At 40.2% G+C, this 57671-nt stretch carries 51 protein-coding genes and 4 pseudogenes (2 of these 55 cut by a window edge); 10 read left to right on the forward strand and 45 right to left on the reverse strand.

Features of this window, described 5'->3' with window-relative positions; genetic code table 11:
* The 4 genes in view from MHB64_RS32860 to MHB64_RS32875 are tightly spaced (at most 59 nt apart) and all read right to left on the reverse strand, a layout consistent with a single transcriptional unit that may run on beyond the window.
* Positions 1 to 977: the 5' portion of an HD-GYP domain-containing protein gene (locus MHB64_RS32860; RefSeq protein ID WP_341136413.1), read on the reverse strand. 118 nt of this gene lie to the left of the window's left edge; only the first 977 of its 1095 coding nucleotides appear in the window; the start codon lies at positions 975 to 977; its stop codon lies off the left edge, out of view.
* 59 nt (positions 978 to 1036) lie between these two features.
* On the reverse strand, positions 1037 to 2674 hold the full coding sequence (locus tag MHB64_RS32865) for a putative bifunctional diguanylate cyclase/phosphodiesterase (RefSeq protein ID WP_341136414.1): 1638 nt from the start codon (positions 2672 to 2674) through the stop codon (positions 1037 to 1039).
* 13 nt (positions 2675 to 2687) lie between these two features.
* A complete protein-coding gene (locus MHB64_RS32870) occupies positions 2688 to 2999 on the reverse strand; it encodes a hypothetical protein (RefSeq protein ID WP_341136415.1) in 312 nt (103 codons plus the stop codon).
* Between the two features lie 53 nt (positions 3000 to 3052).
* Positions 3053 to 4042: a stalk domain-containing protein gene (locus MHB64_RS32875; RefSeq protein ID WP_341136416.1), complete on the reverse strand. Its 990-nt coding sequence runs from the start codon at positions 4040 to 4042 to the stop codon at positions 3053 to 3055.
* A gap of 739 nt (positions 4043 to 4781) precedes the next feature.
* Here MHB64_RS32875 and MHB64_RS32880 point away from each other — a divergent pair.
* A complete protein-coding gene (locus MHB64_RS32880; protein WP_341109561.1) occupies positions 4782 to 5165 on the forward strand; it encodes an AbrB/MazE/SpoVT family DNA-binding domain-containing protein in 384 nt (127 codons plus the stop codon).
* Positions 5166 to 5671: 506 nt separating this feature from the next.
* On the opposite strand, the gene MHB64_RS32885 is transcribed toward MHB64_RS32880, so the two are convergent.
* The 4 genes from MHB64_RS32885 to MHB64_RS32900 all read right to left on the reverse strand — a co-directional run bounded on the left by MHB64_RS32885 (position 5672) and on the right by MHB64_RS32900 (position 8536).
* Entirely contained in the window at positions 5672 to 6289 is a 618-nt protein-coding gene (locus MHB64_RS32885) for a hypothetical protein (protein WP_094875913.1), read from the reverse strand.
* A gap of 447 nt (positions 6290 to 6736) precedes the next feature.
* Positions 6737 to 6943, reverse strand: a complete 207-nt coding sequence (locus MHB64_RS32890) for a hypothetical protein (RefSeq protein ID WP_341136417.1) — start codon at positions 6941 to 6943, stop codon at positions 6737 to 6739.
* 216 nt (positions 6944 to 7159) lie between these two features.
* Positions 7160 to 7651 carry a hypothetical protein gene (locus tag MHB64_RS32895; protein ID WP_341136418.1) on the reverse strand — a complete coding sequence of 164 codons (492 nt, stop codon included), beginning with the start codon at positions 7649 to 7651 and terminating at the stop codon, positions 7160 to 7162.
* 591 nt (positions 7652 to 8242) lie between these two features.
* Entirely contained in the window at positions 8243 to 8536 is a 294-nt protein-coding gene (locus MHB64_RS32900; protein ID WP_341136419.1) for a hypothetical protein, read from the reverse strand.
* Between the two features lie 369 nt (positions 8537 to 8905).
* Here MHB64_RS32900 and MHB64_RS32905 point away from each other — a divergent pair, with 369 nt between their 5' ends.
* Positions 8906 to 9100, forward strand: a complete 195-nt coding sequence (locus MHB64_RS32905) for a hypothetical protein (RefSeq protein WP_341136420.1) — start codon at positions 8906 to 8908, stop codon at positions 9098 to 9100.
* A 33-nt stretch (positions 9101 to 9133) separates the two neighbouring features.
* Positions 9134 to 9520: a hypothetical protein gene (locus MHB64_RS32910; RefSeq protein WP_341136421.1), complete on the forward strand. Its 387-nt coding sequence runs from the start codon at positions 9134 to 9136 to the stop codon at positions 9518 to 9520.
* A gap of 63 nt (positions 9521 to 9583) precedes the next feature.
* Here the strand turns inward: MHB64_RS32910 and MHB64_RS32915 are convergent, their stop codons facing one another.
* The 9 genes and pseudogenes from MHB64_RS32915 to MHB64_RS32955 all read right to left on the reverse strand — a co-directional run bounded on the left by MHB64_RS32915 (position 9584) and on the right by MHB64_RS32955 (position 18517).
* Entirely contained in the window at positions 9584 to 9814 is a 231-nt protein-coding gene (locus tag MHB64_RS32915) for a hypothetical protein (RefSeq protein ID WP_341136422.1), read from the reverse strand.
* A 515-nt stretch (positions 9815 to 10329) separates the two neighbouring features.
* The gene (locus MHB64_RS32920; protein WP_341136423.1) at positions 10330 to 10980 is read right to left on the reverse strand and encodes an XF1762 family protein; all 651 of its coding nucleotides are present in this window, start codon (positions 10978 to 10980) and stop codon (positions 10330 to 10332) included.
* A 172-nt stretch (positions 10981 to 11152) separates the two neighbouring features.
* The gene (locus MHB64_RS32925; protein WP_341136424.1) at positions 11153 to 11920 is read right to left on the reverse strand and encodes an ABC transporter permease; all 768 of its coding nucleotides are present in this window, start codon (positions 11918 to 11920) and stop codon (positions 11153 to 11155) included.
* Positions 11921 to 11929: 9 nt separating this feature from the next.
* On the reverse strand, positions 11930 to 12556 hold the full coding sequence (locus MHB64_RS32930; RefSeq protein WP_341136425.1) for an ABC transporter permease: 627 nt from the start codon (positions 12554 to 12556) through the stop codon (positions 11930 to 11932).
* Between the two features lie 17 nt (positions 12557 to 12573).
* Positions 12574 to 13227: an ABC transporter permease gene (locus tag MHB64_RS32935; RefSeq protein ID WP_341136426.1), complete on the reverse strand. Its 654-nt coding sequence runs from the start codon at positions 13225 to 13227 to the stop codon at positions 12574 to 12576.
* Between the two features lie 33 nt (positions 13228 to 13260).
* Positions 13261 to 13992: a Fe-S-containing protein gene (locus MHB64_RS32940; protein WP_341136427.1), complete on the reverse strand. Its 732-nt coding sequence runs from the start codon at positions 13990 to 13992 to the stop codon at positions 13261 to 13263.
* A 265-nt stretch (positions 13993 to 14257) separates the two neighbouring features.
* Positions 14258 to 14992, reverse strand: a pseudogene (locus tag MHB64_RS32945) (heavy metal translocating P-type ATPase); the annotation flags it as partial.
* Positions 14979 to 15347: an ArsR/SmtB family transcription factor gene (locus MHB64_RS32950; protein WP_341136428.1), complete on the reverse strand. Its 369-nt coding sequence runs from the start codon at positions 15345 to 15347 to the stop codon at positions 14979 to 14981. The pseudogene MHB64_RS32945 and the gene MHB64_RS32950, both read right to left, overlap by 14 nt.
* Positions 15348 to 16267: 920 nt before the next feature.
* Positions 16268 to 18517: a heavy metal translocating P-type ATPase gene (locus MHB64_RS32955; protein ID WP_341136429.1), complete on the reverse strand. Its 2250-nt coding sequence runs from the start codon at positions 18515 to 18517 to the stop codon at positions 16268 to 16270.
* Between the two features lie 245 nt (positions 18518 to 18762).
* On the opposite strand from MHB64_RS32955, the gene MHB64_RS32960 reads away from it, so the two are divergent.
* Positions 18763 to 19128 (forward strand): ArsR/SmtB family transcription factor, encoded by a 366-nt coding sequence (locus MHB64_RS32960; protein ID WP_341136430.1) that lies wholly within the window; start codon positions 18763 to 18765, stop codon positions 19126 to 19128.
* 133 nt (positions 19129 to 19261) lie between these two features.
* Here the strand turns inward: MHB64_RS32960 and MHB64_RS32965 are convergent, their stop codons facing one another.
* From MHB64_RS32965 to MHB64_RS33010, 10 genes are all read right to left on the reverse strand, one after another.
* Positions 19262 to 20203, reverse strand: coding sequence for a ketopantoate reductase family protein (locus MHB64_RS32965; protein ID WP_341136431.1), 942 nt, complete (start codon positions 20201 to 20203; stop codon positions 19262 to 19264).
* Positions 20204 to 20249: 46 nt separating this feature from the next.
* Complete coding sequence (locus MHB64_RS32970; protein ID WP_341136432.1) at positions 20250 to 21449, reverse strand: murein hydrolase activator EnvC family protein; 1200 nt, start codon at positions 21447 to 21449, stop codon at positions 20250 to 20252.
* Entirely contained in the window at positions 21446 to 23437 is a 1992-nt protein-coding gene (locus MHB64_RS32975) for a DUF5693 family protein (RefSeq protein WP_341136520.1), read from the reverse strand. Before MHB64_RS32975 ends, MHB64_RS32970 begins: the two co-directional genes overlap by 4 nt.
* Positions 23438 to 23775: 338 nt before the next feature.
* Positions 23776 to 24648: a M56 family metallopeptidase gene (locus tag MHB64_RS32980; RefSeq protein ID WP_341136433.1), complete on the reverse strand. Its 873-nt coding sequence runs from the start codon at positions 24646 to 24648 to the stop codon at positions 23776 to 23778.
* On the reverse strand, positions 24645 to 25070 hold the full coding sequence (locus MHB64_RS32985; RefSeq protein ID WP_341136434.1) for a BlaI/MecI/CopY family transcriptional regulator: 426 nt from the start codon (positions 25068 to 25070) through the stop codon (positions 24645 to 24647). Before MHB64_RS32985 ends, MHB64_RS32980 begins: the two co-directional genes overlap by 4 nt.
* Positions 25071 to 25171: 101 nt before the next feature.
* The gene (gene qoxD, locus MHB64_RS32990) at positions 25172 to 25456 is read right to left on the reverse strand and encodes a cytochrome aa3 quinol oxidase subunit IV (RefSeq protein ID WP_341136521.1); all 285 of its coding nucleotides are present in this window, start codon (positions 25454 to 25456) and stop codon (positions 25172 to 25174) included.
* Between the two features lie 2 nt (positions 25457 to 25458).
* Positions 25459 to 26055: a cytochrome aa3 quinol oxidase subunit III gene (gene qoxC, locus MHB64_RS32995; RefSeq protein ID WP_341136435.1), complete on the reverse strand. Its 597-nt coding sequence runs from the start codon at positions 26053 to 26055 to the stop codon at positions 25459 to 25461.
* Positions 26052 to 28001 (reverse strand): cytochrome aa3 quinol oxidase subunit I, encoded by a 1950-nt coding sequence (qoxB, locus tag MHB64_RS33000; RefSeq protein WP_341136436.1) that lies wholly within the window; start codon positions 27999 to 28001, stop codon positions 26052 to 26054. Before qoxB ends, qoxC begins: the two co-directional genes overlap by 4 nt.
* 43 nt (positions 28002 to 28044) lie before the next feature.
* Entirely contained in the window at positions 28045 to 28992 is a 948-nt protein-coding gene (qoxA, locus tag MHB64_RS33005; protein ID WP_341136437.1) for a cytochrome aa3 quinol oxidase subunit II, read from the reverse strand.
* 419 nt (positions 28993 to 29411) lie between these two features.
* Positions 29412 to 29885: a C40 family peptidase gene (locus MHB64_RS33010; protein WP_341136438.1), complete on the reverse strand. Its 474-nt coding sequence runs from the start codon at positions 29883 to 29885 to the stop codon at positions 29412 to 29414.
* A gap of 262 nt (positions 29886 to 30147) precedes the next feature.
* Here MHB64_RS33010 and MHB64_RS33015 point away from each other — a divergent pair, with 262 nt between their 5' ends.
* Positions 30148 to 30414, forward strand: a complete 267-nt coding sequence (locus tag MHB64_RS33015) for a hypothetical protein (protein ID WP_341136439.1) — start codon at positions 30148 to 30150, stop codon at positions 30412 to 30414.
* A 34-nt stretch (positions 30415 to 30448) separates the two neighbouring features.
* Positions 30449 to 30616, forward strand: a complete 168-nt coding sequence (locus tag MHB64_RS33020; RefSeq protein WP_341136440.1) for a hypothetical protein — start codon at positions 30449 to 30451, stop codon at positions 30614 to 30616.
* 22 nt (positions 30617 to 30638) lie between these two features.
* Here MHB64_RS33020 and MHB64_RS33025 read toward each other — a convergent pair.
* A pseudogene (locus MHB64_RS33025) lies at positions 30639 to 32516 on the reverse strand (heavy metal translocating P-type ATPase); the annotation flags it as partial.
* Between the two features lie 959 nt (positions 32517 to 33475).
* Between MHB64_RS33025 and MHB64_RS34015 the strand changes: the two are divergent.
* Positions 33476 to 34261, forward strand: a pseudogene (locus MHB64_RS34015) (ISL3 family transposase); the annotation flags it as partial.
* A 132-nt stretch (positions 34262 to 34393) separates the two neighbouring features.
* Here the strand turns inward: MHB64_RS34015 and MHB64_RS33040 are convergent.
* Together MHB64_RS33040 and MHB64_RS33045 are read right to left on the reverse strand one after the other, a co-directional pair.
* Positions 34394 to 34981 carry a sigma factor-like helix-turn-helix DNA-binding protein gene (locus MHB64_RS33040; RefSeq protein WP_341136443.1) on the reverse strand — a complete coding sequence of 196 codons (588 nt, stop codon included), beginning with the start codon at positions 34979 to 34981 and terminating at the stop codon, positions 34394 to 34396.
* 304 nt (positions 34982 to 35285) lie between these two features.
* Positions 35286 to 35663 carry a hypothetical protein gene (locus MHB64_RS33045; protein ID WP_341109478.1) on the reverse strand — a complete coding sequence of 126 codons (378 nt, stop codon included), beginning with the start codon at positions 35661 to 35663 and terminating at the stop codon, positions 35286 to 35288.
* A 723-nt stretch (positions 35664 to 36386) separates the two neighbouring features.
* On the opposite strand from MHB64_RS33045, the gene MHB64_RS33050 reads away from it, so the two are divergent.
* A complete protein-coding gene (locus tag MHB64_RS33050) occupies positions 36387 to 37139 on the forward strand; it encodes a ZIP family metal transporter (RefSeq protein WP_341136444.1) in 753 nt (250 codons plus the stop codon).
* Positions 37140 to 37435: 296 nt separating this feature from the next.
* On the opposite strand, the gene MHB64_RS33055 is transcribed toward MHB64_RS33050, so the two are convergent.
* On the reverse strand, positions 37436 to 38059 hold the full coding sequence (locus tag MHB64_RS33055) for a class I SAM-dependent methyltransferase (protein WP_341136445.1): 624 nt from the start codon (positions 38057 to 38059) through the stop codon (positions 37436 to 37438).
* 134 nt (positions 38060 to 38193) lie between these two features.
* Between MHB64_RS33055 and MHB64_RS33060 the strand changes: the two are divergent.
* Positions 38194 to 38366: pseudogene (locus tag MHB64_RS33060) on the forward strand (IS66 family transposase); the annotation flags it as partial.
* Positions 38367 to 38686: 320 nt separating this feature from the next.
* Here MHB64_RS33060 and MHB64_RS33065 read toward each other — a convergent pair.
* The 7 genes from MHB64_RS33065 to MHB64_RS33095 all read right to left on the reverse strand — a co-directional run bounded on the left by MHB64_RS33065 (position 38687) and on the right by MHB64_RS33095 (position 43629).
* Complete coding sequence (locus MHB64_RS33065; RefSeq protein ID WP_341136446.1) at positions 38687 to 38866, reverse strand: twin-arginine translocase TatA/TatE family subunit; 180 nt, start codon at positions 38864 to 38866, stop codon at positions 38687 to 38689.
* Positions 38867 to 38894: 28 nt separating this feature from the next.
* Positions 38895 to 40094: a ZIP family metal transporter gene (locus MHB64_RS33070; RefSeq protein WP_341136447.1), complete on the reverse strand. Its 1200-nt coding sequence runs from the start codon at positions 40092 to 40094 to the stop codon at positions 38895 to 38897.
* Between the two features lie 18 nt (positions 40095 to 40112).
* Positions 40113 to 41156, reverse strand: coding sequence for a multicopper oxidase domain-containing protein (locus MHB64_RS33075; protein WP_341136448.1), 1044 nt, complete (start codon positions 41154 to 41156; stop codon positions 40113 to 40115).
* A 523-nt stretch (positions 41157 to 41679) separates the two neighbouring features.
* On the reverse strand, positions 41680 to 41934 hold the full coding sequence (locus MHB64_RS33080) for a hypothetical protein (protein ID WP_341136449.1): 255 nt from the start codon (positions 41932 to 41934) through the stop codon (positions 41680 to 41682).
* Positions 41935 to 42366: 432 nt separating this feature from the next.
* On the reverse strand, positions 42367 to 42888 hold the full coding sequence (locus MHB64_RS33085; RefSeq protein WP_341109475.1) for a hypothetical protein: 522 nt from the start codon (positions 42886 to 42888) through the stop codon (positions 42367 to 42369).
* Positions 42889 to 42981: 93 nt separating this feature from the next.
* Positions 42982 to 43311: a hypothetical protein gene (locus MHB64_RS33090; protein ID WP_280788230.1), complete on the reverse strand. Its 330-nt coding sequence runs from the start codon at positions 43309 to 43311 to the stop codon at positions 42982 to 42984.
* Positions 43312 to 43407: 96 nt separating this feature from the next.
* The gene (locus tag MHB64_RS33095; RefSeq protein ID WP_341136450.1) at positions 43408 to 43629 is read right to left on the reverse strand and encodes a hypothetical protein; all 222 of its coding nucleotides are present in this window, start codon (positions 43627 to 43629) and stop codon (positions 43408 to 43410) included.
* 433 nt (positions 43630 to 44062) lie between these two features.
* Between MHB64_RS33095 and MHB64_RS33100 the strand changes: the two genes are divergently transcribed.
* Positions 44063 to 45502, forward strand: a complete 1440-nt coding sequence (locus MHB64_RS33100) for a TOPRIM nucleotidyl transferase/hydrolase domain-containing protein (protein WP_341136451.1) — start codon at positions 44063 to 44065, stop codon at positions 45500 to 45502.
* Positions 45503 to 45755: 253 nt separating this feature from the next.
* On the opposite strand, the gene MHB64_RS33105 is transcribed toward MHB64_RS33100, so the two are convergent.
* The 7 genes from MHB64_RS33105 to MHB64_RS33135 all read right to left on the reverse strand — a co-directional run.
* The gene (locus MHB64_RS33105) at positions 45756 to 46166 is read right to left on the reverse strand and encodes a hypothetical protein (protein WP_341136452.1); all 411 of its coding nucleotides are present in this window, start codon (positions 46164 to 46166) and stop codon (positions 45756 to 45758) included.
* Positions 46167 to 46227: 61 nt separating this feature from the next.
* The gene (locus MHB64_RS33110) at positions 46228 to 46794 is read right to left on the reverse strand and encodes a hypothetical protein (protein ID WP_341136453.1); all 567 of its coding nucleotides are present in this window, start codon (positions 46792 to 46794) and stop codon (positions 46228 to 46230) included.
* 3 nt (positions 46795 to 46797) lie between these two features.
* Positions 46798 to 47061 (reverse strand): hypothetical protein, encoded by a 264-nt coding sequence (locus MHB64_RS33115; protein ID WP_341136454.1) that lies wholly within the window; start codon positions 47059 to 47061, stop codon positions 46798 to 46800.
* Between the two features lie 235 nt (positions 47062 to 47296).
* Entirely contained in the window at positions 47297 to 48394 is a 1098-nt protein-coding gene (locus MHB64_RS33120; protein WP_341136455.1) for a phosphohydrolase, read from the reverse strand.
* Between the two features lie 806 nt (positions 48395 to 49200).
* Positions 49201 to 49356, reverse strand: coding sequence for a hypothetical protein (locus MHB64_RS33125; protein ID WP_341136456.1), 156 nt, complete (start codon positions 49354 to 49356; stop codon positions 49201 to 49203).
* Positions 49357 to 49618: 262 nt separating this feature from the next.
* Positions 49619 to 49945, reverse strand: coding sequence for a hypothetical protein (locus MHB64_RS33130; RefSeq protein ID WP_341136457.1), 327 nt, complete (start codon positions 49943 to 49945; stop codon positions 49619 to 49621).
* A 383-nt stretch (positions 49946 to 50328) separates the two neighbouring features.
* Positions 50329 to 57671, reverse strand: partial view of a fibronectin type III domain-containing protein gene (locus MHB64_RS33135; RefSeq protein WP_341136458.1) — the 3' portion only. 1723 nt of this gene lie beyond the right edge of the window; the window shows 7343 of its 9066 coding nt (coding positions 1724-9066); its start codon lies off the right edge, out of view; its stop codon occupies positions 50329 to 50331.

Raw genomic sequence — 57671 nt, forward strand, 5'->3', positions numbered from 1 at the left:
TGAGGATAATTGTGATCATTTCCAACTACAACTGCTGCTTCATTAGTATTTAGAATAACGGTGACTCCAATCGGATATAACGCTACAGATGCGTGAAATGCTTCTATCACTCTTTTATCAAATTGTGTATGACACCCCGCCCAAATGATCTCTATAGCATCATGTGGAAGCATAGCATTCCTATACACTCTATGTGAGGTTAATGCATCAAAAACATCAGCAACAGCCAAGATACGGCCAAATAGATGGATTTCATCACCTTTTAATCCACACGGATAACCAGTACCATCCAGCTTTTCGTGATGTTGATATGCACAATGTGCAATGATAGAAGATACTTCGGGTTCTTTTCGAAGAAACTCAAAACCGTATTCGGTATGACGTTTCATTATTTCAAATTCAGCTTCTTCCAATGCCCCTTTCTTACTGAGTATGTATTGAGGAATGAATAGTTTGCCAATATCATGGAGTAATGCCCCTACCCCAAGATTTTGTAACTGTTTATACGTTAAACCCATCTTTATACCCATAGCAACTGCATAGAGAGTTACATTTAATGAGTGCGTAAATAAACATGTATCTTTAACATTAATCTGAATTAGTAAATTCAATAGCTGTTTTTTTTGACGAAATTCAGCAAGTATCATATCAAATACTTGCTGAATTTCTTTAACCATAAGTCCACGTGTCAGAGTCTTTGACTTATGATTGCCTTCTCTTATAGCACTAAAAGTGTTCTCTATCGTCCGAATTGCTTCTACACGCTTCTGATAAGGAATGTCATCTTCAATAACAATCCCATCAGTGACATAATCCCCGTTAATATATATTGTGTTAATATTTAAAATTTCTAGTCTTTCTATTAATGCATTCGTAAGCTTGGTACTTTCACTTAAAAGCATGTTTCCACGATCATTAAATATCGGTTGGGCCAAAATCATTCCAGGCTCACACCGATTCAAACCTAATAATCTCATTCTCAAATCCCCATTCTAATTGCTTTGATCTTTAACTGAAAGCTAAATGGCTTTCTGAGTCATGCCGGAGGAAGCAATGAGTGAAGATCTGTTTTCTTTGACATCATAGCCTCAAAATCTTTTGCTTGAATTGATACGCTAAAATAGTCACCTTGCATCTCACGGAAGCCCATTTCATATAGCATTTTTGCTTGTTCACGCGTTTGTATTCCTCCGGCGAGCAAACGAAGGTTTAAGCTTTGACTAAGCGAAACGATTGCAGTAGCTATAGCTGCAGTATCCGGATCTGTAGTGATTTCGTCTACGAAGGACCGGTCCATTTTAAGTGTATCAATAGGCATTTTTTTTAAATGCATTAATGTGAAATTTTCTTTCCAAAAATCTGAAATAGTCAATTTAACACCTATATTTTTGAGTTGTTGTAAGCAAGCTATTGTCGTTTCCAGATTTACCATTGCTAAACTATCAGTGATCTCAATCTCTAACAACTCAGGTGCTATTTTTGTCTCTTGGATCAATTTTGTGAGATTTTTCAAAAATAATGCATCAATTAGTTGAGCCAACGATATTTTCACACTTATATTAATAGTAGAAAATCCTTTATCCATCCAAGCCTTTCCTTGAATACAGGCTGAACGTAACAACCACCACTCTACTGATGGAACAAGTCCAGATTCTGATGCTAAAAGGTATATTTCTTCAGCATTACGAATCCCTTGGTCCGGTACGTTCCATTGGATTGTTGCTTCTACCCCTGTTATCACTTTTTTCAGAATATCTATTTTAGGTTGAAAAAGAAGTTGTAATTGATTATTTTCAATCGCTCTTGTAAGAAGGCGCTCCATTTTTCTTTTCCTGATATTAGACGAAAGTAATTCTTCATCATAGAAGACATACCCGTTTTTCCCATTTTCTTTTGCCTTGTACATCGCTATATCCGCATTCTCAATAATCTCTTCAGTATGTCTCCCATGATCCGGATAAATAGCAATCCCTACACTTGCTGAGATTTCCAATTCATGTTCACCAATTTTAAATGGAGTGGCCAAGGCTGCAATGATCTTTTCCGAAAGTGATTTCAAGAGTTGCGGAGATCGGTTATTTGGTAGAATTACCGTAAACTCATCACCGCCTATCCGAAAGAGAAAAAACTCTTCATTTTTCCGAAGAGTACACATTCGTGCGCTAACTTGGCATAAAAGATCATCACCATATTGGTGTCCATAAGTATCGTTCACTTGCTTAAAATGATCGAGATCAAGAAACATTAACGCTACTTTTGAATCTGAATTAGAGGCATTTTGAATGGACTGCTCTAAATACTCATAAAACAGCGATCTATTAGGCAATTTGGTTAAAGGATCTTGGTTAGCCTGGTGGAAAACATCTTGTTGATAATCCTTCATTAGATTGAGAATGCTATTTATGGAAGCTCCCATTAAAGTGATTTCATCCTTCTTCAGGGGTAGCGGGAAACGTAAATTGATATTCCCGGTTAATTGAACATGATCGAGATGCTCCCACAAATTTCGTAATGGCTTAAAAAGAAGAGCATGTAATACAAAAGCTTGTATCACTAGCATTGTTAAACCAACCAAGATCTGCAATGATACCCTACCAGGGATCATTTCATTGATTGCTAAAGCGCAGCTGTTGATAATAAAAATAATAAAAATTATTCGATATTGAAGTTTCATTTCTTATCACCTTCTATGTTGCGTCTTCATTCATCAGATAATGTCTATCTGCAGTATCCCCACCCAAATAAATAAAGCGTCCATCGTGTACTCCCGCTTCCAGGTACTGACAAAGTGCAACATATAACTTTGGCTTACCTGAGATAAAGTATTCCACTTGTTCGCCTTCTTCAGAAAGTGCAGTTGCGAGTTTAATAGCGATTTCACGAGCACTTTTAATTCCTGAACTAAGATAGGTGTCTACTTGTTGGGCATACAAAAAGAAGACAGGTTCAAGCACCGAAGGCTGAGAGAACAAATCCATCTGGAAATATGCTTCTTTCATATTCATCCTCCTTATCCCCAAAAATCGATAAACGATTTTAAGAATTGGACAAGTTACTCTGTTTTAAAAAAAGTGAAATCATTAAACGCTAACAGACCTTCGAACTCTACCTTTCCATCAAACAAAACGTTTCCTTCGTTCGTATATATAACTCCGATACCTAATATCTGATCTCCTGAAATACGCCCCTTAAATGTGGTACCATCAGGAAGTCGTAATTTTCCAGTATCCAAAGTTTGAGTGCCAAAAGTTCCTTCATAAAATACTTTCCCGTGTTCTTTTAATATCCCCGTAACGATACTGGCCTTCTCAAATCTACCTTCCAAGGTTATTCCCCTCTCGGCACTGAGTTCCATCACACCTTCTCCATGGGGAATTCCATTTACCCATTGCCCTTCATAAAGGATCGTCATATCCTGTGCGAATAATGTACCATGACCGTTTGGCTCCTTTTCCGTGTTCTGTTCTCCTATGTAGACAGACCCCCAGAAGAAACCAATGCCCATCGTTCCTGGTAATTTTTTAGTCTCGTGTTCAACATAAATTCGAATTGGTTCTAGATGACCATCATCCTGTGGACTTTCAAAATCAATTCGAACTGTTTGATCCTGCGAAACCCATTGATTCGTTGCTCCGATTTCTTTTACGAAGGAAAGCGGGACATAGGTTGTCTTCTTCCGAACAACGACCGGTGCCCCCATGTTTTTTCGCTTTCCATCTAGAACGAGATACCGAGACCCCTCTTCCATATCTTTACCGGCATAGAGCAGTATGGTTTTGTTTCCCTTTCTGATTAATACATGTGCCGTACTATCTTCATATTCAATTTCCATACCTAAATGAGTAACAATCTGTCGTAATGGCACCATAGTTTCACCGTTTAGGCGAAAGGGTGCATATGAAGAGAAATCTAATTTTTTTCCGTTAATTAGAATATTAATGGGTGTGTTCACCTTCTTCTGAAGAATTGTGGATGATTCGGCTGTACATCCGGCAAGTAACAGAACGGAAGTAAGCCCAAATGCAATGCTAATCATTTTCATTAACTTCGACTCCTTTATTTGTCTGTGTAATTTCAGATTCTGAGGATTTCATTGGTTATTTAATTGTAATTTTATTGTACCTGAACGCCCATTTTGTGTAAACAATTGATTACAGTATAACTGTAATCAATATTAGGTAATGTTAGAAAATCAAAAAAATAATTATCATGATCGATTCATGGAACAAATATCACCGCCAGAATACTCTCCTTAAGCAGCATCAGTATATTGAATTTCAATTCCCTGAACTAAACACGATCGTCAAAAGCTGGGTAGGGTGTCCGATTATAAATTGTTTCGTCTGTTCCGTCTGTCCTTCATCTTTTAGAGCATACCGAGTCACATTACAACCACAATGTATGTGGAATGGTGACCAATGCATAATTCTAATTCCGCTCAGTCCCGAGTATCCAAGGAAGCGGGATTACGGCAGCCGAAAATATGACTTCTATATTCTGACTATTGGAGGAAAGTCGAATATGTTTGGAGTTTCTAAACCTCAACAAAAAGATAATTTAATTACCAGAACACAAAGCTTTGTTTCTATGAATCATAAATATTTACAAACCAAAAAGAGTGTACCTGAGAGTCGTATGCCGAAGTCGACTGGAAGGGATTAATCAGCATTCCTGACATTTATTTTTGGGTTGTGAACTAAGGATAAGATGCCATTGACTATTCCTTTACTTTCCTATACCGTGAAGTAAAGTAAAGGAAAGTAAAAATTGGAGGGGTACTAATGCCAAAGGTTTCGAGTAAGGGGCAAATCAGATTTCCCGCTCGTTGGCTGAAAATCATGGGCGGAATAAATACTGGGGAATGGGTGTTCTTTCATATCCATAAAGAAGAACAAATCGTTTACGTTACGAAAGATAGCGGTCACAGCAGTTTTTGTACGCAAATGCTTGGGAATAGCGTTCTGACGATCCCTAATGACATTCGCAAATTGTTTAATATTAAGCCGGGGGACGATCTGGAACTCGAATACGATGCTGATAAAAAAGCACTCTACTTCAAAAAACATTCAACGTCGTTGACATGCCCTACATGTGGTGGCCACGGTACTGTAAGCAACTGGAGAAGAAACGCATTATCAAGTATCGATCTCAATCAAAGAACATGAGTTTCAGTAAGAACGCAAAAGCAGGCAAATTGTTGAATAGGAGGATGTCAAATACTGCTTGGACGTGAAATTGGGAGTTTTCCTTGGAGGCGAACATAACCGAGTACTAATCAACAAATTTATTATACATAAAGAACGTTTATCCGGTCGTCGCACACTGACGCATCCAGAATGGCCATCGCAGTGTGTCGGCTTGACAACAAGGATATTTTGACCAGGAGATTTTTTTGAGCCGCCAAGAAGGGGGATTCGGACTTTCTTAATGGTTTCAGCTAGCATCCGAGCTGAATCGAGACGAAATGATCGAGCTAACCCTCTTTCAAGAATGAGATAAACAGATAAAAATCGAGAAAACAATGGGCTTAATTAAAGATCGATTTGGAGAGACTTGGATCTTCCAAGCACCAGCTCATTGACTCCAGCAGGTCAAGCTATCGAAAGTGATCGAAGAAATAGGGAGACATTATATATAGACCCTCTGGGGCTCCTCAGGGGCCTATTTTTCGTTAACAGAAACTACTCACGAATTTTTTCACAATTTCTTTTTGTTTTCCGGTCTGCAACTGGTGAACAAAGTCCAAAATCAAGATTGTAATCAGGTCTTCCAAGGTCATTTGAAACGGAGCATACATCTGTTCTAAATCATACAATATGATCTCTGCGCGTAAAGCTACTTTACGAGGTATCTCGAGCTGCAGTTCAAAATATCTACGGCGTCGTACCCGCTCCCGCTCTCTAAGCGCATTATGTCCAGGTGCAACCTCCACCCATTCTTTCACTTTTTCTTTCGTGGATAGATATTCTGCTCTTCTGCTCATTAGATTGTTTTTCAATTCTTCCAATTTCGTATTCGTAGATGTGACACGAAGAAAATCTTTTACAAGCAGTGCGGTCAATTCAATCATTGAAACTTCATATTCCCGATCAATAGATTCCATAACATCTTCTAGAAAAACTTCAGCTCGAAGAAGATCATATTCAGGTATTTTTATATTCACTGGGATATATGGATTTTTCTTTGTGGTTGAGGAGAAAATTGTACTAAACAAACTCTTCGTTTGAGATTGTAGTGTTCGAACCTGCATCCCTTCTAATTCTGATCGAATAATAGAGTGTTTCGACATATATATTAACCCCCATAGGAAAAGTTATTTTCGTTTTTTCTTATTCTATGAATATGCTTTACTACCCAGGTTTAATTCCTATATTTTTTGGAAATGCTAGAATAGTAAATCGAGTCCATATAGGAGGTCCCATTATGAAGAATCAATCAACCTCAATAACGCGCGATGATGCACTATCATTTGCGAAACTATTGAAATCTTCCCGTAGGGAGTTAGGCATAAAGGGTCATATTCTTAAACCAAGCAAAAGCAAAAAAACTACTAAATAGACGCAAAAAAGATGTGCTGGACTCTTATAGCCAGCACATCTTTTTTTTCATTAGCATGAAGCTAAAGTTCTCTACTTATTTTATTTCCTTAAAGAATCATACTACATTTACAAACAACAACAGCAAGACTTGAACAGATTACAGTACCAAAACAATACCCTATATCATAAAAGAAAAACTATACCATCTTGTTCTTTGTTTTCTTGCGCAACTCAATCCTATCCAAAATATAAGGAATCAAGGAAATTCCTATAATTATACCGCTACCAATTAAAGAAACCTGCATAGGTAGATCGCTACCCATTATTCTTAAAGCAGTTCCAGCACTCATACTTAAAATAAAAAACATTAGACTGAAAAAAATTCCAAACATTACAATAATCATATTTACCCTCTTTTCAAATGTATTAATATGCTCAATGATAAATATAAGTTTTTATCCTCAATCGTTAAGCACCATCCAGTAGCAGGATGCGTAGTACTTCAACTACTGAAGCTATCCCCGCATATTTTGATTGACAGTTACTCTTGGAAAATTAATCAAGCTATTAAGAGCGCTAAATATATTGAATTTTCGGAAACATTCTTAACAATAGCCTTTTCAGATATCATTCCAACGACCTTTATCTGCTAGCCACTCAACAACCATGTCGGAGCTCCATCCCTCAACATCAATCAAACTGTGGATCTGTGCATATAGATCATCATTAACCCTCTCATAGCGCTGCTCAATTTCTTTATTTGCGCTGTCATTAGGTATAATTCTGGTAATTGACAGGTACTCTCGGGGATTAACCATGCTAGTAAGAGCGTTAAAATATATTGAGTTTTCGGTACCATCCTTATCAGTATCCAGTACGGTAAAGGTTTCAAGGTGCTTTTCAATTCTTCTAAAACCTTCTTTTGTATATTCTAATGTTACAGTTACTGTCCGGAAGAGATCTAATTCTTTATTATCATCGGCTTCCCACTCTTCGATTTGTGAATCTCGAATAGTTTCCTTGTACATTTTTGCCTTATTCTCATCCAAGAAAACTCGTTTAATTCGGTATTCAGAATAACTTCCAGAAGTAACTATGTAGACGGTTGTCATTTTGAAATCTCCTTTATGTTGCAGTTTATTTGTGTCCTGACATAAGGGACTTTTTATTGAAGTAGCCTGTTCATAATATTCCTCAAATGGGGTCTCCTTTTTGATCTGTTAGAGACTGCACTTGATCGAATCCATATCCATTCCTCCATTGTGAATATTTCTTCTAAGGGATACTTAATATTCTACAGGTGTTTATTAATATTCCTGGGGTTAGCAATCTCATGGGTGCCTTTTTAAAATTCCTTATTCTCTTCAAGATCTTTCGAAATTAACATTACAAGAAAAGTAATAACTGAAATTAAAACGCCTGTTCCAATTGACACAATAAACAATAATTTGGACAAATGAGGGAGGTTTATATGCTTGAACATGAAGAATGATGTAATTGATGTTAAAAGTGAGGCTATGAAGAAGGTTTTTAGACAGAACCACATTTTTTTCATTATCTCACGCCTTTCTTAAGACATCTCCTTTTTTTTGGCTTTCACACCCTTACACTTCAGAACCATTTTAACAATTCCCACTGATGCGCTATATGTATTGTTCGATACATTAAAAATCACTAATTTGCTCATGTATCCTCTTCTCCCCTTATACCTCTAGCGTCAAAATGGCTGCAGTACATACGGCATGTGGCAAGTCACTTAACCTCGTATACACCTTTTGACCAGAAAATTTCACATCATACGTCCCGTATAGGTTGTTAATTATCGTTAAGCATTTACCTTTTCTTTGCATTTGCTCGATCACCTTACGCATACCGTCCCATGTCGTTGAAAGTCTAAGGTGTGCATACTCTTCTTCCGTTGAATATCTCCATCCAAGAACATCCCTAGCGACAATGATGTCCATCTCTAATCCCGGTTTCATTTCAAAGCATTTCATGTCTCAGCCCCCTTATATGTTCAGTGCAGCTAGTATTCCAGCTTTATAGATGGCTTCCGGTGCAGTCTATGTCGTGTTAATTCTTCGTACAGCGCTTTATTTCAGCCAAAAATCATAAGTCACCATTGCTATTCCCAAAATCATAAGCAGAAAAGATAAAGTATCTAGTGTTTTATTCCAAACCTTGACGAATTCATTATCTAACAAGTGAATCATGTCTCCTTCACTATATGTATCAATATGACATTGCATGGACATCAAGTGCATTGCGAAGGCGGGAATTAATATTATTAACGCAGTTTGTTTGATAAAGTAAAACATTCATGCTAATATTGTTTTATAAAGTAAAACAAAGAGGAGCCGTTCAACATGGAAAAAGAACTGAGAATAACTATCTTACGTATGACCGAAAACGCAAACTGGGCTAAAGAAGTAATGCCTACTATGATAGAAAAAGGTTTGCACGTACTAAATAGTGAGGATGCTCAACATACTATCAAAGATAAAGGAAGAGATAAAGTAATCTCTTATGTCGCATACAAATTGGTTGACCAGTATTATTGATTGATAGATCAACCGACAAGCCGGAGACACCGGATGAGGTCGAAAGGACAACATATAATGAATACGGCTGATGATTACATCAACTCTTTAAACGAAGAGTATGGACTTTCCCTAACAGGACTGAGCCCACATCACGGGACAAAAAAAATCCCTAAAATTTCTACTAGGATCATTGTTAAGGACTTCGGAAACGGTCTTGGTAGAGTTGTGTACGTCGATCTGCAAAATAGACTTATAGCAACAAATGCGGAACCTCTACTTGTCGGACTAGCAGAAGCTGCTGCAATGCTTGAATGGTCTAAGCAACAAGTATCTGTATATATCTCCAGAGATAAATTTCCTGAACCGATAATGAGACTTGCAAGTGGTCCACTATGGACAAATAATCAAATTGAAGTGTTTCGAGATTCCCTAAAATAAGTCCTTCGTTTTTTTTAGTACGCCGTATGCGTCTCCTATTCATTAAAAAAATTATTACGTCCATTATTTAAAGTTACTTTCCATGTATTTTAAAAATCTAGTCCTCTGTTCAGGAGTTATGCCGCGGACAAACTCCATTTTTTCAGATTTATTCAAACTCTCGAATATCTCTGCAAAGGCTTTCTGATCTTCAGGTTTTAAAGCTAGATTCCCAAATTCATGTGTCTGAATTAAACTTCTAGTCAAATTTATAAGTGAAATCGATGAAATATTTATTTTCCTTGTTTTGCTCATTTTATCTCCTTTAGTAGTCCAATTTCATCGTACTGCGCAACGAAATATTCATTAAGCATCTTTCGATAAAAATTGTATCCCTCTTTCTTTAACCATGGTTCTGTATAAATAACTAGTTTAATGATCTTCAATAAATACTATATTGTCAGAGGGGATGGCTGTTTATATGAATGAAGAACTGCGAAAATATTGTCCCAATTGCAATAAAAGCAAACATGAAGATAAGTATGCATATTATTGTGCTCTATGCGGAACAGAGTTGAAGATTAAACGGGAGTTTTACCTTAGTCTTAACATACCTGATAGTAAGATTAACATGGAGGAGAATCTTGAGAGCGTATTTAATGGATGTCCCTTCTTTCTTCGTAAAATAGATGATAGCTCAATTCAAGTTGTTTTGTTTCATGATTATCCAAAGTGCAAACATTTAAACATACATCCTTTCTTTCTAATTCAAATTAATTCACTTCACCGCAGCCTTAAGATCTTCCGCACCAGGAGTCGTGCACTGTGTATTAACTGACTTCCCGAACCCACAAATTTTTTTTCATTGTTGGGTGCTTATCTGTCCGTTTACGACTCTTACTCCCCCAAGAACCGCCTTCACTACTGCGCTCTAATGTAAAATTTGACGCTCTCATTGAAGCACCATTCTCAGATGCTAGTGTATAAGTTATTACTCTTGTATATCCCATAGCCTTAGCTACACGACACGCAGCTGCGTAGAGTATACTAATTCCATTTTTATACACATCTCTCACGCAACAACGCGTAACTTCAAGGGTTAGTCCATTGTCCTGGTGTCTTGATACAGGGCGACCTGCTATAATAACACCCAATATTTTATGACCGTCTGTCAAACCTATTGAAAATTTATGGCCTTGAGGAGCTATATGATGGCGATGTTCCTGGTCTACAAATTTCTGAGCATCTTTTAGTGAGATTGGACGCACTCGTAATCTGATTTTTTTAGCACCATAATATTCATGAGCATAATCTTCTGCAGCAGAGATACTTTTGAATGAATCAGAAATCAATTCAAAGTTTTCCTCTTCAAGATTCCAGCGCCCTTCGTCCCGCAGTTGCTCTTCCGATAGCACTATGAAACTATTTGATTGATTAATAAATAGCCAATACCACATACATATCACTCCATCTTCCTGCACTATATGAAGTCTCCTAGGTCCTTTTGAGTAGAACCTATCTCCATTCATCAGAACCTTCGTTCCTTCACGTAAATCAGATTGCCGTCTTGGTACAGGTCTGTCATGTGAAATCCTATCAATACTGTTGGAAGCGGTAATGGACCATATTGGCACGCTTCACAACTGCTGTATTTTACTTCGACTGCACTCTGTCTCCATTCTGCTGTAGGCAAATTTGGGAGATTTGTTTAATTTGACTCAGTTCCATTAACGGATATTTCGCATTGATCGCCGAAGCTGTAGATTCCAACTTATCTCCCGTAATACTGAAATAGGCGGTATTGGCCAGGTTCTCCTGTTGAAAAAGTTTCTGGGCGTCGCCAAAGCTGATAAAAATTTGATTGTCCTCTGTGCCACCACTGCTAATAATGGCCTTTACGGTCACCTTTTGTTCGTTCCCTGTGATATCGTCTTTCATTGGCAAAACGTCTCCAATTTTGTAGCCTAGCTTCTCGGACACCGATTTTCCAACCAAGGCTATTCCTGTAGCGTTCCGGTCTGCTTCAAATGTGCCTGTAATTTCCCAATAAGGAGTGATTTTTGAGATTTGATCAAACCAGGTACCTACAACTATCAACCGACGGGTATAGAAATTTGCCAATCCATAAAGAGAAGGAGTATATCCGATAACATCCTCCTGCGGGAAAATATCGGCTATTTCCTGAACAGTATCTTGCTGAAAGAGCGTTTGTTGCGAATCCGGGCTGGGTGTCAAAATCAAGTTGGCTCCGTAAGAGCGGAATTCCATACCCATTTTTGCACTTATATCGTAGTAGACGCTAAGCAATCCGGAGATTACAGCAGTTCCAACAATAATTGCGAACAAAGCTATCAGCATTCTTGATTTTCTTTTGCGAAAAGAACTATCCAGCATTGTAAAGAACATTCTTGATTTACGCATCATATCCTCCTATCTGCCGCCTCTCATCACTTGGGCAGGATGAAGCCGTATAACCATCCGCATCGCTGAAAAGCTGCCGGCAAGAGTAAGCAAAACAGAAAGTAGCAGGACTAGCGGGAGTACTAATCCCTTGAAAGAAAGTGAGGCATCAAATACAGTCCTGTCTATGATATGAGCAAAACCAAGTCCCACCCCGTAACCAAGAAGGCCTCCCAAAAGACCCGAGATAATGGCTTCCGTCAAGAATAGGAGTAGAACGGCAGGGCCTTGGGCCCCCAATGCTTTCATAAGACCAATCTCCCTGCTTCTCTCCAGTACCTTAGTAGTCATGAGCCCCGAGATGCCGAGACCAGAGCTTATTAGTGCTGCGGCGGAAAGAATAAACATTAATAGCTGGATTTTGGTCAGAATGATCCCTTCAGATTCGGCCACCTGCCGAATTACCTTAGCCTCGGAACCAGGAAGTGCTTTCTCGATCTGATAGGCAATCGCACTAACGTAAGCAGTGCAATACCAAGTCTCGTAATCCTTTGCGGACAGTCTCTCAGGATTCAGTGCCGCTCTTCGTGCCAGCTCATTCTCCGGGGTCGTCAATGCACTTACCTCGACTTTGCTGACCTTTCCGGATAAGCCCATTGTCTCCTGCAGAGTGCTTAAAGATACGAAATCTTGTCATCATCTGTCCCACTACCGCTTAATATCCCCTTTACTTTAAGGGGAAGCATCTTGGTTCCACCATTGACCACGACATTGACATTCAGCGTCTGACCGGGTGATAATCCAAGCTGTCGAGCCAAGTTTGCTCCAATCATTGCGGTGTTGCCTTCTTCGTCTTTCACCCATTCCCCTTCAACCTGCCACCACGTTTTGAGTTGCTGGATTCCCGTAGTAACTTGCTCGCCCGTAGGAATGTCTAACGTTTTATTAAACCATGTGCCCACGAGTGCCACCGGCTGATTAACCGTTTTGACACTTGAAGATGTTTCTAAATAGGGAGTGAAGGCAACAATGTTATATGCCCAAAAGATTGTCTTTAGTTTTGGCAACTCTGCCTCTTCAATAAATTGTCTGTCTGCCAATGGATTAAAATCTATTCCATCGATTTCAGCCGGTAACGCGTCCATCTTCGGGACTACTAAAAGGTTAGCTCTGTACGTTTTTAACTCCTTATTCATTTTATCGCCAACATCTAAAGAGACGTTTAACATGGCTGTAGCAAGGGAAGCGCCCAAGGCAATCGTCACAATTAGCAGAATCTTCGCTTTAAATCCAACGGTAAATGCTTTAGCGAGCATTCGAAAAAACATCACTTCATCCCCAATCTATAAAACCGGCTTCCATTAATGGTTGAAGAGATCTTCTTGTTGAAAAGTAGCTGTCTCTTTCTCCAAGTCACTGCTGGCAATAACAAGATTCCCTTGATCCATCCGGTACGTAAGGGGGATCGGATTACAGCCACCTTCAAAACCAATCGTTGGAATATTCATAACGACATCGCATTTCCGGCAGATTATCTTGTTATTCTTTTGATAGTACCCGGAAGAACCACAAATTTTACAGGCATCAAATCCAATCCCATACATCGTTTCAGATTTGCGAATAATGATAAATCGAACGATCGTTCCATCTGCAGCCGTATATCCAAAACGATGAAGATTGTGATCATCCACTGAAGCCTGAGGTATACTAATTTGATGATTAGCATCAGGAGTCATTGGTTCGGCCGGGGATAATTCGATCGTCTTATTCGCAAGAACAGCCTCAACTCCAAGCAATGTTGGGATGATTACCATTACGCCTGCAATCGAAGCCAGCCAGCGCTTATTGTTGCGTTTACGAGCATTAAACTTTCTTTTAACCGCAGAATTCCATTCTTCGGATACAGCTTCTTTTCTTCTTATAAAACTCCATACGATCATTACCGTCCAGAGCAGTGATGCACCCAGCAGAACATATAGATATTTATCCATATTATTGATGATTGGAACCAATATCTTCATGGCAAGAGGTGTCAACGGAAATACTCCTCTTGCAAATAAAATCTGCACGACTGTAAATAATTCGTTAAGCATCAAAGCTAATAACAATACTGCACTTCCAATCACAGAGCTGCGAATCGGAAGTGTTCGTGTACTTCGTAGAAAGGATATCCCAAAAATATAACAGAAGATTAACCCAAGGAGTCCTCCGGAGAACTTTAACACAAGCTCCGTATTGACCACACTATAGGTCTGGATAAAGATGCTGCTCGGAAACAAGAGTATGTGCATGAGAGGCAATACAGTCAGAAAAGCGGCGGTGAGGAAAACAAATATATTCCCCAATGTCTTTCTAACCGATTTTTTGACCAGGTTTCACAATCATAATATCGCCTACAGCGATGTCATCGACTTGGACCATCAGTTCTTGCCCATTTCGTCTAATGAGCGCTTCTTTTGGTGCAATGTCCATTAACGAACGAATCGATTGTCTTGCCCGGTCCATAGAGAATCGTTCTAACGCTTCGCTGATGGCAAATAGAATAACAACTACCGCACCTTCCGCCCATTTCCCTATAATCGCAGCTCCGATTATAGCCACCGTCATGAGTGTCTTCATGTCGAATTCGAACCGAAGCAAGTTTTGAAAGCCAACTTTAAAAAGTGAGTATCCCCCTATAACAATGGATGCTGCAAATAGCAAAGAAGTAATTAAATTTTCTTCCCCGTTTACATACTGCGACAGATATCCGAAAACCATTAGTAAGGCAGCATTCAATAACGTGCTATGTTTCTTATAAAACGTTTCCTTCGATTCTTTGACATCTTTGAGTACCTCTTGAGATGCTTGCTGTGCCGGTTTTTCGCGAGTCACTTTTAAATTTTCAAATGCTCCGGCTTTCTCTAGCTCTTCAATTGTGGCGTTCCCGTAAACGGAAATTTTGGAAGCCCCAAAATTCACTTTGGCATCCCTAACTCCTGCGATTTGTTTTACATTATTTTCAAACTTCCCGGCACAATTCGCGCATGAAAACCCTTCAACACGATATACGCTTTTGTTCTCTGACGGTTCAGCTAATTTACTCAATGACAACAACCCCCCTTTGATTCTCTATCGCGAGCCTTATCATTTGTTTAAGCTGCTCATCTTTCAATGAATAGAAAACAAGCTTTCCTTCTTTCCGGTACCTAGCAATATTCATGTTCCCCAGCAGCCGTAAATGATGGGAAGCCGTCGCCATAGTCGAGCCGATAATATTGGCGACATCACAAACACATAACTCTTCCTCATCGCATAGTGCATAAGCCACCTTCAACCGAGTCTGATCGGCAAGCACCTTGAAAATTTGTGCCATATCCTGAAAATTGTGTGTACTTAACCTTCCCTTTACTCGATTGACCTTATGCTCGTCAAAACAAAAGATTTCGCAACTATCTTGGTTATTCATTCAGTCACCTCAATCAAACAATCATTTGAATATTAGTGTAAAACAAAATACACGAATAATCTTTGTGTATTAATATATCTCCTTAATTCCAGTCAGTTCCAGCTGTTATACTGCATAATAAGGTAACGACAAAAATCGCCTCTTTTTAGCTAGATTACCTTATATTTTTGATCTGAAATAAAAAATAATCTCAATAAATTGTATATTCCGATTGTATTTCCAACTCTTATTCCGTTGCAGATTACAGAGGCTCACTAAGACACTTAGGACAATATTTATAAATAAACTTATTACGATTGACCAAGCTCCCCCATTGTGAGTTGTAATTCAGTTTGGCACAGAAAGCAACCTTTTCGGGTTGGTTTGTAATGTCCTTTTGACACAAACGGAATTAATCTGTATTAATAATTGGCACAATAGCTAATGGAAGTCTCATAGCCGGTGGAATTCGCCGGGAGACTTGTTCTTGATAGTAGATGGAGCTATTTTTCCCAGTTAGCTTTTAGCAATAGATATTATTTTAAAGGCCGTTTACGTTTCAGCAGAAACAAATGAAGCTGCCGCGGCAGCGGAAGTTGAGCTAAAACCTAAGATGAGATTAATTAAACTACTGAAAGATTACCCTTGGATGCGCAGGTCTGACATTCGGAAGATTATCATAATCAATCATTTGCTTTTGTGTAATGAATAATGCGTCATAAATATGTGATATTTGTCATCCTTGGTTGCTTTTTCAGACTATTTGTAGTTAGTTTGAGCATAAAGAAAAGAGTGTTCTAAGAACCGTTTGTCGGCTTTTAGAACACTCCATTTTTTTGCCCAGCTATTTAACCCGTACACTCTATCCCTGCGAATAGTATCTACACTCTTTAGGTTACTATTGTTTACCTATGTCCATTTGCTTTGACCATACATACTGACTAAGAATTACTCAATCTTAATACACGCATAGCATTCAGGACTGCAATTATCGTTACGCCTACATCTGAAAATACTGCTTCCCACATAGTAGCAAAACCAAAAGCGCCTAAGAGTAAAAATATCGCTTTTACACCTAATGCAAAGATGATATTCTGCCAAACAATTCGCCGGGTTCTCTTAGCAATTCGAATAGCTGTCGAGATTTTCGAAGGTTCATCTGTCATAATGACAATGTCAGCTGCTTCAATAGCTGCATCCGACCCTAATCCCCCCATGGCTATACCCACATCTGCCCGGGCTAACACTGGAGTATCATTAATACCATCACCGACAAAAATCACTTTTTCTTTAGGCGATTTACTCTGCATTAACTTCTCAATTTCTTCTACTTTATGCTGTGGAAGTAGCTCTGCATGCACTTCATCTATACCTAGCTGCTGTCCAACTGAATCGCCAACCGCCTTTGCGTCTCCTGTCAGCATCACGATTTTCTTAATGCCCAATTCTTTCAACGAACGTACGGCCTTTGCGGAATCATCCTTTATTTCATCTGAAATAATAATAAAGCCAGCATATTTTTTTTCAATTGCAACATGGATGACCGTTCCTGACTCATTAGGCGCTTCAATGCCGTACTTGTTCATCAGCTTGATGTTACCTGCTAAGACCTCTTTCCCTTGAACATTTACTTGTATCCCATGTCCCGAGATTTCATTATAACCCTCCAGTTGATCTTCCCTGATCTCCTTACCATAGGCCACCTTTATGGATTCAGCGATAGGATGAGTAGAATGCAGTTCTGCGAAAGCAGCATATTCAAGAAGTTCATCTTCGGATAATTCTGCGGCAGGGTTAATACTAGTAACTTTAAATGCTCCCTTAGTGAGTGTTCCTGTCTTGTCAAATACAACATATTTAACATTGTTTAAGGCTTCCAAGTAATTGCTTCCCTTGACCAGTATTCCTGTCTTGGATGCTGCTCCAATTCCTCCAAAAAAGCCCAGTGGAATGGAAACCACAAGCGCACAAGGACAAGATATGACCAAGAAGACAAGCGCCCGGTAGATCCAATCAGAAAAGGTGGCTCCACTTAAAACCAGGGGAGGTACAACCGCCAGAAGTAAAGCGACGATAACGACAACCGGTGTATAGTAACGCGCAAATTTAGAAATGAATTTTTCAGTCGGCGCTTTCTTACTGCTTGCATTTTCGACAAGTTCCAATATTTTGGATACCGTCGATTCCCCAAACAGCTTAGTCACTTCCACTGTTATAACTCCGTTTTTGTTAATGAAACCGCCCAGAACCTCACTCTTTACTTCCACTTCCCGAGGCATAGACTCACCGGTTAGTGCTGATGTATCTACCGCTGAACTTCCTTCAATGACCACTCCATCCAATGGAACCTTTTCACCGGGTTTAACAACAATATGATCTCCTATGTTAACCTCTTCCGGCGAAACCCGTTTGGTATCATTTCCTGTTTTTAGGTTGGCATAATCGGGTCTGATATCCAACAGCGCACTGATTGATTTACGGGATCGATTAATGGCAATACTCTGAAATAGCTCTCCTACTTGATAAAAGAGCATTACGGCTACACCTTCTGGGTATTGTTGAATAGCAAATGCGCCAATGGTAGCTACGGACATTAAGAAGTATTCATCAAATACTTGGCCACGAAGAATGTTCTTAACAGCTTGAAGCACAATATCGCCGCCGATTAGGAGATAGGCTGCCAAAAATATAGTTAGTTCTAACCAACCTGAAAATGAACCTAACATTCCGACTCCAGCAACTACTGCGCCCACTGCCAAACGAATTAACATTATTCTGATTTTTTCCTTACCAACATCATGCGAATGGCCTTCATGTCCGTCACTATCATGCGAATGACCTTCATGCCCACCACTGCCATGCGAATGACCTGCGTGCCCATCGCTAGCATGCTTATGTCCCGCTTGTTCTTTGGCACGCATTTGCCCAGAGCCGCCTTTCATCTTAATACTCACTTCAATATGCGGTTCGAGCTTATTAACTAATTTAGTTGCCGCAGATACAATTTCCTCATTCTGATCTTTATCTGCCTCAAAACTCAACGTCTTATTTACGAAGTTGACAGAACAGTCTGAGACTCCTTGGATTTTTTTTACGCCATTTTCGATTTTCAATGCACAGTTTGCACAATCTAATCCTTCTAATAATAACTCACGTTTTACCGTATCTTTGGATTGACCTAATTGTCCCAAATAAATTATCCCCTTTCAAAAAATAATGTATGAGCATGTGTTCATGTGATAATCTTATTATATGCTTATTTATTAATTCAAGTCAACGATCATTCAGCATGTTGCTAATACTAAAGTTAAAAATACAGAACATTAAATGATTGGAGGGCTCTCAACGGATCAGCTTGCTTTATTAAAAATATTCTGTTCATTAACAAGCATGTTATAATTTTAAAAACTATGTTTTTGGTATAGGAAGGTGAACCATGGAAAGACCAGTAAATGAGGTAGCCAAAGTTACTACTTTGGCTTTTGAGAAAGATCTGAATTCTGTAAAATCAGAAATGATGAAAACAACTACAGTATCTCAGATGGCTGATTGGTTTAAAGTTTTCAGTGATCCCACAAGAATTAAGATTGTAGATGCGTTACTTCAAAGGGAGTTATGTGTGAATGATTTGAGCGTAATAATAGATATGGGACAATCTGCTGTCTCCCATCAGCTAAGACTTTTAAGAAACATGCGAATTGTAAAACGTCGAAAAGAAGGTAAGACTGTTTTTTATTCACTGCATGACACACATGTTGAACAGATTTTTCAACAGACCTTGCAACATTTAAGTCATGAATAATTACACATAGAGAGACCAGTACACACACAGGCCTTTGCAAACTTATTAATGAGAATTCTCTCGTTCCCCTGTTTCCCCTAGGTTGGAGGGAATAGGGGGATTAATTCATGCGGTGAATAAATATGACATTTGCTTATAGGCTATTAAATATATTTCTCAGTTTGTCAATACAGGGCGTTGTCCTATTTGATTTTTTTATTAGTTCGTCAAATTCTTCCTGTAACACACTCATCTCATTATGAGCAACAATTGTATGTTTTGACATCGTAACTTCTGCAATCTTAGTACTCATAATTACTTTAAAGATAAATGCTAAAAACCACACAGGCAATTTAAAATACTGTAGCTTGTAAGGGGTTACTTTATACCCTAAACCCTCAATGACTTGAAAGCCTTCTTTAATTCCTTGAATCATAAGCTTAATATCCTCGGTGGACTTGGATAGTGCATAATTGTTTGATTTATGTATATATAGAGCATTTGCAATACTGGTAACTAATGCAACATGAGTTTTTTGCCAAGCCTCCATATTTGAATTTGTTACAGAGGGGATATGACTTTTATTAAAGGCCTTGACAAGTTCAGTTAATCTCGGTGTTGCCTTACCGTCTAACTCTCCAAAGGTTGTAGTTTGAAAAACACGGGCAATGCCTCTTCCAATAAAATAATTCACAACCCCATCTTTGAGTTCTCCTCCAGCTGCTGGAAATCCGATTATCAATCTATTCTGCCCAATGCATTTTGACCACTCTTCGTATCCAAGTGGATTATTGACTACAAAAACAATATTATGACTTTGGTTTTTTGCTAGATAAGGTAAAACAGAATTGACCTGCGTCTTTTGCATAATGACTAGGATATAATCGTAGACATCACTCGGTTCAAGATGATCAATAACCTTGACCTTCGATACTTCTTTACGATCAGAGTAAGCATTCTGCAGGATAATACCATTGGCAGTCATATCTTTATATCTCTGATTTCGAGCAAGAACAGTGATATTATACCCCCCGCTTGCCAGCTTACCAGCAAAAATACTGCCAATTACCCCTGCTCCATATATCAAAAATTTCATTTTCTATTCACCTCGACATAATCTTAACCACACTTAAAATTCAAAATTACAAATAAGGCATCGGGTTTACCGGCTTGCCGTCAATACGAACTTCAAAGTGTAAATGTGGTCCTGTTGAGTTACCTGTGCTACCGACCTCAGCGATTTTCTCTCCACGCTTAATCATTTGTCCTTTTTTTACTTTTATTCCGTTGTTACGGATATGAGGGTAAAGGGTCCAGAGGTTATTCCCATGGTCAATAATGACTGTGTTACCATATCCACCCCACCATTCCGCAACGATAACTACACCGTCTTCCGCCGCTTTTATATCTGTTCCTTCGGGAGCTGCCATGTCAACACCATTGTGCTTCTTCAATACACCTGTAATCGGATGTAACCTGGTGCCAAAGTTTGAAGATATACGAGCACCGGAAACCGGGAGCGCCATGGGTCCACTATTCCCTTTAGAATCGACAGAAAACGTATAAATCATATTTGCCTTTGCCTTCAGCTTATTTTTTTCTTTCTCTAATGCCGCTCGTTTCGTTGCAATTCTTACTAGCACTGCTTCCTGCTCTTCGGAGATAACCTCTGATGCCTCTAGATTAGCATTATATTTTACAATCAGCTGCTGCTTTTCTTCTTCTTTCTGTTCCAAAATATTCTTACGTGATTCAGCATTGGCATACAGTCCCTTTACTTTAGCATAGTCTGCTTCCAGTTGTTGCTGTTGCTGCTCAATCAACTCTTTATCCTTCTTCTCTTCAGCCAACATCATGCGATCTTGATTTGCAATCGCCTGTAACGCATCGACTCGCTCCAGAAAATCCCCTAGGCTAGTTGACGATAACAGTACATCCAAATAAGAAACTTCCCCCTGTATATACATGAGACGAATCCGCGATTCCAGCCAATCTTGCCGTTCTTCAATTCGCACCTTGGTTTCATCTAATTCTTTCGAACTGTCACGTAAATCCTCTTCCGTTTTATCGATATCCGCAGATATGCGACTCAGTTCCAATCCCACAGTCTCCATATCGACCAACACCTGCTGTAAATATTCTTCATTTTTATTTACATAATGCTGAGCTTCCTGTTTTTGTTTCTCTGATTCTTCTTGCTTATCTTCAGCACGTTCGGCTTGCTTTTGAAGTTGAGCCAACTCTTTGTCAATTTGATTTAGCGTTTTTGCATAGCTATGAGCAGGTAGAATAATGAGAGCTATTAAAACGACCACGATGATTGTAGATATCCATTTCTTCATTTCCATTTCTCCATTCCAACCCATTTATTGTAGCCTTCAACAATTCGCTTCTCCACCAATTGCCATATACCTATGAGAAATAATCCGACAATTAGCCCTAGACCCAGCCCTATTAAAACGCGAACGCCGGAAATATAGAGAGGCGTATGTAGATGGGCAAATGTATCAATAATTGAAAGTTGTCCTATCGTACCTATAATGATCAATACTCGCGCAGCCCGAAACTTTATACTCAGAAAGAATCCAAGAAGTAATAATGGATGAGCAATTAAAAACTCCTTGGTTCTTGGGCGAACGCCGAAAAACTGTTCCATCATACCGCGCAACAGCATTTCGAGTGAAGAAACCGTTCCACTATTGCCCGTGCGGGACAAATAATAATAGCCAATTGCTCCAATCACTAATGCTGCCAGAACCCACGCAAGCGTAATTTGCGATCGCAGTATCTTTTGCAAGTTCAATATCGACGAACGCCTCATAAATGCAGCTGTATACAGCGAAACGAGTGCAATTGGAGCAAAGTGGAGGACACTTACTCCTCTAAACTGCTGGAGACGCAGATTATACGTAATTTCACTCAACAACCCAATTACAAAGGGAGTCGAAAGTAAAGTAATCAAAGTTGTTGCAAAAAACAAAAAAACAGATATTTCAAAACGTCTTTTTATGCTAAAGCCTTGCGGAAGCTTCTCGTACTTCCTTGTGTATTTATCCACACGCTTCATTGACCATATCATTGCCAAGGTTGAAGTGCTAATTCCTGCGCCAAGTGCAAGTCCTTGCTCAACGAGTGCAGAAGAATAAAAATAAAGCGCAACACTTCCAATAAGCAGGAGGAAAAAAGCCGGCAAAAGCAAAGCAGGAAAAAAGGCACCTATAAGGAATGCAATAATTGCTATCGCGCCCAAAGATATAACTGCTTCCAGTAATTCATTCCCCGGAGGGCTTGATCTTTCAAACTGCTTTGCTTCACCTATTGAAAAACCCACAGATGATAACTTATCCTTGGCACCACCCTGAGACGCAATCGCTTTATATACATTATCCAGTGAATTTGTAATTCCAGAGTTATCCGGGTTGCGAACTACCGAACCGTTTAAATAAAACATTCTAATATTCCGGTCTTTTGCAGCAAGCAGAACTCTGTCTGCAATCACATCCGGTTTTACGGTTGCGGAATCATTTTCGGACAGCGAGTATAAGCGCACTACGTTATATTCCACTATATTAGCAAGTATTTCAAATCCCGACTGCGGATTTTCCAGATTTTCGATAGCAGCCAATCCAATGTTGTATTTATTCAACAAATCCCCAAATGAGTTTAATGTTCCCTTTTCCGGCTGATCACCAAACCCTTTTACAGTACTTCCATCGAACAGAATTCGCTTTACCCCAAGCTTCTGAAAATCAGCTAACATTCTCTCCGTAGCCTCTTGATCAAAAGGACGGTCCCGGTCTGATATTCGTGGTATAATCTTGAATCCTTCATCATGGATTAGTTGTAAAGCCAATGGATCTGGTTCCATGGTTTTAATCAAAGCATTTTCAATAGGCGTTTCTAATATTAATCCAGTACGTCCACCGAAGGTCCAGTTACTTACATTAATATTATCTTTATTAAATCTGTTCTTAATTATCGGCCTCAGTGTGTTTTCCTCTTTTTCACCAGTAAACAGTACATATGTAAAGTTCCTATTCGAAATTGGGATGTTTCGCTGCAGTAAAGCAGCTTGTGATTCACTATAAATATTGAGCCTTCCCGCCAGCATCAAATCATTTAATGTTGATTCGTATACAGACATTGTGGTGATGCCTGTTTCTTTCATCGATTCCAATTGGAGCTGTACAAATGTTTCTGGATTAGGCTCGTATGAGGCTATTTGCAGCAAATCACGGAAATCAAAAATAAATTCAATTTGCTTGGAGGTCTTTTCCATCATCCATCTGGAATATCCCAATGGTATAGCCGCAATCACGCCCAAAAACACTGCAATCCACAATAATCGTTTAATGTAGCCATTCCATTTTATATTCAAATCGATTTGCCACTCCTCTATAATTTCGCGGTGCTGATGGTAGTCCTAAAAATATACTACAACTAGTAGTTTATTAAATATGATGTATAACTGTCAAATGTCGAGTTCGTTAAGCAATATTCATTAAATTAACTCAACTTTCGCAGGAGAAATAAAAATATTAACAGTAATGCAATTAAAAACGAGCATATTAAAAAAGACACTTTTGCATATGATGAAGTGAACGTGTAGACGATCACTAAAACATGCAGGAAGTGTCTTTTTCAAACAAAACGAATACTCACAAAAACTTATACGCAGCTGTATATAAAGATTAATAGCATTACCTGCAGCATAATTAAAGAGGAAGTCATTTTTCTCCAATTGAACAATGGTATACTAATTTTTTTATTTGGTTCGATTAACTGCATAAGGCGATAGTTTATTGCTTCATTGGCAAAATGAACACCAAAAGCCTGATTTTTCAATTGTTCATTTTTTAACAATGCAATTAATACATGAGATATGGGAAGCTCGCTCCCCATGTGTTTAATTGAATAGCGATCTGCGAGAAGTTCCATCCAAACCTTATAATGTTGGACCAATTCTTTAACTACAGGCAGAAAAGCGAGACAATCAGCCACAATATTTAATATAAACAACTGTAAGGGATGGCGTGACTTATAATGATACAATTCGTGATATATGATTGCTTCAAGTTCATTTTCATCAAATCGTTCTATAACATAGGAAGAAAGAACAATTTTGGGCTTCAGGAAACCAATTGTCATGGCTATCATTTTAGGTTCATTTAAAACGACAAAGCGAATCTTCTCATGCTTAAATTTCCCCACTACAGAATCCAGTATTGCCAAATCACTGTAAGCATTTGCATACCAATTCCATTTCCTGTATAACTTCACTTGCTGGATAATATTCTTTCCGAATACCGTCACGGAGAACATGACTAAGGCATTTAATACAAGTTCCCAAACTATATGATTAGTAAACGTATCTGTAACTATTGCACTTATCATTTTCAAGAGATTAGGCTTTATCGGCACGTCCTGTATTTGATGTAAAACATTATACCCAAGCAAAACAATAACTAATATACCAGTGATCCCCAAAGCGATTAACGCGAGCTTGGTTTGGCGAGGTAATCTCAGAGTTAAATATTTCATGATTTGTTTCTCATCTCATCCAGTTTCTGAACCAGTCTATCAATTAATTCCGGATCAGCTTTATCCAAATTATCAACAAGATGGCTTACCATTAAGGAACCGAAATCTTCTACCAAGCCATCCGTGACCAATTTAGTCTGTTCAATAATGAATTGCTCCTTATCCTGCGTCGGGGAGAAATAGGTGATTTTACTTCTACCCTTTCCACTTGAGTCTTTATGCAGGTGACCTTTATCTGATAACCGTATCAACACAGTCATGACTGCGTTTAATGATATAGGACCTTCATTATTAATGATTTCATGGACCTGTTTAATAGTCAGTTTTCCTTTTGCCCAAAGAATCTCCATAATCTTAGTTTCCAGAGTGCCAAAGAACCTGTGCAGGCCCTCCTCATTTAAGTTGATTTTTTTCACTTGCACAACTCCACCTCCATTCATGATTACATCTTACCATGATTATGAGGAGGACATAACCCGCAAGTAATATCAGCATTCCAGATCGTTCTGATAACGACAGGCTTCTAGTAATAACCCCAAACCAGGGCTAGAAGTGTACCAAAGACTGTAACTAGAGCAACAAAAAACCCATAGTATAGTCCCGTATAAACTGCTTTCTTATCTCCACCTTCTCCAACATGCATAAAAACGCTCAATTGAATGATAGCTTGTAAAAATGCTGTAATAAGAAGGATTGTAGAACCCACAGCGAATGAGAGATCAAAGAAATAAACGGTCAAAGCCGCCGCGGTAAGCGTCAACGAACATACCAAACCCATTATTTGCTTTCGAGGGAAGAGTTCCCTTATCATTACATCATCCCCTTCAAAAAGACGAAGCTGAATATAAAAATCCAGACAACATCAAGAAAATGCCAATACAGAGAAAAAATAAAGGTTTTATTTGTTGTCTCAGGTGTTAACCCGCGCTTCATAATTTGAATAATAATCAATATCCCCCAAACCAAACCAAATGCAACATGCAGTCCGTGGGTCCCTAATAACGTAAATAAAATAGCTGTAAATCCACTTGTTTGAAGCTTAGCCCCCTCATGTATATATACAATGAAGTCATAAATCTCAACACCGATAAATCCTAAGCCTAGCAACAAAGTAATGGTTATAAAAATAACACTAGCCTTTTGTCTACCTAAACGCATGGCATGAATTCCCAGACCAATTGTAAAACTGCTTATCAAAAGCAACAAGGTTTCAGTCATTACAGGAATAATTTCAAAGATTTCGGCTCCACCAGGTCCATTCCCCGTTCGATTAACTAATGTAAAGTAAGTAGCGAATAAGGTACCAAAAAGTGCAATTTCAGCGCCCAGAAAAACCCAAAAACCCATGATATTCAAACGATTTTGCTCTGTACTATATTCCATCGGGAGCGACTGATCGATTTTCATATCCTTACTCCCCTCCGTTTACGTTCTGTCTCTTCAATTTCTTCAACTGTGATATACCGACCATGGTCTTGTTCAAACGATCGATACACTAAACAAATGAAGATCCCGACGGTGGCGATAGCTGCAATAATCCACAATCCAAATACAAATGCAAATCCCCAGATAAAAAATATGCTTCCAATTATAAATGGCAACCCACTATTGTTAGGCATGTGAATTTTTTCCAATGCACCACTGAAAAGATTGTGGCCCTTTTTCTTGTAATCCCAAAATGCTTCACCAGAATTAACGGTTGGAATGATGGCAAAATTATATTCCGGCACTGGAGTTGGAGAGGCCCATTCGAGAGAACGAGCATTCCATGGATCTTCAGGTATGTCTCTGGAAGCGTAACGAGTGCTGTAATAGATGTTATATACGATTAAAACAAAACCTATTAACAGCCCAATAGCTCCGACAAATGAAATCATATTCCATATACCAAATCCTGTAGATTCCGAATAAGTATACATCCGGCGTGCCTGGCCATTTAATCCAGAGATGAACATTGGAAAGAATGTCACACAAACACCAATGGAGATAAACCAAAACGCCCATTTTCCAATTCTTTCATTCAACATGAATCCGAACATTTTTGGCCACCAATAAGTGAGTCCAGCAATCATTGCAAATATTACCCCCGGAATAATAACAAGATGGAAGTGAGCCACCAAGAACATGGTGTTGTGGTACTGATAGTCAGCACTTGCCATCGCCAACATAACCCCTGTCACACCACCAATTGTGAATATCGGGATAAAACCCAAGGAGTATAGCATAGGTACAGTAAATACAATTTTCCCTTTTCGCAATGTGAATAACCAGTTGAATATCTTAATACCGGTAGGAACAGCGATCGCCATTGTCGTTACAGAGAAAATACTGTTGACTAATGCTCCTTGACCCATTGTAAAGAAATGATGAACCCATACTAAAAAGGAAAGTATTGAAATAGCAACCATAGAGATGACCATTGACTTATATCCGTATAAATTCCGTCGTGCAAATGTTGAAATAATCTCACTGTAGATTCCAAATGCCGGTAAAATCAAAATGTATACTTCAGGATGTCCCCAAACCCAGAACAAGTTAGCCCAAAGCATATCCATACCGCCATCGGTCGTTGTGAAAAAGTTTGTTCCAAAAAGCCGGTCCATCGTTCCCATGACGAGTGCTACGGTTAATACAGGAAAGGCAAAAACAATAATTAAATTTGTAATCAAGGCTGACCAAGTAAACATCGGCATTTTCATTAAGGTCATGCCTGGTGCTCTCATTTTTAGAATCGTAGTAATAAAATTTATCCCTGTGATTAGTGTTCCTATTCCGGAGATTTGAAGCGCGAACATATAATAATTTGTTCCTACAGATGTACTAAATTCATTGCTCGCAAGTGGGAAATAAGAAGACCATCCCGAATCCGGAGAACCTCCAACAACAAAAGAGATGTTAAATAACATAGCTCCAAAGAAATATAACCAATAACTAAGTGCATTGAGTCGCGGAAAAGCAACGTCGCGAGCTCCGATCTGCAATGGAACAGCAAAGTTCATTAAAGCCATAATAAACGCCATAGCCATAAATATAATCATCACTACGCCATGTGTCGTAAAGATTTCGTTATATTCCTTTGCACCAAGTAACGTATTATCAGGTACAGCCGTTTGGGCACGCATCATAATGGCATCAGCTCCACCACGAAATAACATGATTAATGCAGATATAAGATACATAATCCCTATCCGCTTATGGTCCACTGTAGTTATCCATTCTCTCCATAAGTATCCCCATTTTTTAAAATAGGTTAAGCTTACAATGATTGCGATTATAGCAAGAGCGATAGCTACCATTGAGGCATAAATTGTAGGGCTTGGATTGGGTACAGCAAATCGATTGAAAAAATCCATACTCTTCGGCTCCTCTCAAGATTAAACATTTACACCAGGATTCTTACTGCCCCATTATTGAATCCCCATGATTCATTCCCTCCATGTTCGTATTGATTGGATTACTATCATTTGTGCCCTGAGTTGACTCATTTGAGCTTTCATTAGCAGTGTTAGATTCCTCACTATGGTGGCTTCCCGGAGGCGGCGAAAAACCTAAATGGGTTCCGGTGAATGTTGATTGTCCTAGATGGCCAGGTTCTAATAACTCATCAAATTTTGCTTCAGTGATTGGTTTTGCTGTCTCTTTCACTTCATCTACCCACTCGTCATATTCTTCCGGTGGAACTGCATTAACACTAAACGTCTGCTCCGCGAACCCTTCACCGGTAAAGTTTGCATTACGGCCAGTGTACTCTCCGGGAATGTCAGCGGCTAAATTTAATGTATTAACCATATCTGCCATCGCATACTTTTGCCCACCAAGTTGAGGAATCCAGAAGCTTGATATTGGCCCATAAGAATATAACTTGAATTGAATAGGTCTGTTTGTTGGAATATACAAATAATTGACGGTTTCAATATCCTCTTCCGGGTAACTGAAATGCCATTTCCAATTAGAAGATGATGCATAGATCACTAATGGTTCTTTGGAATACCCTTCCGGTACAGCTTCAACTTTAAACGTAGAGATAATAGTAACAAATGACAAAAAAGCTACGATTAAAACAGGGATAGCTGTCCAAACAATTTCAAGTTTTAGACTACCTTCAATATATGGAGGTTCGTAGTCCTCACTCTGATTTGAGGCTCGATACTTCCTTATAATGAATGCATACAATACGATTACAACAATAACAACCAAAGCCATCGTTCCAATTGAAATCCATATTACATTCGCTGTTGTTCGTGCTTGAGGCCCTTTAGGATCTAATACTTTTAATGGTTGACAACCCGTCAACAAAGTAGAAAATACAAGTATAATAGCTATAATTATCCGTCTAAGCTTCATTTGAGCCCACCTTTCTCTTGATTTTTTTAATACGTTACACAAAAGTAGCCTAGTTACTTCAAGTGATCAGTTTCTTGTCATTGCTCTTATACAAAACTTTTGCCACACATTAATTGTACAAAATTAAAACTACAATTTGTAGTATTAAAATCAGTCATCATTAGTTTTTCATAAAATCGTCATCAAAAAAGACACACTTTAGACATTTCGCAAATAAATTAGAAATAATAGAGTGATTTATTTAATATTATTTGTAATTAAAAAGATTAATCAGTGATTAAACACATTCAAATTTTGAGGTTAGCGAAATAAAAAAAGGAATATCATCGAGGTTAGATGATATTCCTTTTGGTTAAGTCATATGAATGATCCCTAAAACAACTTTATTTGAAATAAAAAATTACTTTCGCTTGATAAAATTAATGGATCTCACTAGTGACCTTATCTAACATGACCTTGCCGAGCACTCTTCGTGCAGTCACATATCTATCCTTGTAATATCCTTCAGATAAACTGCTTATAGTTACTCCCTTGCTAGTTGAAGAATGAGCAAACTTATTTTCTCCCATATATATCCCTGCATGTGAAATTCCTCTACCATTTGTATTAAAGAAAACAAGATCCCCAATACGCAGATTTTCTTTTTCCACGTAGTTTCCAGATTTAGCTTGTGTCTGTGAAGTTCGAGGTAAATCTAATTTATAATTATCCATAATATGTAAAATAAAACCCGAACAATCAAAACCTGCAGTTGTAGACCCACCATATTTATATGGAGTTCCAATTACCTCGCTAACCTGATTCTCTATCATAGTTTGATTTGCATATGTGTTAGTAGCAATAGCACCGAACAATACCGTCGCGCCAAAAAAGGACATTATTATTCTTTTCAAAAAAATACTCCTCCTTATGTACGTATCCAATATTCCGAAACACTTTCAAGTAGTTACAACGTTCTGAGCGATCTGACATCTTACGTTTATGACATTAAATTATTACTATTTTGTCACTCTACACATTGTAGTATATTTTTTTTTGCTTTGTCAATGTCATTCCATTCAATCACGTGATAAATCTTAATTTCCTCTTGAATAAAAATAATTATTTATCCCAATAATATCTTTGTATTAAAATCACCGAAAGGAATGAGATGCAATGTCAGATCACGAATGGCAACATATCCATATTCCTGAGCATTATGAATTTGTTGCTCACGGAGGCCATGTTGACCTTGGAGAACATGAACAAGCACACATAGGTTTTATTAAAGCAGGAGAAGGAGAAGTTTATCCTACAGGATTTCCACCAACCCTGGAAGTTCCTCATGGACTCCATTGGGTAGGTATCCCTGGCCATTACGACAAACATGAAGATCATGGACACTTCCAGGCACCCCATTGGGGACTTCACGGAAAACATTAAAAAGCAAGAGTAGTTGAATTGTGTAACCCATAAGATGAACACTTTAAGAAGTGGGCATCTTATGGGTTACTTGTGCTTTAGCAAAAAGAAAAAGGATACCTCCATCGTGTGTATGCCTGATGGCACAGAACGCAGCGGGAAATATCCGTCATCATTAGACATGATCATTGTAACTCATACTTCTTTTCTAATGTCATCCTAGATTGATAAAGACGTTGGAAACATCAATTGGATGTACTCATTCTTAAGATTCGCATGGCATTCAAGACCGCAATCACGGTCACGCCTACATCTGAAAATACTGCTTCCCACATAGTAGCAAAACCAAAAGCGCCTAAGAGTAAAAATATCGCTTTTACGCTTAATGCAAAGATGATATTCTGCCAAACAATCCGTCTGGTTCTCTTAGCAATTCGAATAGCTGTCGAGATTTTCGAGGGTTCATCTGTCATAATGACAATGTCAGCTGCTTCTATAGCGGCATCCGACCCTAATCCACCCATGGCTATACCCACATCTGCCCGAGCTAACACTGGAGTATCATTAATACCGTCACCAACAAAAATTATTTTTTCTTTAGGCGATTTACTTTGCATCAACTTCTCAATCTCTTCCACTTTATGCTGTGGCAGTAACTCTGCATGCACTTCATCTATACCGAGCTGCTGTCCAACTGAATCACCAACGGCTTTGGCGTCCCCTGTCAACATCACGGTTTTCTTTATGCCTAATTCTTTTAATGAACGAATGGCCTTTGCGGAATCATCTTTTATTTCATCCGAGATGACAATATACCCCGCATACTCTTTTTCAATTGCAACATGAATAACCGTTCCTGCCTCATTGGGCGTTTCAAAAGATATATTGTACTTGTTCATTAGCTTGATGTTACCGGCTAAGACCTCTTTCCCCTGAACCTTTACTTGTATGCCATGTCCCGAGATTTCATTATAACCCTCCAGTTGATCTTCCCTGATCTCCTTCCCGTAGGCGATCCGTATGGATTCAGCGATAGGGTGAGTTGAATGCAGCTCCGCAAATGCCGCGTATTCAAGAAGTTCGTCTTCGGATAATTCTCCGGCAGGATTAATACCAGTAACTTTAAAGGCTCCCTTAGTGAGTGTTCCTGTCTTGTCAAATACAACATACTTAACATTGTTTAAGGCCTCCAAGTAATTGCTGCCCTTGACAAGAATACCTGTCTTGGATGCCGCTCCAATTCCTCCAAAAAAGCCTAGCGGTATGGAAACCACAAGCGCACAAGGACAAGATATGACCAGAAAGACGAGCGCTCGGTAGATCCAATCTGAAAAGGTAGCTCCACTTAAAACCAGGGGAGGTACAACCGCCAGAAGTAAAGCGACGATGACAACAACCGGCGTATAGTAACGTGCAAACTTAGAAATGAATTTCTCAGTCGGCGCTTTCTTACTGCTTGCATTTTCGACTAGTTCCAGTATTTTGGATACTGTCGATTCACCAAACAGCTTGGTCACTTCCACAGTTAATACTCCGTTTTTGTTAATGAAACCGCCCAGGACTTCACTCTTCACTTCAACTTCCCGAGGCATAGATTCACCGGTTAGTGCGGATGTATCTACCGCTGAGCTTCCATCAATAACTACTCCATCCAATGGTACCTTTTCACCGGGCTTGACAACAATGTGATCTCCTATGTTAACCTCTTCTGGCGTCACCCGTTTCGTTTCGTTTCCTGTTTTTAAGTTTGCATAATCGGGCCTGATATCCAACAGCGCACTAATGGATTTACGGGATCGATTAATGGCAATACTCTGAAATAACTCCCCTACTTGGTAAAAGAGCATTACAGCTACACCTTCAGGATATTGCTGGATAGCAAACGCGCCAATTGTAGCCACTGACATTAAAAAGTATTCATCAAACACTTGACCACGAAGGATATTTTTAATCGCCTGCAGGACAATATTACCACCGATGATGAGATATGCTATTGAAAATAATACTACTTCCCACCAACCGGATAATGAGAATATCATTCCAATTGCGGCGAGTACTGCACCGGCGGTCAAACGAATTATCATAATCTTATTTTTTCCTTTACCACTCTCATGCGAATGACCTTCATGTCCATCGCCATCGTGCTTATTTTCATGTTCCTCTTTTTTTTGATCCACTCGTTCATTCCCCCTTCTCATTAATATCAATGTTACACTTTAAACTTCGAACTTTTTGAGTCATGTGGTTGCTTCCGAAGTCTGAACCTTAGGTCTTTTTACACCATTTTCGATTTTCATGGCACAATTGACGCAATCTGGTTCCACAAATAACAACACACCCGTCCGCTCCTTTAGATTGATACAATTAAATTAACCCTTTTTACAAGAAAAATTCATGATTATATGCTCATGCATCAACTCAGGAAAAACAGCATATTTTCTGATTAATTAAACAAGCATGTTATAATAGAAACTATGTTGTTTAGCAAAGAAAATTGGAATATTGAAAAACCCAGCAAATGAGTGATCAGAGCTTTCTTGTTCGGATTCTGAAAAGTTACTTAATTCTGTTAGGAAGGCATCATTCGGTTCCAAGTGATTAATGACCGATTATTCCCTCGACTTCCTCATATTCGTTGGATGAGAGTCGTACAGGATCACGTACACGTGCTCCTTACCATTGAAGACGCCGAGAACTCAAAACGCGATTACTGGAGAAGCGCAAAGACAGACTGCTGAAAAAAGCGGTTCTGAAGCTTCGCAAAGATCTGCTAAGTTCAAAATGCATTGCAGAACAACACGGAAAATGGGAAGTACCACTTAAGAAGAATTTTTTGGAGCACGTACGGAAGGAGGAAACAAAGCTGCAGAACAGAGGAAATTAAGGCCAGTGGAGGAATAAAAATTTACAAGATTGCATTTCAGCGTTTTCTGGATTAAATTCTGCAAAACTATTTAGGCTCAAAACCAAAATTAGCGGTTGAGAATCGAAGCGCGGAAAAAACGAAGATAGAAATGGAAAAACATCTGTAATTCCTGTATTGTTGTAAGTCCTACCTCAACAACAAAAAAGGATATCACAGATGCCAGTCCAGTATATCAACGAACTGCTCGAATTACCAGAGCTACAATTTCATAGCGTTCTCTCCATCAATGCAGCGGAAGTGCATTTGGAAGCCTCTCCGGTGGCGTACAAACAGCCCTGTCCGATCTGCTACTCCGAAAAAGCGGTAAAGAGACGCCCGCAATAAGCCGCGCAAGATTCGCATGTCAGCGTTTTTGGTAAAAAGTGCTTTTTGCACATTCCCTCGCTGCGCTTAGCCTGCTCGCGGTGCAATATTGGTTTTGTTTGGTCATATACGTTGGTTGGCCCCAAGGAACAATACAGTCGGCTTTTCCCCTCACAGACCGTAAACCAGGCGCTGGGCTCTACGGCAGCGCATAGCGCGAGAATGCAAGAAGCACCGGCCAGCACGGTTCAGCGCATGCATCAAGAGGCCTTACCCGCAGAGAACGAACGTCTGCTCGAGCAGGCTTGGCGTCAAGCCAAAGATACGGCAGATCTGGTGCTCGGCATCGACGACTTTGCGATCAAAAAGGGACACACCTACAATGCCGGTATTCACGATCTTCGAGGCGAAACCATGCTAGACCTGCTTGCTGGGCGAAAGCTGGACGCGTTGCGTGCGTATGCCGAGCAGCATCCCGATTTTTTGAACCTGAATCCCAAGGCGGTCGTCATGGACCTGGCTCAAACGTATCACACCTGGATCAGCGAGTGTTTTCCAAAGGCGATTCGGATTGCCGATCGGTTCCACGTTCACGGTTACGTCATTGAAAATGTCCAGGCGGTCCGAAAATCGGTTCAGTTTATTACCATAATGACTGTATTTGTTTGACTTACTACTTGATGATCTTGAGAAAAAACTCATTTGAAACACCACTTTCATATTTATTTTTATTTAGATCCAAGACTCAGTTTCCGGACGGAATTGGACTGATCAAAAACTTAATTGTAAACGTTCGTCAAACTTGTTGATTCGTTCATTTTGGATCAATTGGTAAGACAATTGAAGGCTTAGATACTCACGCCCATCTCTCAGATAGGTTTTAGCATTCTGAGTATTCATCTGCAGAATATCACTTATTTCCGCTAATGATAAATTCATGACATACTTCAAAATTACAACAGTCTTATGGATTATTGGCATTCCATGTATGGAATGGGCCAGCTTTGATTTTATATCCGGCATATCGATATTCAAGGTTATTTCTCGCAATGGAAGTTGATTTTCTAGCTCCTTTTCCAGTTTCCCTTCGGATTTTATTTTTTCCATGCAAAACTTAATGCAAAATTGATAGATGACGGTAGAAGGCTTTGCCCCAACAGGAAGTTTATCTATTTGACTGTGTAGTAAGAGAAAAGTGTGAATCACGATTTTCTCCGCTTCAATGGGATCGTTCATTAGCTGATGAGCCAACGTAAAAGCGGAATCCTTATACATATCGATCAGGTCGCCAAAGGCTTTTCGATTTCCTTTCTTTGCAAGTTTAAATATATAACTCTCCATCTTCTGAGTCAGCATCATGTGAAACCTCCTTTCCTCCCCCCATGATTAGTGTAGAGCACCCGCTAGCATATACTCATTTCCTTTTACCTCTCGTCTCGGTTTACTTGTGCATTTACTACCTACATCGTTTCCCCGTCTCTCCAAACTGCATCAAAATCACAAGTGATCATCTATTCATATATTATCCCCACTATATTCGTTTTGATACCTGAATGTCAATTATTGAAGGACATAAGTACGGCAAGTGCTTACGAAAATAAAAGGACAAATATAAGTAATGGTTAATGCCGAATTACCTTCCAGAGCAAATGAGAAAGGGAAATCATCTTCTTCGTACCCAGCGCAAAAACCAATTGCCAAATTTACGGTCCAACAAGATTGCCAGAATCGCTACCAGGATAAGTACTCCTAAATCCCTTTGCACATGCCAAAAAGACATTTCTTTTTTTCGATAATAATCTGAAGGATCTACACTCGAAGAGTTTGACGGTAATAGAACGTTCGGTGTTGTTGTGTTGCCTGCTGGAATTCCCAACAAAGGAATTCCAGATGTTGGGGCTCCTTGAATTCGGTAACCGAGAAAATCTTTATGAAATGGGATATTGCCATAAGAAATACTAACTACTAAAGGAACCAAAAAAAACACAACAAAACCAATGATCATGGACATTACAAGTTTCCCGAAAAGCAATCTTCTCACGACACAATCCCCCATCTATACCATCTACAAATATATTTTTTTAAAATTAAGTTTATCCGTTTATAGACAAACGATAAATTGCCACTTTAACATTCGGGCTGCAAAATTCCGTTGATTTGTAGGAAGCAGAATTTATCCAGATAGGATTGAAGATGCTTGGATTAGAGAACATGAAACATACTGCCAATTAAAACCTTTGCTTAGAGAATCATCGTGTGTAACTACTTCAGTATGTTCAGTATTTCCCTTGACCTTGACTTGATTGGCTGAAGGATATTTCATTTCAGCTAGACCCGTTGTAGAAACGGTAGGGTATCAGAACAGCTGGTGGTTGCACCAAGAAGAAAACTTAATGCGGACATTTGAGGCAGTTAAAAACCAAATTTAAAATATTTTATACATTTCACTAAACAAACGTTTAGCTAGTTGATTCACGAGATATTTTGATGTTCTGAATATATTATGTTTGTTGCTCCGTTGGTATAACTCACCTCAGCTACGATATCTTAATTAACTTTAGTGAAGCTGAATCTAGATCCCCTAGGATCTTACCTACTCCACGAAGCAATAAGGTTAAATGTCCACACATTGTATCGATCTTCAAAGCCAACAGCTAAAGGCAGTTTGTTCAACAGCAGCTTGTAGATCATTAACAGTAAATTCATACATGCCTATAAACATTCATAAAATTGTTATTGAATTGATTGCAAAGGGGTGATTTGATTGGTAAACAGTTACATAAATACGCTGTCCTGGGGATTGATAGGATTTGGAATCGGCGGATTTGGAATTGGCATTGGGGGATCCTCAGCATATTTGATCAGGTATACAAAACGTCAACACATTTCACTCCTGATTATGGCAGTGACAGGCCTCATTATATCTTTAATCTTTTTCGAAATAATTCCCGAAAGTATTCGGGAAGGTGGACTATTTTTGACCGGAGCTGGCTTCACAATAGGTTACCTACTGGCACGACAAATCGAAAGATTTTTCCAACGAATTGTTATCATCACCAACAGTGCACAAAAAGATATTTTTATACAATCCGGCATATTATTAGCTTTTGCAGTTGCACTTCATAATTTCCCTTCCGGCGTTTCTTTTGGTACCAGTTTGCTAAGTACACCTGAATTGGCCAAAAGTTTGGTTGTTACAATGATACTTCATGCAATTCCTGAGGGCATGGTTTTAGGGCTCCCTTTTGTATTGGCAAGCTTGCCCCCCTGGACGATGCTGCTCACGTCAGTTATAGTTGGTTTTCCAACCGCAATAGGTACAATGCTAGGGTATAAATTCGGAATGATTATCCCAGGCACGTTCTCCGTTATGCTGGGTATTGCAGTTGGAACCATGCTCTACATCACTTGGTTTGAAATTTTAAAACCTGCTTTAAAGGAAAGCGGACAAACAAGAAACTTATTTGGTATATTCGCTGGCATAATATTTGGAGGGGTGTATGCACTTTTTCTTTGAGATTCCTGGTTACAAACGTTTATCTTGAACTATCGACCTTTTGCGCTCAACTCTACTTCTATACTTTTATTATTTTAAATTTTGAGATTAATTAAAAAAGACAACCTGTTTATGATTATAACAGGTTTGTCCTTTTCGCTATAATTCAGTTACCATTTTCAGATTGCTTATCCTTACTCCTCGGCTGCTTGAGAGTGAACAAACTGATTATCACTTTTGTATCCTAATGTGGGAGATCGCTTTTCCAAATATATCAAAGACACTAAATCTCTTGAAATGTAGCCATCGGTTCAGTGCTATTTCAATTTTTCCAATATAATTTTCCTATACATTCCATTCAACAGAACAGGCGTATTCTGTTTTATTTGTAACTTTTCATAGAATGGTTGTACAATGCTTTGGAAATTCCGTCCTATATCTGTTCCCAGCAGAGAAATAACCGGACGAAGAAGTTTCTTAAATAAAGATGGCTTCCCCTTGTCGGGTTCAAACTTGTCAAAAATTACTATGGTCCCTTGTTCTTTGGTCACCCTAACGATTTCGCCCATACATTGATTAGCATCGGGAACTACAGACAGAATAAGATTAGCTACAACAATATCAAAGGTTTGCTCTTGAAACTGCAGTTGTTGCGCATCCATTTCAATAAAGTTAATATCCATATGCTGATTTACTTTGGCCTTAGCCATGGCCAGCATAGAAGCGGAAATATCAATAGCCGTTATTTTAATTCCTGATGTATGGAAAAATTCCAGATCAGCACCCGTGCCGACCCCGACAAATAAGATATGTTGACCCTGTCTTAATGAAAGTTCTTCAAAAACCCTTTTTCTTGCCTTTAAAAAAGAACCCGTATTAAATAGGCGGTCATAGAATGGAGCACCGATTTTATAAACGACCTTATTCCATTTATTATTCATACGTCCCCTCCACATTGGGATCTTGATTAATCTTTAGTACTAAATATCGAAGGCTATTCATTATCACTATCAATGCTGACCGGTGTCACTGAGTATGGCAATCCATAGCTTAAGCCACCCGAGAATCGTGCAGTCGGTCGATCATGCCGTTTGTCATTGGACGGAAGAACTGGCTTTTTGCTAATCCCCGCGAGGCGTGCAAGCCAGTGCGGCAATCTACAGCGTCATCGAGACGGCAAAGGAGAACGGAATGGATCCTTTTCCACTACTGGGGTACCGCCAACATTTTACCGAAAATATTAACTAAGACATATTGCGGATAGCCAAGTGGATTATCTGGCGATTTGACGAGCTTCTTCCAGTTTTCCTGCTCCCACATTTTTAGCAATCATAGAAGAAGCCCCGACGCTAATTGCCACGAATATAGCAATATACACGTTTGAAATGGTCGTGAATTCCCATTTTAATCCATACGCTTGCGGGTGGTGTCAGCTACGCTGGTATACTCCAGGTAGAATGACCGGTTGCTCTGAGACAGTCACCCGGACCAGCTTTGAGTAAGAAAAACGCAAGCCGGACATGATCGAGAGCTTAGCGTATATTTTCGTTAAAATGTTGGCGGGACCCCTATAGTACATCCTTATTATTTTCTGTGTTCTCTTCAGATTCAACTAGTCCCTTTGCTCCTCTTTTGAACTCAGATAAGGTTGTGCCGATCGCTCTTCCCAGCTGCGGCAATTTAGAGGGTCCGAAAAGAAGTAGTCCCAAAATGACAAGCAATACAATTCCCGCAACCCCTATATTCATTGGCACATCCATCTCCCCATTCTATCCGTTAGAAATTCACTAACAATGCGGTTACATACATCAACAGGATCCCCAGTGTGAGTCCGCCAAAATTGAGCCACGATACGCTGGGAGCACCTTCCGCTTTGGCATCCCTTACGATCATTTTAGCAATAACAAATATAACTTGAACAATTGCACCGGCACCAATACCGAAGAACAGAGCCGCCAATGTTTGATTGAAGACAAATCCTCCTATCCAGGTACCTACGATTGCTGGAGCCCCTCCTAAAACGGCCAATGCAAGAAAAGTCTTAATAGTCGGTCTTGCCTTCAAGAGTGGAGCTGCTATTCCGATGCCTTCCGTTATATTATGAAGTGTGAATCCGATAATGAGGAATGTACCCAGCGCTGCCTCACCCGCGGCAAAGGCTGCACCAATCGCAAGACCCTCACCGAGATTATGGAGACCGATCCCGCCTGCTATTTTGTAGGAAACTTGCTTTCCATAATTACGCTCAACTGTATTCTTCTTAAAATTGGTCTGATCAACTGCAAGTAAAAATAAAAAGCTGAGTACAGCTCCAAACCAAACGAGTCCCGTTCCTTGAAACACGCCTGGCGCCTCCACTCCCAATTCCAATCCCTCTTGAATCGTGTCAATGGCAAGAAAGAACAACAAACCTACAGTAAATGCCAAAACGCCCTGAATCCCCTTAGAGGAAAAACGACGCATAAATGGATACCACATCAAACCGAGGCCAACTGGAATTACTCCTACATAAATTCCGATTAACGAGTATTGCATAAACCGCTTGCTATCTGCCTCAGGCGTTTTCATGGCTGCCGCTACATCGCCTACAAAGATTAAACCGTTTTCTGTAATGAGCTTAATTTCATGCGGATCGCCTTCAACCCATGGATAAGGGACATAGACTGTTGCATTTCCCAACCGTTCAATAGTTGAGCTTGGTGTATAAGAGGCATTCCAAAACGAGCCGTCCACTACAACCTGTGCAATAGTTAGCGGTTCAGGTCCTGAATTCAAAACCCTCACCTCAAATCCCTCATCTGTCAGTATAATACGTTCGATATTCAATACTTCAATTGGAGCAGCTTGCTGTTCATCAACACCTGTTCCCCAATTGCCAAAAACGTAGATCATCCCTGCCAAGAGCAACAGCGGTAATATCCCCAGTAACCACACCGTTCCGTGATTTCGTTTTTTATTTAATGGTTCGGTCTGCACAATATACCCCTCCTAATGTCACTCAACTTCGAAAAAACCCATCCATCCGAGCTCAGTAAACTCACTCTGATGGGCATGAAACATGTATCTACCTGGAGTTGGAAAGGTAATCTCAATAATGCCCCTTTCGCCTTGGCATTGCATGATCGTATCCGTAAACAACGGACGCGCATCAGGATCAGCACCAGTGGGGTAATAGTGAAAATAATTGGAATGCAGATGAAATGAATTGATAGGATCGAATTCCGTCAAGTTGCTTAAATAAATCCGAACTAATTCTCCAACCTTTACTTTAATCGGTCTGGATTGATAAGCGAATGCGTATCCGTTCACCGTGTATACTTCATTTTCCCCATCTAAATCCAAATCGAATCCATTCATGACCATGCTTAACTCTTTTGCCTGTTTTCGTGGTTTCTTTGGATCAATAATAAAATGACCATATAATCCCTTGTGAATATGCCTAGCTAGAGGCGGTACGTGACAATGATAAGGCTGCAATCCAGCGGGTTTGGCTTCAAACTCATAGACGAATTCTTTCCCGGTAGGTACAGGCTCCAAACCGTCCATATTAGTTGGATGTATGCCATGCAGATGTATGGAATGCGGATGTGCTGATCCGTTCCCGAACTTTATTCGAATAATGTCCCCTTCTGTACATCGTAAGGTTGGGCCAGGTATCGTACCGTTGAATGTCCATCCCGGAAACTTAATACCTTTTGCAATTTCCACCTCTGCATCCCAGGCAAGAATATTATATTCCCTAATGGTTCTGCCATCAGGCGCTTTACTTACTACTCCATAATCGAATGCGGTTAACGCTTTAACCGCTGCTTCCAGCCCTGGAGTAGAATCCGTTCCCGGATCATAACCGTGAACCATACCCTGATTCATTTGACTTTTCAAAGTGTGATGCATTTCCTTCTTATCCATGGCATTAGCTGTCTTGGTGAATAATGAACTAGTGTTAAAAAAACTAGTTCCTAACACCCCCACTACTCCTGCTGCGCCCATTTTCAAAATACTTCTTCTTGATAAGTTCCGCTTATTATTAGATGACATTCCTATTCACCTCCGAGTTAATTTAAGTTAAAACTTTTCCTTAGGGCAAAATATTTTAAATTAAAATCATTTTACCCCTAATCTAAAAATGTTTCCTTAAGGAAACATTTATCTTGGTTAGAATATATGATACAGTGGGCACTTTGTAAAGAATTATTTTTGTTGGATTGTCCTTATCTTTATATAGGTAATTATCGGTGTACGGTACACATTCTTGGCCTAATTCGGCGATCGGTACATATTCTTGTCATTAGCTTTTGACAAGAATATGTACCGTAAAAAAGAAAAACCCGCAATTTATGCGGGTTTCATGCGGAACACATTCTTGTCTTCCGACATTTATCCATTTCGGCTGCATACTTTAAGGCAATATCTTTTTTTGTGAAGGTTTTTTCTACAGAGCTATATATCTGAAAATGTCTCAAAACAATATGTATTTCATCATTTTCGAGTTCCATGTTGAATCTCTCCTTATGAACTGATTTATTCATTGAAGATCATTGCCCTCATAGGCGTGATTTAACTATTCTCCGTCTTTAGTTGAAAGAACATCAGTTCCGCAATCATGTTGACTGAATCGATTATATTCATTCGTCCAAACTTGACAGCGTGGACACCACATTGTTACGACTTGTATTCTTTTTATTTTTGCCATCGCTCCGCAACGGCAATGAAAAAACTGGGTTCCATCCAGGTATTCTATTTGTGATGGTTTGTCAAAAATGTGATAGTGCTTACCTGTCAATTTTTCAAGCAGCTCATAGAGCCATTCTTTCATATGATCACTCCATGTCTTTATGTGAACCCACCCATTCACAAGTCATGCTTTTGTTTAGAATGTTTACAATCCAACAAAACACCTCGCTATTTACATACACCGTCATTGTAACCATTGATATGCTCCCTTTTTAATACGCCGAATGCGTCTATATTCCTTACATACTGTTCTATTCATTTATGTTTCATCTTTTGAACGTGTTCCCAATGTCTCTTTTTGTCCAAATAAGCGCTGTAAATATTAATTCCTAGCCCTATCAAAACGAACAGGACAATCGAAGCAACAAAAATTATAATCTCCACTCTGATGCACGCTCCCTTTCATTGAAGATAATTAAGCGACTGTTTAATGATGGCCGAAGTTTTAAATCCGTCTTATCTTCATTCAATAAATGTTGATTTGAGAGAATCCTAACTTTCTTCATATGATCCTTTAACTTTTGAGAAGGTTTGGGGAATAATTTATCGGTACGAATTTATTCATTTTGTAGTATTGATCCCAGCTATCCTCTTTACTTGAGTACAAAACAAATACCATTTTGGCAATGCGCTGCTTTTCTAACAGATACTTCATACACAGTTGTAAACTTATTCTTAAATCCTCAGGAAGCTCGTCTGTTTCGTTCACAACCATATATATAAATGGAAGGTCAGCAATCGATCTGCCCTCAGAGAATAGCTTGATTCTTTGATCAAACTTTCTCTTAAAATCTGTTAGTAAAAAAGTGAATTCATTTGCGTCTTGATATGTTTGGCAATCTGGTAGCAGATTTGTAAATTTGTTATTATCGTTCACGGACAGGTCCACATAATGTACTTCGCCTTTAACTAAAAGTGAATTAGCAATCATTTTTAGTTTTTCACGTTCATTTAACCAATTGTGAGTTCTCCCCGATTGCGTGGGACCGATAAGAAGATGATCATCCTTAATAACGTCAACCTTTTTGGTTTTCAATCTTGAAAAAATGTGCATTATAGACACGCTCCAACTCTTTAGTAGACTATTGGATTAGAAAAGAAGAATTCTATTGTTGTAGGTCTTATTTCATCAAGTCAAATTATGTACCAATTCAGATACATATGGGAACAATACAAATCCTATTAGAAGAACAGTTAGACTTGAAAGATCCTTGGTATATTTCATTTTCTCATTTTCATCAGTTTCTTTGCCTATACGAATCAAAACATACATGAGGCAGCCGGCATTGATAATATAAAAGAAACCAGGATGTAATATCAGTTTTAATACAACGTCAATGATTACCATTGCCTGTATGTGTGTCATAGAGACAATTGTAGGGAGCTCAGAAACCTCGAATAACTCAATGTAGATCTTATACAACAGAAGAAGTATTGATAAATTGATCCATTTCTTCATTTTCAACCCTCCGCTAATAATCAAATAAAAAACTAAATTAGGATTAACGTCTTAATCGCTTCCCAATATGAGTAAACCATCTTTACTACCTCTTCTTCATTTGTAAGTAGGGCTATCAGAGACAAAATAATGCTTTCCTTCATATAGAAAGGTTTCATTATCATATTTTGCCTCCTGCACCTCCAAACCCGTTGGCTCCCGGTGGATGGAAAAATGATTCTCACCGATCTTTTGAATAAGATAGTCCAGAGGTATTAATTCAAAATTATGAAATATCTCTTCAGGTGCAGGCATTCGTTTGATTTCACCTTCACGCAACTGTAAAGCCCCCTCATATTCTGGTAAATACGTCACTATGTTTGTCCTTTCGGAGTCAAACTAAGATATAAGTTCACGTATCCAACATCCGACTAATGGAGGATTTAGGAAAAAATTCTTCATTACCTCAAGATTATATTACCTCACACACTCGCTTCTGTAAACGATCGTATACATAATAAGATGTATTATCTTGGAAAATTGTAATTTGATAAGAAAATGATTGGATTTGTTGATATGATGGAATTTATAGTTAGACAATCCTCAGCTTTAGATGACTCACGAGTAGCCGGTTCTCACTCACGCAACGCCGCCTACAATAGAGATTTGTAACATACAATCGACTTTGAAAGTAGTAGTATTTTGAATTGAGATTGATAACCATTTATTTCATAATAGAAAATATCTCAATAAACAAATGGAGTGATAATCTTTGAAAATATTCCCTTTAGATGTTATTAAGCGCGTCTTTCACGATATGACTGTGTTTCAACACGAAGAAATACTTTTAAAACTGTTCAAGTTATGTACTAATGATCAGGAGGATAAATCCCTGAAGGAAAAGGTAGAGTTATATCATTCCAGTTGGGGATATACACTTTTAGATTTGTACAAGACCCACTTACCCCACGAAGTTCCAACAGAAATCCAAATAAAATTTGAATTAACTCCATTCACTCATTTTTTCGCTTCTGAGTTAGCCGAAGATATTACAAATGAATTCAATTTAAAAAATGAAGATCTGATATATATCGAAGATCTCTATGACTCTATAGAACTAGAAGAACAGTTGCTCCCTTCCGAAGACGACTTTACCAACTATATTCTTCAAATTATGCTTTTTCCTCCGCTGATTCAATTGAATGATTTTTTCTCCAAAGCGTACCGATGGCAGGCGCAAAGTGCAAAATCACTGTTAAATACAGTCAATTTCAATGATGTCGAGATGCCCAAATATGAGATTAATTTTGGTCTTTATTTAGCTACTTCCTTTATCAGCCAAGAGACTTATAAGGCAATGGGATTAATGGATGGATTGATAAACTCGCCTGAACTGGCTCCGATGGCTGTAGAGCTAGAGAAGCTAAAAAACTCTATTCCAAACACCATGCCAATAGACAAAGAATTTATCTGCCCGCATTGTGGTATACCTCATGGAGATGTATCGCTTAACCATAATGATGTTTTCTACGTACACCTTACCAAAGCACATATGGATCTTCATGTTCAAGTCGGATTCTACCTCTATAAACAATTCAGACAAGGAATATCTATCCGTTTAATTGATATTATCCAAAACAGTACTGGAACCATAAACACGGTCAAAAACAGTAAATGCATCATTCTTGTCGAAGGCTCCTCGGAAGAAGCTGCACTTCCTGTTATGGCTATTCGAATTGGGAAACCGTTAGCCAGTCGGAATATCCTCGTTATGAATTGCAAATCAAAACAAAAGGTCCTGGAGGCCTTTAAATTATTTCGCAATAACATTCCGAATGTGAAAATCTGTGTTCTTCTTGATAGTGATGCTGAAAAGGAGAAGCGGGAGATTGAGAGAATGATCGAAGGAAGTCTTGACCGATTCAGCTTATCTTTCATCCCTAAAGGTGAATTTGAAGATCTGGTACCACTTCAAATCGTAGCCCAAGCGTTAAACGAGTTATATCCGACGGGGGGAAACGTTTCAGCTTCGAATTTTGATGAAAATCGAGGAATTATCACACAAATCAATTATGTTCTAAAATCTTTCAACTCAAAATTAGATAAGGTTCGTTTCAATAAAAAAGCCTCAGAGTTAATGCATGCTGATGAAGTTCCGGATCTTATTAAGAATCTCATTAATGATGCGTACAAATTATGTGGGATAAAGTAAAATATTTATGTGAAACTACTTACTATGGATGACGAAGCAATTATCGATATTTTTTTACTTTTGATCTGATCTGCATCTGGTCATTCGGTGGACCATATTCTTAATAAAAACTCAATAAGCACTATAAGTTATTCTTTAATCATATAGAAAAAAGCCTGTTATACTTTCGTATAACAGGCTTCCGTTTAATGAAACACATATGGCATAGATGGCCAGAGTTCTAGTTTATAGTATCTCATTGTCATCACTGCTCCTAGTTTGAAACATTGACCATTAACTGATTATTCAATTCTTCTATATCAAAAATGATGACATTGTAATGAAGCTGATTTCCTCCAACCATGGATGGACAGCAGACTCCCATATATCCCCGATTAATTACCTCTTCACCAAACATGAGTAGCCCGGAGCGATCGCAGACAAAGGGCACTCCAAATATACTCATACATGGTCCTGCTCCTTTTTCCATCTGGGCAAGCGTATCAATTAATTCCCCAGCGTACAAATGATAAAAACAATTTTCATCCAATTCAAACTCCACTAAACTGGAAGAGATGATTGATTTAACTTGAGTTGTTGCAAATATCGCTCCATCTTCAAGAATGAATCCTTGATTTAAAATCAGATTCTTTTCTTTTGTAGAGGTCATATAGTTCAGGATCAAAATCTTTCCCTCCTTGTACAAACTAAATGTGTTTGATAATCAACTCTTTGTTACCAAGTAATTAGCTGCAGCATTTTAATCTCGGTAATCTTGGCATTAGAAAATCCGGTTTATTTGTGGAGATACCGTACACTCTGCGCATTACATCTTCACCTGATTCTTCAACAAGTTGAAGATAACAACCGAAAGCACATATACAGGCTTTTAGATTTCCAACTTCCATATAAACATCAATTGTCCGATACGGTACCCCATATTCTTTTAACTGGGTCTGCAAATCCTTAAATGCGTGTTCTCGAACTTTCTCAGATGGGTCGCCAGCTTGTATTATCAACTGCTCTAACTGCCGCTGAAGAACTATTTTCAGTTGCCTCATTTCTACTCGCTCGTTAAATAGCAGCTGCCTTGTTGATCCCTCCCTATCAAGGAGATTGTATCGATCCATAAGCTTTCCTAAAACAACCTTAAATGTCGGAAGGGTTCCCGCTTCGAAACCAATCAAACTGGCTGCCTTTCGGTAGGCAGCCTCTGGCGTATCCATTTCTTCACCTACAAAATAGATGATTTGATCAGTCAATACTTGCATCATTGAACATCCGACGTCAGATTTTCGTTTTTTATACAGCATCAATTATCCCTCCCGAACTTTATCTGAAATTTCCGTGGACAGAATCATTTCCTTTGCATTCTTGGAGTAAAAACTCACCTTTTCTTTCCGCTTTGTTTTTGTCTTCCAGATACACCATAACAAGGCGCAGAGTGCTATTAGAATTCCGTTGTACTCAATCCCACTTACTTTGGTTGAGAAGTCCAATAGAATTTCTATCTTTGCGATAATCTGTGTTGGCATCGTAAAGAAAACCATTATAGGAACTAAACATTTTTTGATATTCATACCTACAGGCCCTCTGTTCCCAAATTCAATTGTATTCTCATCCACCATAAAAACTTTGACTTTTCACTTTGTTTTTTCTCAATCGATGTTGTCATATTTACTTTTTTCCGCTCCCTCGTATCCCGAATGTAAGTTCGGGTATGGTGTTTAATATAGAAAAAGGCACAGCCCTCTATGGGCTGCGCCTAATCTCTTGTAGTTGTTCGCAGGGTAAGCGACTCTATATTATTTTCTATTAAGCCACGCCTCCAAAAATTGGACCTGAAGGTCCGGTGAAAGGGGCTTGCTGAGGTTTCTCCGCTTCCTCTGAAAGGGATCCTCGGTAGAAGGATTGATTTTCTAACATAAATAGCTTCGGTGTCCATTCTTCTTCAGGTCTCATCATCATAAATGCATCTTCAATTCCCTGGAGTCTTGAATCCATCATATCGACGTAATGGATAGCTACCGCTTCGGGTAACCTCGGTTGTACCGGACTCCCGTGCTCAGCTTTATTATGATGTGCGAGGACAACGTGCATTAGATCCTCCACTACATGATCATATATATCAAAACCATAATGAAAACAGGCTTCACTGATCCACAATGTTGCTATTGCAATATGACCAAGGAGTTTACCACGCCGGCTATAATCCGAACAGATCCCCAGCTCGACAAGCAATTCTTCCACTTTGGCGATGTCATGAATGAGCCAGCCAGTTACCATTAAATCCAGATTCAAAAATGGGCGCTGCTCACCATAAAATTCAATAGCTTCAAGACCACGCCACTTATGATATAGTAAACCTCCGAAGTATGCGTGATGAAGATTCTTTGCTGCAGGAAACTCGATTATTTTTTTCCCTGCCTTTTCATAGCAAAATAAAGCAATGTTTCTTAAGACTGGATCACTCACATCTTGAAGACGTTCTTTAATGGCTACAAGCACCTCGTCAAGCTGGATAGGGGCTGATCGCACGAACTCTTGTCGTTTGTAACCATCTGTCCGCTCTGCAAGTCGATGCTGAATTAATTTCAACTGTAAAATTGGTGCCTTATTGGCCGGCTTATAAAGCTGTACCAAAGCCTTTACTTTTAGAAGACGAAACTTTCTATATCGGTTTTCATAATCTTCTTTCTCCTTTGGAGATAATCCCCAAACTTTAGCCTGAAGCTCTCCCGTTTCATCCATCAAATGAATTGTCATGTACTCAGCTGCAGGCCGATTGGTTGTAGCATCGGTTTTATTAAAGCTGATTTCTTTGATCAAATAGAAGCTGGTAATCTCTTCCCCTTCCCGAAGGCTAATAATGCGTCGTCTATCGGGTTGGTACGGATTAACTTCATTCATCATTTCGTCATCCCTTCTTATTAGGAAACACAAAAAAAGACCCTTTTGAATACGAGTCTCTTTTCGCGCTCCATCCGTTATTTTTCTCATACTTTAGCTGAACCAATGTTTAGCTGGGCCAGTATATAGAAAAAGCCCCAACTCGAGAATTTTTCGAGTTAGAGCTTGTATTTGTCGATAAATTTATGGTGTTTCATCTCAAGGAGGGCGGTGGGCTGGGATGATCAAAATTTGATTGGCCATCTACTCAGTTAACCTAACTCATGTCTGCTGTCTTCATGAATAGGGTAACTTAATTAGCCTACATGTACACAGCAACTCCTTACACTTCTGATGGATATTATTCATCAGTCCGCCGTATTCAATAAATTCCTATCTTCATGTTTACACGTGCATAGGTTATTGAATACTTGTAAGTTGTAATTATTTGTATATACTCCTATTATACCTTTAAATCTGTAGCTCTTCAATAATAACTATATAATCACGACAAGGATATGTTCGGTTCCGGGAAAGATTAATGGCACATACAATTAACAACCTAAACGACCTGTCTCAGTTTAAGCCAATCCAGAATTACAGCTAATCAGCGGAAACTATTGAACTCAAAAGACTGCCCACGATTTTGCATTGATTATTTATTGTTTTCTCCTGACAACTTGGATAATTATTAAATAGATATGGTATACTATTGGCATAAGAACATAAAATAAAGACGCGATGCTGTAACATCGCGCCTCAGACAAAGGCCGGTGGGCGACCACGGCGAGATTGTCTACAAGAGAAAAACCACCGGATCAGGAGCCAACCTATTGCCGGTGGTTTTTCTTGTTACGTGCTTTTTTCCAGCTGTTTCGCAAAGTCAATAAACCAGTCGTAATGCTGACCATCTTCACGAATACTTCCAGAATTTTAAGACACAGTTCAAGAAGCGACATGGCGTCACCCCCTTTCGGGTTTGCCATGTCTTTCCCACCGGTAACTTTATCTCACTTAATTATATCATGTAAAAAATAGAAGAAAACTGCTTATAACAGCCTCCAAACTATTATTTTTTATCCCCTACTTCTGTTCTATCAATTCTCCTAGCAATTACTCAAAATACTCACTCATCAACAGAAAATAAAGTGTGTGACTGACATAAACGCCCTAACCTACAGCATACATTTAGGAGCGGTAAAGACTCTATAAATCTACTAGCTGCATCGCTCAGCCTTAGAAGGTAAATCAGGGATTTATCCTAGGACTTCCTCTTTTGGGCTTTTCTTTAGCTTGGTGTATCAAAGTCTTAAATCCATTTATCTTTTTTATATCATCTGGATCTTTTCTTACGTTTCCTATTAAGGCATCACTTAACCAATAATATAGATAAGAACCATTTCCTTCTGCTGTAATCCAATCAAGCAGATCCTTTTGATAAGCGGTAATTCGATGGTGCCTGCTTTCGTTTAATTCAAGTTCATTCACTCGCTTTGTATCATCAGATATATCATAATTACTTTGTTTTTTCTTAGAGACACGGTTTAAACTAGCGTGAATTCGTTCATTTGTCACACTTTTCACTTCCCGATCCTCGCATTTTTTGCTAACTTCTCTATTTTACCATAATTCGTATACGATTAAATTCTATTATAGGAATCCCGGACAAACCGGTACATCCAGGGGGTGAAATCCTATATGAAAATGATTCGTATTCGATCGGCAATGCTGAAGTGTGTCTTATGGGTAACTTTGTTATTCTTCAAATCTTCAGGGAGAGTTAAAGAAGTAACGTGTATTATCCAAAAAAACAATTGATCCTTTCCAGTGCAGTAGGTTATCCATTCTAAGAGGTGGTCTGGAGAGCAAATAAAACCCGGCCTCCGTTACCTGTGACCGAGCCGAACAATAAAAATACCCTCACCAGAATTCCTGGCAAGGGTATTTTTATTGTTTATTTATTGGACTTCGACAGTACTCGTAACATATTCGCCGTAAGTACTTGCTCCATGTTTGCCGCGGACCTTAATCGTATACGTCCCCGTAACAGTTGTTGTAATTGATTTTTTGTAAGTGTAGACAATACGGTCTCCAATTACCTTCCCTATGCCTGAAGCGATTTTCTTTCCGTTTGGATCGTATACCTCGAAGGAATACTTTTCAGCTAAACCATTCACATCATTGATAACCGAAGAGGTAAAGGCATTGTAATTCCCATCAACCTCTACAGTCGCCTGTAGGTCTTGAGGAATTGGTGCTTCCACCATATAGGTCGCGACAGTGACGGTTTGAGTAGCACTGTAAGATGATACTTTTTCAGCCGAATTGTACGTCTCCATCCGGATAGTGTAATCGCCAGCAAGATTGAATACGTAAGTCTTTTCAATGCCATTCGTAACTGCTAAACGAGCAAGTTGTACGCCGGATGCTTTTTTAATGACCATGTACTGATTATATCCCTCAGTACCTTGTCCAACAAAATGAAGGACACCTTCTCCATCTACATCCAATTGTGTTATCGAAGGCGCTGGAGGAACCTCTACCTGAAGAGTACTCGCCTGAATGATACTGACTTCACCGAAAGCACCGAACTTATTCTTAGCAGCAAGACGATACGTATTGGTCGTATTCAGATCAAGTGATGAATCATTGTACGAACTCACCGTCGACAAGTTGACAGTCTTTTCAACTATACCGTCTTCGTTAACTCGCTCCAATCTGTAACCGATCGCACCAGGTACTTTTGTCCATTCCAGTGTGATGCTGTTTTTTGTCTGAGTCTTAGTTTTGAAACCTGAGACATTCATTGCTGGGTCAGTCGGCTGCGGCTTTGGTTCTTCAACCGGAGGTGTTTCTCCTTCAGCGAGTGTACGGACCTTATAAACAACTGGTTCCCCTGACAGCGTACCGTACTTCACTGTGATACGGTATTCATATTCTGTTTTCTCTTGCAGGCCTGTGTCACTGTATCCATCCGAGGAAGATACTAGTGAAACTGTCTTTTCGACTGTTCCATTCAGTACTCGTTCCACTTTGAATGTGGTTACGTTGGCTGGAGCTGTCCAAGTAATACGCAATGATGTGGCCTTTTGATTTGTGACACCCAAGTTCGTAACAACCATAGAAGAACTTGTAAGACTATCCTGTACCACTTTAAGTCTGTTCAGCAGATTTGTTTTCTCAGCACCGGTGTTCAACGCATCAACCAAGGTCTTTGCTAAATTGATTGCCTCCTGAGTTTTAAGTCTCTCAGCTCCTTCAACTGCTACTTTAGCATCGATGAGCTTTGTAGCATTAGCAGCTGCCAAATCCAGTGTTTCCTTCAAAGATGCAAGTCGTCCTTCCAAGCTTGTTTTCTGATCACTTGAATTAAGTGGATTGACTTTAGCAATTGCATATTTGTAATCTGCTAACGTTTTTGACGTTTCTGCCTTCAATACAGCCTGAGTCGCTTCACTGATAGCTGTACCCTCGCTCAGTTTTACGAGAATCGCTTGCAATTGCTCGACCAATTCATTCTTAGCATTACTTGCTGGCAATTGGTTTACCAGATCACGTGCAGCAGTATAGGTCACATTATTGGTGTTTTCTGCCGCTTTCTGGACTGCAGCTCGCGCTTCATCAAATTTCAATTGGTTTGCAATAACGGCGTTGACTACTGCTTGAACAACATTCAGACGAGATGAAAGAGCATTTTTTAGCGTACCTTCATCCAACTTCTCTATAAGAGCAAGAGCAGCCGCAACGTCTTCCGCCTTTTCGCTTCCTTCTGCCTTAATAACCGCAGCATAGGCTTGACCAATCAAATCACTATAATCCAGGAGTTTCTGCACAGCATCAAGGCGCTGATTCAACTTGTCTTTCATAGAAAGATCTTTCAATTGATCGACAAGAGCTCGGGCAGTATTGACATCTGATTGAGATTTGGAAACTTCGGCTTTCAGCACCGCTTGCGTAGCGGCTTGGTTTGATGTTGTACTGTCAATGATCTCCTGGACCGCATCCAACCGTTCTGTAAGTGATGTTTTATCGATGCCTTTTAGTCCATTTACTAAAACTCGAGCGGCTGTCACATCTGTTTGTAAGAAGGTGTCTTCTGCTTTTTCGACTGCTGCAGTTGCGATTTTAACCTTAGCATTATAGTCAATACCTTCCTGAATAGCATCTAAACGGGAGTTTAGTTCTGTCTTTTCTGCTTCGTTGAGTGCTCCCACCAAGCTTCTTGCGGCCGTTACATCTGCCTGGAGCTTAGATTCCTCAGCTTTCACTACTGCATCCGTTGCCTTCTTGACTTTGGCCAAATAATCGACTGCCTTCTGAATTCCATCGAGGCGTGTATTCAGAGCATCTTTGTCTTCAGTATGAAGATCGTTTACCAAAATTCTTGCTGCATTAATATCAACTTGCAATTTCGTACTTTCAGCTTTATCTACTGCGGTGGTTGCTGCTCGAACTTTTACGTTATAATCTACGATTTCCTGAACCTTACTAAGTCTGGAATTCAGTGTATCTTTTTCTACTGAATTCAACGCGTTCACTAAGGTACGGGCTGCATCCACATCATCTTGAAGCAGGGATCCTTCCGCTTTTACTACAGCTGCTGTTGCGGCAGTAACTTTCGCCGCATAGTCGATTGCCGCTTGCACTGTATCCAAGCGTGAGTTGAGCGGAGTTTTATCCGCCGTGTTCAACGCATCAACCAAGGTTCTCGCAGAAGTCACATCTGCCTGAAGTCTCGATCCTTCCGCTTTCACTACAGCTGCTGTCGCCGCCGTTACTTTTGCTGCATAGTCAATCGCGGCTTGCACTGTATCCAAGCGTGCACCAAGCGTCGCCTTGTCAGATGCATTGAGGGCGTTCACCAATGTACGAGCTGCCGTTACATCTACCTGAAGCTTCGACCCTTCCGCTTTCACAACCGCTACTGTTGCTGTCGTAACTTGTGCCGCATAGTCGATTGCAACTTGAACAGCATCCAATCGGGTGCTCAATGGTGTTTTGTCAGATGCATTGAGGGCATTCACCAATGTGCGGGCCGCTGTTACATCTACCTGAAGCTTCGACCCTTCCGCTTTTACTACCGCTGCTATAGCAGCCGTAACTTTCGCCGCATAGTCGATTGCTGCTTGCACTGTATCCAAACGAGTGTTCAACGTTGTTTTGTCAGATGCATTGAGGGCATTTACCAATGTGCGAGCCGCCGTTACATCTACTTGAAGCTTCGACCCTTCTGCTTTTACTACCGCTGCTGTCGCTGTCGCAACCTGTGCCGCATAGTCGATTGCCGCCTGCACTGTATCCAAACGAGCGCTCAACGGTGTTTTATCAGATGCATTGAGGGCGTTCACCAATGTGCGAGCCGCCGTTACATCTACTTGAAGCTTCGATCCTTCCGCTTTCACTACAGCTGCAGTTGCCGTCGCCACTTTTGCCGCATAGTCGATTGCTACTTGTACTGTATCCAAACGGGCGATGAGCGGGGTTTTATCCGCCGTGTTCAATGCATCAACCAAGGTTCTCGCAGACGTTACATCTGCCTGAAGTCTCGATCCCTCCGCTTTCACTACAGCTGCAGTTGCCGTCGCCACTTTTGCCGCATAATCGATTCCCGCTTGCACTGTATCTAAGCGTGCTCCAAGTGTTGCCTTGTCAGATGCATTGAGGGCATTCACCAATGTGCGAGCTGCTGTCACATCTACCTGAAGCTTCGTTCCTTCAGCTTTCACTACCGCTGCTGTCGCTGTCGCAACCTGAGCCGCATAGTCGATTGCCGCTTGCACTGTATCCAAACGAGCGCTCAATGGTGTTTTGTCAGATGCATTGAGGGCATTTACCAATGTGCGAGCCGCCGTTACATCTACCTGAAGCTTCGACCCTTCTGCTTTTACTACCGCTGCTGTCGCAGCAGTAACTTTCGCCGCATAGTCAATTGCTGCTTGTACTGTATCCAAGCGTGTGATAAGTGGGGTTTTATCCGCCGTGTTCAAAGCATCAACCAAGGTTCTCGCAGAAGTCACATCTGCCTGAAGTCTCGATCCCTCCGCTTTCACTACAGCTGCAGTTGCCGTCGCCACTTTTGCCGCATAGTCGATTCCCGCTTGCACTGTATCCAATCGGGTATTTAACGGAGTTTTTTCAGATGCATTGAGGGCATTCACCAAGGTGCGAGCCGCCGTTACATCTACTTGAAGCTTCGTTCCTTCCGCTTTCACTACCGCTGCTGTCGCTGTCGCCACTTTTGCCGCATAGTCGATTCCCGCTTGCACTGTATCCAAACGAGCGCTCAACGGTGTTTTGTCAGATGCATTGAGGGCGTTCACCAAGGTGCGGGCCGCCGTTACATCTACTTGAAGCTTCGTTCCTTCCGCTTTCACTACAGCTGCTGTCGCAGCAGTAACCTGAGCTGCATAATCAATTCCCGCTTGCACTATATCCAATCGAGTATTCAACGGAGTTTTGTCAGATGCATTAAGAGCATTCACCAATGTGCGAGCCGCCGTTACATCTACCTGAAGGTTCGACCCTTCTGCTTTCACTACAGCTGCTGTCGCAGCCGCCACTTTTGCCGCATAGTCTATTGCCGCTTGTACTATATCCAAACGTGCGATGAGCGGGGTTTTTTCCGCTGTGTTCAACGCATCAACCAAAGTTCTCGCATTCGTCACATCTGCTTGAAGTCTCGACCCTTCTGCTTTTACCACCGCCGCTGTTGCTGCCGTCACTTTTGCCGCATAGTCGATTGCCGCTTGCACTGTATCCAAACGAGCGCTCAATGGTGTTTTTTCAGATGCATTAAGAGCATTTACCAAAGTGCGAGCCGCTGTCACATCTACCTGAAGCTTCGACCCTTCCGCTTTTACTACCGCTGCTGTCGCAGCAGTTACTTTCGCCGCGTAGTCAATCGCGGCTTGCACTGTATCCAAGCGTGCGATGAGCGGGGTTTTTTCTGCCGTGTTTAAGGCATCAACCAAGGTTCTCGCAGAAGTCACATCTGCCTGAAGCTTCGTTCCTTCCGCTTTCACTACCGCCGCTGTTGCCGTCGCCACTTTTGCCGCATAGTCGATTCCCGCTTGCACTGTATCCAATCGGGTATTTAACGGAGTTTTTTCAGATGCATTGAGGGCATTCACCAAGGTGCGAGCCGCCGTTACATCTACTTGAAGCTTCGTTCCTTCCGCTTTCACTACCGCAGCTGTAGCAGCAGTAACCTGAGCCGCATAATCAATCGCCGCTTGCACTGCATCCAAACGGACGCTCAATGGCGTTTTGTCAGATGTATTGAGGGCATTCACCAAGGTTCTAGCGGATGTCACATCTACCTGAAGCTTCGAACCTTCCGCTTTTACTACCGCGGCTGTCGCAGTCGTTACTCTTGCCGCATAGTCGATTGCCGCTTGCACTATATCCAGACGGGCGTTCAGCGAAGCTTTATCCGTCGTGCTCAATGCATCAACCAACGTTCGAGCCGATGTTACATCTACCTGAAGCTTTGACCCTTCCGCTTTTACTACCGCGGCTGTCGCAGCAGTTACTTTTGTTCCATAGTCAATTCCGGCTTGCACCGTATCCAAACGCGCTCCAAGCGTTGCCTTGTCAGATGCATTGAGGGCATTCACAAATGTACGAGCTACGTTTACATCTGCCTGAAGTTTTGACCCTTCTGCTTTCACTACAGCCGCTGTCGCTGTCGTAACCTGTGTCGCGTAGTCGATTGCAGCTTGCACTATATCTAGACGGGTGTTAAGTGGAGCTTTGTCCGTCGTATTTAATGCGTCAACCAACGTTCGAGCCGATGTTACATCTGCCTGAAGCTTCGACCCTTCTGCTTTTACAACCGCCGCTGTCGCAGCAGTAACTTTTGCCGCATAGTCTATCGCCGCTTGCACTGTATCCAAACGAGCGCTCAACGGCGTTTTGTCAGATGCATTGAGGGCGTTCACCAATGTACGCGCCGCCGTTACATCTACTTGAAGTTTCGACCCTTCTGCTTTCACTACCGCTGCTGTCGCTGCAGTAACTTTCGCCGCATAGTCAATTGCTGCTTGTACTGTATCTAACCTGGCGATGAGCGGTGTTTTTTCCGCAGTGTTCAACGCATCAACCAAGGTTCTCGCAGACGTCACATCTGCCTGAAGTCTCGTTCCTTCCGCTTTCACTACAGCTGCTGTTGCCGTCGCCACTTTTGCCGCATAGTCGATTGCAGCTTGCACTGTATCTAAGCGTGCTCCAAGTGTTGCCTTATCAGATGCATTGAGGGCATTCACCAAGGTGCGAGCCGCCGTTACATCTACTTGAAGTTTCGTTCCTTCCGCTTTCACTACAGCTGCTGTCGCTGTCGCAACCTGTGCCGCATAGTCGATTGCCGCTTGTACTGTATCCAAACGAGCGCTCAACGGCGTTTTGTCAGATGCATTGAGGGCGTTTACCAATGTACGCGCCGCCGTTACATCTACTTGAAGCTTCGACCCTTCTGCTTTCACTACCGCTGTTGTCGCTGCAGTAACTTTCGCCGCATAGTCGATTGCTGCTTGTACTGTATCTAAGCGTGCTCCAAGCGTTGCCTTGTCAGATGCATTAAGGGCATTCACCAAGGTGCGAGCCGCCGTTACATCTACTTGAAGTTTCGTTCCTTCCGCTTTCACTACCGCCGCTGTCGCTGTCGTAACCTTTGCCGCATAGTCGATTGCAGCTTGTACTGTATCCAAGCGGGCGATGAGCGGTGTTTTTTCTGCGGTGTTCAACGCATCAACCAAGGTTCTCGCAGACGTCACATCTGCCTGAAGTCTCGTTCCTTCCGCTTTCACTACAGCTGCTGTTGCCGTCGACACTTTAGCCGCATAATCAATTGCTGCTTGTACTGCATCTAACCTTGCTCCAAGCGTTGCCTTGTCAGATGCATTGAGGGCATTCACCAAGGTGCGAGCTGCAGTTACATCTACTTGAAGTTTCGACCCTTCCGCTTTTACTACCGCCGCTGTCGCTGTCGTAACCTTTGCCGCATAATCAATTGCTGCTTGCACTGTATCCAAGCGGGCGATGAGAGGAGCTTTGTCTGCGGTATTCAGCGCATCAACCAAGGTGCGAGCTGCCGTCACATCTACCTGGAGCTTTGACCCTTCCGCTTTCACTACCGCTGCTGTCGCGGCAGTTACTTTTGCCGCATAATCAATCGCTGCTTGCACTGTATCCAAACGAGCGCTCAACGGCGTTTTTTCCGATGCATTGAGGGCATTCACCAAGGTGCGCGCCGCTGTAACATCTACCTGGAGTTTCGACCCTTCCGCTTTCACTACCGCTGCTG

The sequence above is a fragment of the Paenibacillus sp. FSL K6-2859 genome (genome assembly GCF_038008265.1).
Lineage (GTDB): Bacteria > Bacillota > Bacilli > Paenibacillales > Paenibacillaceae > Paenibacillus_AQ > Paenibacillus_AQ nitricinens.

Excerpts from the sequence above, each read along its gene's own strand:
- MHB64_RS33080 (WP_341136449.1), bottom strand. The coding sequence starts at position 41,934 with ATGAAAGAATGGCTCTATGAGCTGCTTGAAAAATTGACAGGTAAGCAC.
- MHB64_RS33065 (WP_341136446.1), bottom strand. The coding sequence starts at position 38,866 with ATGAATATAGGGGTTGCGGGAATTGTATTGCTTGTCATTTTGGGACTA.
- MHB64_RS32930 (WP_341136425.1), bottom strand. The coding sequence starts at position 12,556 with ATGGGCTTATCCGGAAAGGTCAGCAAAGTCGAGGTAAGTGCATTGACG.
- MHB64_RS32905 (WP_341136420.1), top strand. The coding sequence starts at position 8,906 with ATGGAAAAAGAACTGAGAATAACTATCTTACGTATGACCGAAAACGCA.
- MHB64_RS32880 (WP_341109561.1), top strand. The coding sequence starts at position 4,782 with ATGCCAAAGGTTTCGAGTAAGGGGCAAATCAGATTTCCCGCTCGTTGG.
- MHB64_RS32915 (WP_341136422.1), bottom strand. The coding sequence starts at position 9,814 with ATGAGCAAAACAAGGAAAATAAATATTTCATCGATTTCACTTATAAAT.
- MHB64_RS33020 (WP_341136440.1), top strand. The coding sequence starts at position 30,449 with ATGAACACTTTAAGAAGTGGGCATCTTATGGGTTACTTGTGCTTTAGC.
- MHB64_RS33075 (WP_341136448.1), bottom strand. The coding sequence starts at position 41,156 with ATGTCATCTAATAATAAGCGGAACTTATCAAGAAGAAGTATTTTGAAA.
- qoxC (WP_341136435.1), bottom strand. The coding sequence starts at position 26,055 with ATGAAAATCGATCAGTCGCTCCCGATGGAATATAGTACAGAGCAAAAT.
- MHB64_RS32940 (WP_341136427.1), bottom strand. The coding sequence starts at position 13,992 with ATGCTTAACGAATTATTTACAGTCGTGCAGATTTTATTTGCAAGAGGA.
- MHB64_RS32935 (WP_341136426.1), bottom strand. The coding sequence starts at position 13,227 with ATGTTTTTTCGAATGCTCGCTAAAGCATTTACCGTTGGATTTAAAGCG.
- MHB64_RS32885 (WP_094875913.1), bottom strand. The coding sequence starts at position 6,289 with ATGTCGAAACACTCTATTATTCGATCAGAATTAGAAGGGATGCAGGTT.
- MHB64_RS32910 (WP_341136421.1), top strand. The coding sequence starts at position 9,134 with ATGAGGTCGAAAGGACAACATATAATGAATACGGCTGATGATTACATC.
- MHB64_RS33015 (WP_341136439.1), top strand. The coding sequence starts at position 30,148 with ATGTCAGATCACGAATGGCAACATATCCATATTCCTGAGCATTATGAA.
- MHB64_RS32865 (WP_341136414.1), bottom strand. The coding sequence starts at position 2,674 with ATGAAACTTCAATATCGAATAATTTTTATTATTTTTATTATCAACAGC.
- MHB64_RS33115 (WP_341136454.1), bottom strand. The coding sequence starts at position 47,061 with ATGAATATCAAAAAATGTTTAGTTCCTATAATGGTTTTCTTTACGATG.
- MHB64_RS33120 (WP_341136455.1), bottom strand. The coding sequence starts at position 48,394 with ATGATGAATGAAGTTAATCCGTACCAACCCGATAGACGACGCATTATT.
- MHB64_RS32875 (WP_341136416.1), bottom strand. The coding sequence starts at position 4,042 with ATGAAAATGATTAGCATTGCATTTGGGCTTACTTCCGTTCTGTTACTT.
- MHB64_RS32895 (WP_341136418.1), bottom strand. The coding sequence starts at position 7,651 with ATGACAACCGTCTACATAGTTACTTCTGGAAGTTATTCTGAATACCGA.
- MHB64_RS32900 (WP_341136419.1), bottom strand. The coding sequence starts at position 8,536 with ATGAAATGCTTTGAAATGAAACCGGGATTAGAGATGGACATCATTGTC.
- qoxB (WP_341136436.1), bottom strand. The coding sequence starts at position 28,001 with ATGGATTTTTTCAATCGATTTGCTGTACCCAATCCAAGCCCTACAATT.
- MHB64_RS32890 (WP_341136417.1), bottom strand. The coding sequence starts at position 6,943 with ATGATTATTGTAATGTTTGGAATTTTTTTCAGTCTAATGTTTTTTATT.
- MHB64_RS32870 (WP_341136415.1), bottom strand. The coding sequence starts at position 2,999 with ATGAAAGAAGCATATTTCCAGATGGATTTGTTCTCTCAGCCTTCGGTG.
- MHB64_RS33040 (WP_341136443.1), bottom strand. The coding sequence starts at position 34,981 with ATGATGCTGACTCAGAAGATGGAGAGTTATATATTTAAACTTGCAAAG.
- MHB64_RS32960 (WP_341136430.1), top strand. The coding sequence starts at position 18,763 with ATGGAAAGACCAGTAAATGAGGTAGCCAAAGTTACTACTTTGGCTTTT.
- MHB64_RS32965 (WP_341136431.1), bottom strand. The coding sequence starts at position 20,203 with ATGAAATTTTTGATATATGGAGCAGGGGTAATTGGCAGTATTTTTGCT.
- MHB64_RS33055 (WP_341136445.1), bottom strand. The coding sequence starts at position 38,059 with ATGAATAATAAATGGAATAAGGTCGTTTATAAAATCGGTGCTCCATTC.
- MHB64_RS32970 (WP_341136432.1), bottom strand. The coding sequence starts at position 21,449 with ATGAAGAAATGGATATCTACAATCATCGTGGTCGTTTTAATAGCTCTC.
- MHB64_RS32980 (WP_341136433.1), bottom strand. The coding sequence starts at position 24,648 with ATGAAATATTTAACTCTGAGATTACCTCGCCAAACCAAGCTCGCGTTA.
- qoxA (WP_341136437.1), bottom strand. The coding sequence starts at position 28,992 with ATGAAGCTTAGACGGATAATTATAGCTATTATACTTGTATTTTCTACT.
- MHB64_RS33110 (WP_341136453.1), bottom strand. The coding sequence starts at position 46,794 with ATGCTGTATAAAAAACGAAAATCTGACGTCGGATGTTCAATGATGCAA.
- MHB64_RS32925 (WP_341136424.1), bottom strand. The coding sequence starts at position 11,920 with ATGCGTAAATCAAGAATGTTCTTTACAATGCTGGATAGTTCTTTTCGC.
- MHB64_RS33125 (WP_341136456.1), bottom strand. The coding sequence starts at position 49,356 with ATGGCAAACCCGAAAGGGGGTGACGCCATGTCGCTTCTTGAACTGTGT.
- MHB64_RS32950 (WP_341136428.1), bottom strand. The coding sequence starts at position 15,347 with ATGAATAACCAAGATAGTTGCGAAATCTTTTGTTTTGACGAGCATAAG.
- MHB64_RS33090 (WP_280788230.1), bottom strand. The coding sequence starts at position 43,311 with ATGAAGAAATGGATCAATTTATCAATACTTCTTCTGTTGTATAAGATC.